The 53,921-nt window shown below is 70.9% G+C and carries 58 protein-coding genes, 2 tRNA genes and 1 pseudogene (1 of these 61 running past the window's edge); 32 read left to right on the plus strand and 29 right to left on the minus strand.

What is annotated here, in order from left to right; all coding sequences use genetic code 11:
• Together ACWXWW_RS12310 and ACWXWW_RS12315 are read right to left on the minus strand one after the other, a co-directional pair.
• Positions 1 to 841, minus strand: an 841-nt coding sequence (locus ACWXWW_RS12310; RefSeq protein WP_455970111.1) for an alpha/beta hydrolase fold domain-containing protein, incomplete at its 3' end; no start/stop codon positions are given.
• Complete coding sequence (locus ACWXWW_RS12315) at positions 825 to 1,361, minus strand: quercetin 2,3-dioxygenase (RefSeq protein WP_455970112.1); 537 nt, start codon at positions 1,359 to 1,361, stop codon at positions 825 to 827. The genes ACWXWW_RS12310 and ACWXWW_RS12315, both read right to left, overlap by 17 nt.
• A gap of 111 nt (positions 1,362 to 1,472) precedes the next feature.
• Here ACWXWW_RS12315 and ACWXWW_RS12320 point away from each other — a divergent pair, with 111 nt between their 5' ends.
• Together ACWXWW_RS12320 and ACWXWW_RS12325 are read left to right on the plus strand one after the other, a co-directional pair.
• Complete coding sequence (locus tag ACWXWW_RS12320; protein ID WP_421075710.1) at positions 1,473 to 2,351, plus strand: LysR family transcriptional regulator; 879 nt, start codon at positions 1,473 to 1,475, stop codon at positions 2,349 to 2,351.
• A gap of 89 nt (positions 2,352 to 2,440) precedes the next feature.
• Positions 2,441 to 2,512, plus strand: a tRNA-Gln gene (locus ACWXWW_RS12325).
• Positions 2,513 to 2,608: 96 nt separating this feature from the next.
• Here the strand turns inward: ACWXWW_RS12325 and ACWXWW_RS12330 are convergent.
• A complete protein-coding gene (locus ACWXWW_RS12330) occupies positions 2,609 to 3,367 on the minus strand; it encodes a hypothetical protein (protein WP_455970113.1) in 759 nt (252 codons plus the stop codon).
• A gap of 142 nt (positions 3,368 to 3,509) precedes the next feature.
• Here ACWXWW_RS12330 and ACWXWW_RS12335 point away from each other — a divergent pair, with 142 nt between their 5' ends.
• Together ACWXWW_RS12335 and ACWXWW_RS12340 are read left to right on the plus strand one after the other, a co-directional pair.
• Positions 3,510 to 3,755, plus strand: a complete 246-nt coding sequence (locus ACWXWW_RS12335) for a hypothetical protein (protein ID WP_421075707.1) — start codon at positions 3,510 to 3,512, stop codon at positions 3,753 to 3,755.
• A 9-nt stretch (positions 3,756 to 3,764) separates the two neighbouring features.
• The gene (locus ACWXWW_RS12340) at positions 3,765 to 4,229 is read left to right on the plus strand and encodes an NUDIX domain-containing protein (protein WP_455970114.1); all 465 of its coding nucleotides are present in this window, start codon (positions 3,765 to 3,767) and stop codon (positions 4,227 to 4,229) included.
• A gap of 33 nt (positions 4,230 to 4,262) precedes the next feature.
• Here the strand turns inward: ACWXWW_RS12340 and ACWXWW_RS12345 are convergent, their stop codons facing one another.
• The 3 genes from ACWXWW_RS12345 to ACWXWW_RS12355 form a co-directional block, all read right to left on the minus strand.
• Positions 4,263 to 5,078 (minus strand): phosphotransferase, encoded by an 816-nt coding sequence (locus ACWXWW_RS12345; RefSeq protein WP_455970115.1) that lies wholly within the window; start codon positions 5,076 to 5,078, stop codon positions 4,263 to 4,265.
• 3 nt (positions 5,079 to 5,081) lie between these two features.
• Positions 5,082 to 5,369, minus strand: coding sequence for a hypothetical protein (locus tag ACWXWW_RS12350; RefSeq protein WP_455970116.1), 288 nt, complete (start codon positions 5,367 to 5,369; stop codon positions 5,082 to 5,084).
• 66 nt (positions 5,370 to 5,435) lie between these two features.
• On the minus strand, positions 5,436 to 5,627 hold the full coding sequence (locus ACWXWW_RS12355) for a DUF1918 domain-containing protein (protein WP_271171661.1): 192 nt from the start codon (positions 5,625 to 5,627) through the stop codon (positions 5,436 to 5,438).
• Between the two features lie 153 nt (positions 5,628 to 5,780).
• Here ACWXWW_RS12355 and ACWXWW_RS12360 point away from each other — a divergent pair, with 153 nt between their 5' ends.
• From ACWXWW_RS12360 to ACWXWW_RS12375, 4 genes are all read left to right on the plus strand, one after another.
• Positions 5,781 to 5,990 (plus strand): heavy-metal-associated domain-containing protein, encoded by a 210-nt coding sequence (locus ACWXWW_RS12360; RefSeq protein WP_271171662.1) that lies wholly within the window; start codon positions 5,781 to 5,783, stop codon positions 5,988 to 5,990.
• The gene (locus tag ACWXWW_RS12365) at positions 5,990 to 6,988 is read left to right on the plus strand and encodes a heavy-metal-associated domain-containing protein (protein WP_455970117.1); all 999 of its coding nucleotides are present in this window, start codon (positions 5,990 to 5,992) and stop codon (positions 6,986 to 6,988) included. Before ACWXWW_RS12360 ends, ACWXWW_RS12365 begins: the two co-directional genes overlap by 1 nt.
• Positions 6,988 to 9,237 (plus strand): heavy metal translocating P-type ATPase, encoded by a 2,250-nt coding sequence (locus ACWXWW_RS12370; RefSeq protein ID WP_455970118.1) that lies wholly within the window; start codon positions 6,988 to 6,990, stop codon positions 9,235 to 9,237. The genes ACWXWW_RS12365 and ACWXWW_RS12370 overlap by 1 nt, the downstream gene beginning before the upstream one ends.
• An 83-nt stretch (positions 9,238 to 9,320) precedes the next feature.
• Positions 9,321 to 10,229, plus strand: coding sequence for a DUF808 domain-containing protein (locus ACWXWW_RS12375; RefSeq protein WP_455970119.1), 909 nt, complete (start codon positions 9,321 to 9,323; stop codon positions 10,227 to 10,229).
• Positions 10,230 to 10,238: 9 nt separating this feature from the next.
• On the opposite strand, the gene ACWXWW_RS12380 is transcribed toward ACWXWW_RS12375, so the two are convergent.
• Positions 10,239 to 10,934, minus strand: coding sequence for a helix-turn-helix transcriptional regulator (locus ACWXWW_RS12380; RefSeq protein WP_455970120.1), 696 nt, complete (start codon positions 10,932 to 10,934; stop codon positions 10,239 to 10,241).
• Positions 10,935 to 11,024: 90 nt separating this feature from the next.
• On the opposite strand from ACWXWW_RS12380, the gene ACWXWW_RS12385 reads away from it, so the two are divergent.
• Positions 11,025 to 11,462 (plus strand): hypothetical protein, encoded by a 438-nt coding sequence (locus tag ACWXWW_RS12385; protein WP_421075695.1) that lies wholly within the window; start codon positions 11,025 to 11,027, stop codon positions 11,460 to 11,462.
• 8 nt (positions 11,463 to 11,470) lie between these two features.
• Here ACWXWW_RS12385 and ACWXWW_RS12390 read toward each other — a convergent pair whose 3' ends face one another.
• The 7 genes from ACWXWW_RS12390 to ACWXWW_RS12420 form a co-directional block, all read right to left on the minus strand.
• Positions 11,471 to 12,721: a CoA transferase gene (locus ACWXWW_RS12390; protein WP_455970121.1), complete on the minus strand. Its 1,251-nt coding sequence runs from the start codon at positions 12,719 to 12,721 to the stop codon at positions 11,471 to 11,473.
• Positions 12,718 to 14,217 (minus strand): sodium/proline symporter PutP, encoded by a 1,500-nt coding sequence (gene putP / locus ACWXWW_RS12395; protein ID WP_455970122.1) that lies wholly within the window; start codon positions 14,215 to 14,217, stop codon positions 12,718 to 12,720. The genes ACWXWW_RS12390 and putP overlap by 4 nt, the downstream gene beginning before the upstream one ends.
• Before the next feature lie 103 nt (positions 14,218 to 14,320).
• Entirely contained in the window at positions 14,321 to 15,136 is an 816-nt protein-coding gene (locus tag ACWXWW_RS12400) for a shikimate 5-dehydrogenase (RefSeq protein WP_455970123.1), read from the minus strand.
• A 36-nt stretch (positions 15,137 to 15,172) separates the two neighbouring features.
• A complete protein-coding gene (locus ACWXWW_RS12405; protein WP_271171671.1) occupies positions 15,173 to 15,808 on the minus strand; it encodes an MBL fold metallo-hydrolase in 636 nt (211 codons plus the stop codon).
• 67 nt (positions 15,809 to 15,875) lie between these two features.
• Positions 15,876 to 15,948, minus strand: a tRNA-Glu gene (locus ACWXWW_RS12410).
• Positions 15,949 to 16,070: 122 nt separating this feature from the next.
• Positions 16,071 to 17,114 (minus strand): DUF4349 domain-containing protein, encoded by a 1,044-nt coding sequence (locus ACWXWW_RS12415; RefSeq protein ID WP_455970124.1) that lies wholly within the window; start codon positions 17,112 to 17,114, stop codon positions 16,071 to 16,073.
• Complete coding sequence (locus tag ACWXWW_RS12420) at positions 17,114 to 17,656, minus strand: RNA polymerase sigma factor (protein ID WP_282977564.1); 543 nt, start codon at positions 17,654 to 17,656, stop codon at positions 17,114 to 17,116. The genes ACWXWW_RS12415 and ACWXWW_RS12420 overlap by 1 nt, the downstream gene beginning before the upstream one ends.
• Positions 17,657 to 17,893: 237 nt before the next feature.
• On the opposite strand from ACWXWW_RS12420, the gene ACWXWW_RS12425 reads away from it, so the two are divergent.
• From ACWXWW_RS12425 to ACWXWW_RS12455, 7 genes are all read left to right on the plus strand, one after another.
• Positions 17,894 to 18,898: a TerC family protein gene (locus ACWXWW_RS12425; protein ID WP_282977565.1), complete on the plus strand. Its 1,005-nt coding sequence runs from the start codon at positions 17,894 to 17,896 to the stop codon at positions 18,896 to 18,898.
• A 238-nt stretch (positions 18,899 to 19,136) separates the two neighbouring features.
• Positions 19,137 to 20,606 (plus strand): 3-isopropylmalate dehydratase large subunit, encoded by a 1,470-nt coding sequence (leuC, locus tag ACWXWW_RS12430; protein ID WP_455970125.1) that lies wholly within the window; start codon positions 19,137 to 19,139, stop codon positions 20,604 to 20,606.
• Between the two features lie 10 nt (positions 20,607 to 20,616).
• Complete coding sequence (gene leuD, locus ACWXWW_RS12435; protein WP_271171676.1) at positions 20,617 to 21,213, plus strand: 3-isopropylmalate dehydratase small subunit; 597 nt, start codon at positions 20,617 to 20,619, stop codon at positions 21,211 to 21,213.
• Positions 21,214 to 21,280: 67 nt separating this feature from the next.
• Positions 21,281 to 22,648 carry a UDP-N-acetylglucosamine 1-carboxyvinyltransferase gene (murA, locus tag ACWXWW_RS12440; RefSeq protein WP_282977567.1) on the plus strand — a complete coding sequence of 456 codons (1,368 nt, stop codon included), beginning with the start codon at positions 21,281 to 21,283 and terminating at the stop codon, positions 22,646 to 22,648.
• On the plus strand, positions 22,645 to 23,391 hold the full coding sequence (locus tag ACWXWW_RS12445) for a lysophospholipid acyltransferase family protein (RefSeq protein ID WP_271171678.1): 747 nt from the start codon (positions 22,645 to 22,647) through the stop codon (positions 23,389 to 23,391). Before murA ends, ACWXWW_RS12445 begins: the two co-directional genes overlap by 4 nt.
• Complete coding sequence (locus ACWXWW_RS12450) at positions 23,391 to 24,506, plus strand: NAD(P)H-dependent glycerol-3-phosphate dehydrogenase (RefSeq protein ID WP_374727769.1); 1,116 nt, start codon at positions 23,391 to 23,393, stop codon at positions 24,504 to 24,506. The genes ACWXWW_RS12445 and ACWXWW_RS12450 overlap by 1 nt, the downstream gene beginning before the upstream one ends.
• The gene (locus tag ACWXWW_RS12455; RefSeq protein ID WP_455970126.1) at positions 24,406 to 25,500 is read left to right on the plus strand and encodes a D-alanine--D-alanine ligase family protein; all 1,095 of its coding nucleotides are present in this window, start codon (positions 24,406 to 24,408) and stop codon (positions 25,498 to 25,500) included. The genes ACWXWW_RS12450 and ACWXWW_RS12455 overlap by 101 nt, the downstream gene beginning before the upstream one ends.
• Positions 25,501 to 25,506: 6 nt before the next feature.
• Here the strand turns inward: ACWXWW_RS12455 and ACWXWW_RS12460 are convergent, their stop codons facing one another.
• Positions 25,507 to 26,016 carry a DUF3515 family protein gene (locus tag ACWXWW_RS12460; RefSeq protein ID WP_421075689.1) on the minus strand — a complete coding sequence of 170 codons (510 nt, stop codon included), beginning with the start codon at positions 26,014 to 26,016 and terminating at the stop codon, positions 25,507 to 25,509.
• Positions 26,017 to 26,065: 49 nt separating this feature from the next.
• Here ACWXWW_RS12460 and thiL point away from each other — a divergent pair, with 49 nt between their 5' ends.
• Positions 26,066 to 27,052 (plus strand): thiamine-phosphate kinase, encoded by a 987-nt coding sequence (thiL, locus tag ACWXWW_RS12465; protein WP_421075688.1) that lies wholly within the window; start codon positions 26,066 to 26,068, stop codon positions 27,050 to 27,052.
• Positions 27,053 to 27,058: 6 nt separating this feature from the next.
• Here thiL and ACWXWW_RS12470 read toward each other — a convergent pair whose 3' ends face one another.
• Positions 27,059 to 27,631: an RsmD family RNA methyltransferase gene (locus ACWXWW_RS12470; protein ID WP_455970127.1), complete on the minus strand. Its 573-nt coding sequence runs from the start codon at positions 27,629 to 27,631 to the stop codon at positions 27,059 to 27,061.
• Between the two features lie 62 nt (positions 27,632 to 27,693).
• Here ACWXWW_RS12470 and ACWXWW_RS12475 point away from each other — a divergent pair, with 62 nt between their 5' ends.
• The 6 genes from ACWXWW_RS12475 to mutM all read left to right on the plus strand — a co-directional run bounded on the left by ACWXWW_RS12475 (position 27,694) and on the right by mutM (position 32,884).
• Positions 27,694 to 29,862: an ATP-dependent DNA helicase RecG gene (locus ACWXWW_RS12475; protein WP_455970128.1), complete on the plus strand. Its 2,169-nt coding sequence runs from the start codon at positions 27,694 to 27,696 to the stop codon at positions 29,860 to 29,862.
• Positions 29,863 to 29,938: 76 nt separating this feature from the next.
• A complete protein-coding gene (gene coaD / locus ACWXWW_RS12480) occupies positions 29,939 to 30,439 on the plus strand; it encodes a pantetheine-phosphate adenylyltransferase (protein WP_271171685.1) in 501 nt (166 codons plus the stop codon).
• Positions 30,440 to 30,566: 127 nt separating this feature from the next.
• On the plus strand, positions 30,567 to 31,061 hold the full coding sequence (locus ACWXWW_RS12485) for a YceD family protein (protein ID WP_271172174.1): 495 nt from the start codon (positions 30,567 to 30,569) through the stop codon (positions 31,059 to 31,061).
• A 2-nt stretch (positions 31,062 to 31,063) separates the two neighbouring features.
• Entirely contained in the window at positions 31,064 to 31,273 is a 210-nt protein-coding gene (rpmF, locus tag ACWXWW_RS12490; RefSeq protein ID WP_172989695.1) for a 50S ribosomal protein L32, read from the plus strand.
• Between the two features lie 26 nt (positions 31,274 to 31,299).
• Positions 31,300 to 31,980, plus strand: coding sequence for a ribonuclease III (rnc, locus tag ACWXWW_RS12495; protein WP_282977575.1), 681 nt, complete (start codon positions 31,300 to 31,302; stop codon positions 31,978 to 31,980).
• Positions 31,973 to 32,884 carry a bifunctional DNA-formamidopyrimidine glycosylase/DNA-(apurinic or apyrimidinic site) lyase gene (mutM, locus tag ACWXWW_RS12500; protein WP_455970129.1) on the plus strand — a complete coding sequence of 304 codons (912 nt, stop codon included), beginning with the start codon at positions 31,973 to 31,975 and terminating at the stop codon, positions 32,882 to 32,884. The genes rnc and mutM overlap by 8 nt, the downstream gene beginning before the upstream one ends.
• Positions 32,885 to 33,048: 164 nt before the next feature.
• On the opposite strand, the gene ACWXWW_RS12505 is transcribed toward mutM, so the two are convergent.
• Complete coding sequence (locus tag ACWXWW_RS12505; protein ID WP_455970130.1) at positions 33,049 to 33,426, minus strand: nuclear transport factor 2 family protein; 378 nt, start codon at positions 33,424 to 33,426, stop codon at positions 33,049 to 33,051.
• 81 nt (positions 33,427 to 33,507) lie between these two features.
• On the opposite strand from ACWXWW_RS12505, the gene ACWXWW_RS12510 reads away from it, so the two are divergent.
• A complete protein-coding gene (locus tag ACWXWW_RS12510; RefSeq protein WP_455970131.1) occupies positions 33,508 to 33,906 on the plus strand; it encodes a MerR family transcriptional regulator in 399 nt (132 codons plus the stop codon).
• Between the two features lie 217 nt (positions 33,907 to 34,123).
• Here ACWXWW_RS12510 and ACWXWW_RS12515 read toward each other — a convergent pair whose 3' ends face one another.
• The 6 genes from ACWXWW_RS12515 to ACWXWW_RS12540 form a co-directional block, all read right to left on the minus strand.
• The gene (locus tag ACWXWW_RS12515; RefSeq protein ID WP_455970132.1) at positions 34,124 to 34,660 is read right to left on the minus strand and encodes a DUF1643 domain-containing protein; all 537 of its coding nucleotides are present in this window, start codon (positions 34,658 to 34,660) and stop codon (positions 34,124 to 34,126) included.
• Positions 34,657 to 35,739 carry a DUF3644 domain-containing protein gene (locus ACWXWW_RS12520; protein ID WP_455970133.1) on the minus strand — a complete coding sequence of 361 codons (1,083 nt, stop codon included), beginning with the start codon at positions 35,737 to 35,739 and terminating at the stop codon, positions 34,657 to 34,659. Before ACWXWW_RS12520 ends, ACWXWW_RS12515 begins: the two co-directional genes overlap by 4 nt.
• Positions 35,740 to 35,811: 72 nt before the next feature.
• Positions 35,812 to 38,967: a hypothetical protein gene (locus ACWXWW_RS12525; RefSeq protein WP_455970134.1), complete on the minus strand. Its 3,156-nt coding sequence runs from the start codon at positions 38,965 to 38,967 to the stop codon at positions 35,812 to 35,814.
• Positions 38,964 to 39,845, minus strand: coding sequence for a hypothetical protein (locus ACWXWW_RS12530; RefSeq protein WP_455970135.1), 882 nt, complete (start codon positions 39,843 to 39,845; stop codon positions 38,964 to 38,966). Before ACWXWW_RS12530 ends, ACWXWW_RS12525 begins: the two co-directional genes overlap by 4 nt.
• Positions 39,846 to 40,017: 172 nt before the next feature.
• A complete protein-coding gene (locus tag ACWXWW_RS12535) occupies positions 40,018 to 40,464 on the minus strand; it encodes a hypothetical protein (protein ID WP_455970136.1) in 447 nt (148 codons plus the stop codon).
• Positions 40,465 to 40,470: 6 nt separating this feature from the next.
• Complete coding sequence (locus ACWXWW_RS12540; protein ID WP_455970137.1) at positions 40,471 to 40,695, minus strand: helix-turn-helix domain-containing protein; 225 nt, start codon at positions 40,693 to 40,695, stop codon at positions 40,471 to 40,473.
• A 102-nt stretch (positions 40,696 to 40,797) separates the two neighbouring features.
• Between ACWXWW_RS12540 and ACWXWW_RS12545 the strand changes: the two genes are divergently transcribed.
• The 4 genes and pseudogenes from ACWXWW_RS12545 to ACWXWW_RS12560 all read left to right on the plus strand — a co-directional run bounded on the left by ACWXWW_RS12545 (position 40,798) and on the right by ACWXWW_RS12560 (position 42,986).
• Positions 40,798 to 41,094: a hypothetical protein gene (locus ACWXWW_RS12545; RefSeq protein ID WP_455970138.1), complete on the plus strand. Its 297-nt coding sequence runs from the start codon at positions 40,798 to 40,800 to the stop codon at positions 41,092 to 41,094.
• Positions 41,095 to 41,203: 109 nt separating this feature from the next.
• Positions 41,204 to 41,344: pseudogene (locus ACWXWW_RS12550) on the plus strand (zinc finger domain-containing protein); the annotation flags it as partial.
• 62 nt (positions 41,345 to 41,406) lie between these two features.
• A complete protein-coding gene (locus ACWXWW_RS12555; RefSeq protein ID WP_455970139.1) occupies positions 41,407 to 42,228 on the plus strand; it encodes a hypothetical protein in 822 nt (273 codons plus the stop codon).
• Between the two features lie 95 nt (positions 42,229 to 42,323).
• Positions 42,324 to 42,986, plus strand: a complete 663-nt coding sequence (locus tag ACWXWW_RS12560) for a SatD family protein (protein WP_271171689.1) — start codon at positions 42,324 to 42,326, stop codon at positions 42,984 to 42,986.
• Position 42,987: 1 nt separating this feature from the next.
• On the opposite strand, the gene cofD is transcribed toward ACWXWW_RS12560, so the two are convergent.
• From cofD to ACWXWW_RS12585, 5 genes are all read right to left on the minus strand, one after another.
• A complete protein-coding gene (cofD, locus tag ACWXWW_RS12565) occupies positions 42,988 to 43,959 on the minus strand; it encodes a 2-phospho-L-lactate transferase (protein WP_455970140.1) in 972 nt (323 codons plus the stop codon).
• A 54-nt stretch (positions 43,960 to 44,013) separates the two neighbouring features.
• A complete protein-coding gene (locus ACWXWW_RS12570) occupies positions 44,014 to 45,081 on the minus strand; it encodes a GNAT family N-acetyltransferase (protein WP_455970141.1) in 1,068 nt (355 codons plus the stop codon).
• A complete protein-coding gene (locus ACWXWW_RS12575; protein WP_455970142.1) occupies positions 45,078 to 46,238 on the minus strand; it encodes a GNAT family N-acetyltransferase in 1,161 nt (386 codons plus the stop codon). The genes ACWXWW_RS12570 and ACWXWW_RS12575 overlap by 4 nt, the downstream gene beginning before the upstream one ends.
• Positions 46,235 to 46,519, minus strand: a complete 285-nt coding sequence (locus ACWXWW_RS12580) for a hypothetical protein (protein WP_282977586.1) — start codon at positions 46,517 to 46,519, stop codon at positions 46,235 to 46,237. Before ACWXWW_RS12580 ends, ACWXWW_RS12575 begins: the two co-directional genes overlap by 4 nt.
• 204 nt (positions 46,520 to 46,723) lie before the next feature.
• Complete coding sequence (locus tag ACWXWW_RS12585) at positions 46,724 to 46,852, minus strand: hypothetical protein (RefSeq protein WP_282977588.1); 129 nt, start codon at positions 46,850 to 46,852, stop codon at positions 46,724 to 46,726.
• A 210-nt stretch (positions 46,853 to 47,062) separates the two neighbouring features.
• On the opposite strand from ACWXWW_RS12585, the gene smc reads away from it, so the two are divergent.
• Genes smc through ACWXWW_RS12605 form a run of 4 tightly spaced genes read left to right on the plus strand, consistent with a single transcriptional unit; the run spans position 47,063 to position 53,148 of the window.
• The gene (gene smc, locus ACWXWW_RS12590; protein ID WP_455970143.1) at positions 47,063 to 50,596 is read left to right on the plus strand and encodes a chromosome segregation protein SMC; all 3,534 of its coding nucleotides are present in this window, start codon (positions 47,063 to 47,065) and stop codon (positions 50,594 to 50,596) included.
• Positions 50,593 to 51,714, plus strand: coding sequence for a class I SAM-dependent methyltransferase (locus ACWXWW_RS12595; RefSeq protein WP_455970144.1), 1,122 nt, complete (start codon positions 50,593 to 50,595; stop codon positions 51,712 to 51,714). Before smc ends, ACWXWW_RS12595 begins: the two co-directional genes overlap by 4 nt.
• A gap of 38 nt (positions 51,715 to 51,752) precedes the next feature.
• Positions 51,753 to 52,622, plus strand: coding sequence for a signal recognition particle-docking protein FtsY (gene ftsY / locus ACWXWW_RS12600; protein ID WP_271171696.1), 870 nt, complete (start codon positions 51,753 to 51,755; stop codon positions 52,620 to 52,622).
• Between the two features lie 25 nt (positions 52,623 to 52,647).
• Complete coding sequence (locus ACWXWW_RS12605) at positions 52,648 to 53,148, plus strand: DUF2004 domain-containing protein (protein WP_271171697.1); 501 nt, start codon at positions 52,648 to 52,650, stop codon at positions 53,146 to 53,148.
• A 6-nt stretch (positions 53,149 to 53,154) separates the two neighbouring features.
• Here ACWXWW_RS12605 and ACWXWW_RS12610 read toward each other — a convergent pair whose 3' ends face one another.
• Positions 53,155 to 53,921: the 3' portion of an ATP-binding cassette domain-containing protein gene (locus ACWXWW_RS12610; RefSeq protein WP_455970145.1), read on the minus strand. Its footprint extends 730 nt past the window's final position; only the last 767 of its 1,497 coding nucleotides appear in the window; the start codon falls outside the window, past its right edge; it ends in the stop codon at positions 53,155 to 53,157.

Genomic DNA, 53,921 nt, shown 5'->3' on the forward strand with positions numbered 1-53,921 from the left:
CCCCCCCCCCCCCCCCCCCCCCCCCCCCCCCCTCCCCCCCCCCCCCCCCCCCCCCCCCCCCCCCCCCCCCCCCCCCCGCGAAGGCGAGCGCGGGGGACAGGACGACGTCGGGGTCGTCGAGCCCCTGCCACAGGTGGGCCGCCCGCGGCACGAGCTGCAGCGTCGCGTCGGCGCCCGCGGTCACGAGCGCGGCGTGCAGCGCCTCGCTCTGCGCGGCGGGCACGGCCGTGTCGGCGAGCCCGTGCGCGATGTGGAACGGCGGCGCGCCGGGCGCGACCTGACGCGCGGGGCTCGCGGCACGCGCGCGCTCGGGGAGGTCGGCCACGGCGCCGCCCAGCAGCGCCTCCTCGCGCGTCGGGCGCTCATCCGACGCCGCAGGTGCGGGGAACGAGACGAGGTCGCTCGGGCCGTACCAGTCCACGACCCCGCGCACCGCGCCATCCGAGAGCCCAGCGAGCGCCGCGAGGTGCGCGCCCGCCGACTCGCCCCACAGGACGATGCGCGTCGCGTCGACCGCGAGCGCGCCCTGGTGCTCGCGGAGCCATGCGAGCGCTGCCGCGACGTCGTCGAGCGGCGCGGGGAACACCGCCTCGCCGCTCAGACGGTAGTCGATCGAGGCGACGGCGAACCCGTCGGCGACGAGTCGAGGGAACCCGTGCTCGGGGGCGAACGTCGGGCACATGACCCGGCGGCTGCCGACGCGCCAGCCGCCGCCGTGCACGAACACGATCAGCGGGGCGCCGTCGGCCTCCGGCCGATGCAGGTCGAGGGAGAGCGGCCGGAACCCGGGGCGCGTCGCGTAGACGACGTCGCGCAGCGTCCGCTCAGTCGAAGAGCTCATAGCCCTCGACGAAGTTGACGTCGTGCTCGGCGCCCGCGGTCGCCATCCGCTCGAACGGCGGGATGTGGAAGCGGTCGGGCTCGGGGATCCCGGGGATGTCGGTGGGGGCGCCGACCGCGCGGAAGAAGTCGGTGAAGGGCGCGCTCGTGACGCCGAAGATCCTGCCCGTGCGCTCGATGCGATACGAGTGGACCGTGCCCTTCGGAACGAACCCGAAGCCGCCCGCCTCGAGGATGCGGGTCTCGCGGAAGCCGTTGCGGTCATCCATCCAGAGGCGGATGGCGCCCTCGAGCACGAAGAAGGTCTCGTGCGTGAGCGCGTGGTAGTGCGCGGGCACCGGACGCCCGGGCCGTCCCTCCGTCACGAATGCGTCGAACTGCCCCTCGTTCTGCGTTCCCGTCGTGAGGAGCGTGAAGAGCTGGTCGAACATGACGAGCTTGTCGCCCTGCACCTCGTCGAGGAAGTACGGGGCGGGCGCGCCGGGCAGGGCGCTCGGGATGGCGGGGGCGGTGTCGGACACGGACGACCTCCTTGTCGAGGGGGAAGGAACGGGTTCAGCCTCGCGCTGAGCGCGGCCGCGCGTCCACGTGGAAGAGGCGCACGCGCATTAGCCGCGGGCTAACATCGACCCATGAACGTGTCGGCGACGCAGCTGCGCTACTTCGTGACGGTCGCCGAGCACCTGCACTTCGGCCGTGCCGCGGCGGCCCTCCACATCTCGGGCCCCACGCTCAGTCAGCAGATCGCGCGCCTCGAGTCCGTGGTCGGCGCGCGGCTGTTCGACCGGACCCCGCGGTCCGTAGCGCTGACCGAGCGCGGTCGGGCGTTCCTCCCGCTCGCGGTGGAGGCGGATCGCGCGCATCGTGCGGTTGAGGCGTGGGCGTCGGAGTCGGCAGGGGGTGGCACGCTGCGCGTCGGCGTCGTCGCGGCCGGCGCGGGCCCGATCGTGAGCCGTGCGCTCGCCGAGCTCGTGGCAGCGGACGCCGACCTCGACGTCGAGCTCGTGCGGCTGGGCTTCTTCGCGGGGGCGCAGGCCCTGCGCGACGGCGTCGTCGACGTCGTGATCGCCCCACCGTCCGGCGCGAGGGAAGACGGGGTATCGTCCGAGCAGATCGCGACCGAGCCGCGCGTGCTCGTGCTGCGCGACGACCATCCGCTCGCGGCACGCGACAGCGTGCGCATCGCGGAGACCGACGACCTCCCGTTCGTCGTGGTGGGAGCCGCAGAGGGGCCGGTGCGGTCGTGGTGGCTGGTCGACCCGCGGCCGAGCGGCGTGCGCCCGCGCGTCACCGCTGTCGCCGACGACGTCGAGGGTCTGCTGGAGCTCTGCGCCGCGGGGATCGGCGTGAACATCGCGGCGGCGTCCGTCGCGACGCACTATCGGCGCCCGGGGATCGTGTGCGTGCCGATCGTCGACATCGATCCCGTGCCCATCCTCGCGAGCCGGCGGGCCACCTGTGTCTCGGCCTCGGTCGACGCGTTCCTCGAGGTCGCACGCCGCGTCGCGTGAGCGACACGCCATGGGGAACGCCCCGGTTTGGACGCCCTCGCCGGTTCGGGTAGAGTAGACCCTCGGTACGGCCCAGGCCGGAAACCTCTTGGGGTATGGTGTAATTGGCAACACGGCTGATTCTGGTTCAGTTGTTCTTGGTTCGAGTCCAGGTACCCCAGCTCTGAAGAACCCCCGCTCCGGCGGGGGTTTTCTCGTATGCGGCGGTGCCGATCTGAGCTGCAGGCCGCGCAGGAACTCACTCCCTGGCGCCCCGCTCAGACCACGGGGAAGCCGTCCGGCTCTCCCACGCATCCGCCGAGCCAGGACGACATCGCGTAGTCGCATCCGACGTCGGTCGCGGTCACAGGCGTCCAGACCGTGTAGACGAGATAGGAGCTTGCGGTCAGCGGCTCGTCGACGTCGACGGTGGTGTGCGCCGTGCGCGGCCCGCCAGGAGCGGCGAGCATGCAGCGATCCGGCTCATCCTCGGGCGGTGTGCCGTCTGGGTCAATCCACCACAAGTCCCGTGTGTACGCGTCGGGGCCCACGGCACCGGCGTCAGGGGTGAGGACGTCGAAGATGAGCTCGCTGCACGTCGGGTCGCCCGCGGTGTGGCCTCCGAGCCATGCGGCGACGGATGCGCCGTCTGTGAGCTCATCCGGTACAGGGTAGAGCTCGATGCTCCGCAGCGAGCATTGCTGCGAATAGAACATCACGATGTCCTGTTCGCCGTCGCCGTCGCTGTATTGCGGTGCGAGCGAGCAGGACACCTCGGTCCAGGAGCGCACGGGAGCGCCGAGCTGTTCGAGCGGGGCACGGAACTCTTCCCGCTTCGCGAGCAGCGTGTCGCGCTCGGCGGGAAGGCTGTCGACGAGTTGGTGGGCGTTATTCGTGTGGATGATCCGCAGAATCGGCCCCGGAGCGAAGGCGACGAGCCCGACGAGGATCAGGACGAGGAGGGTTCCCGTGAGTCGGCGACGCCGCGGCGACCACGGCTCCGTCTCCGGCGTGTCTGGTTCCGTCGGCTCCTCCATGCGCTTCACGATATCGAGGCGCTCCGCCGGCGGGCTCGGACGTGTCACGAGTGTCCATGCGCGACGTCCGGTGGGCTACGGCAGACGCAGGTCGAGGACGACTTCGAAGGGGGAGATCATCTGTGCGTCGTACGGTGGAGCGATGAGCACCGTGATCGAGGTCGAGGGAGAGACGTTCCGGGTCGACACGCGAGAGCAGCCGGGCGGACTGCGCTGCGTCGATTTCACCTGGCTCACGGGCCCCGCCGACGGCACCTACGGCTTCACGGTCTCCGGATTGCCGCTGGATCGGATCGAGGAGGAGGCCGCCCTCTTCGTGCGCGCGTTCTTCGCGGAAGACGGCATCGGACCCGCCGACTTCCCGGACTTCGTCGCCGGTCGTGCCTAGACTCCGTGCATGCCGATGTCGGACTACGTCGCCTCGATGCGCTCCCGCATCGGGAACGATCTCCTGCTGCTTCCCGGCGTCACAGCGGTGATCCGCGACGATGACCGCTTCCTGCTGGCGCGGCATCGTCACTCTGGGCTCTGGAGCCTGATCGGCGGCGGTGTCGAGCCGGGGGAGGAGCCGGTCGCGGCGCTGCTGCGCGAGGTCCTCGAGGAGACCGGTGCGCGAGTCCGCGTCCGCGGCATCGTCGGCGTCTACGGCGGCGAGCCCATGATGGTCACCTATCCGAACGGCGACCAGGTCGGCTATGTGACGACCGCGTTCGACTGCGAGCTGCTCTCCGCGGCGACCCCCGACCTCGAGGAGCTCCTCGAGCTGGGGTGGTTCTCGCGGGACGCGATCCCATCGCTCCCGCGTCGCGACTGGATCGACCGCGTCATCGCGGACGCGTCCGGCGGCTCCGAGTCATCCTGAGCGTGAAGCGCCCGACGCCGCGGTGCGCGTCGATCAGGTGATGAGACGCATCAGGTAAGCGGCCTGGGTCTCCGTCGAACCCGGTGGATTGCGACGGAATGCCCCGTTCCCAGGCAGCAGCATCGCGAGCCAGAAGGCCGCCCACAACGGTCGGAATGCGCGCATTCGAGCGCGTTCCTCTTCGGAGAAGCCGACGGCAGTCGAGAGAGCATCGGGGTCGTAGACCCCACTTCGGCGTGCGGCGATGTGCTCGACATGGTCTGCGAGATCATAGGCGGGATCGGTGACGCCGCCGTCTTCGAAATCGACGAGGCGACAGGTCTCGCCGTCCCACAGGACGTTCGCGGGATTGAGATCGGCGATCCCGAGACTCGTCAGCTGCGCTTCCGGACGGTTGTCCGAACGCGCAAGCCATGCGAGCGCCGCTTCGATGCCGTCGCGTACTCGGGCAGGATCCGCGCAGCGGGCGAGGTCCTGTGGTTCGCGCAGCCAGCCGATGAGCGCAGCGGGGAGCGTCGAAGGTCCGTATCGCCGCTCGGAGATCGCCGCAGCCGTGATGCCCTCGATCGGGATGCGATAGAGGCGGTGCAGGGCCCGTCCGAGGGAAGCGGTCTGAGCCGGGGTGAGCGGCCCCTCACCGAGCGGCTCGCCCGGGATCCGCTCCATGACCACGACCGGGTGTCCGTCTGCGACCTCTCGCCTCAGGGGACGAGGGGCGAGCCCGGGCGCGTGCGTCCAGATGAGCTGGAGGCATTCCCATTCTCGATCGGCCTCGCCGTCCGACCAGCTCACGAAGCGCTTTCGCACCTCGGTTGGGGTGAACCTCAGCTCGTGCGTCTGGGAGGGCATGGCTCAAGACTCCGCCATGGGGATCAGTGGCTGCTCCCGTGTCTCCTGTCGCACGGCGTCGGTCGCGGGTGCGGACGCACCCGGCGTTCCTCGCCTGCGGGCACGCCGCTCGCGTGCCTCCGGCGAGAACAGCAGCGCGATGAACCCCGAAAGGGCCAGCGCGAGCAGACTGAGCGTCATCGCGCCGGCCTGTCCCGGGGCGAGCCGCCCCAGCGCGCCGAGGAACGCGATCGAGATGAGCCCGGCGGCGAGCGTGCCGACGACGATCAGCGCCCACCCCTCCGGTTTCATGCCTCCATTCTGTGGCTGCCCGGGCACAACAGCCCGCATTGAACCCGGGTCGCGCGGGACGGTGCGTCAGGCGCCGTCGCGCGCGACGATGTGCGCGTCGGCTCCCGGGAAGACGAGCCCCTCGTGGCCGTCCTTCCAGCGCACGAGGAACGGCGGGCCGCCGTCCGGTCCGCGCACCTCCAGGACCTCCGCCTCGCGGCGCGGCTCGCTGTCTGTGTGGCCCTCCACGACGAGGCGATCGCCGGGCTTCACCTGCATCGTCCTCACCTCCGGTTCCGCCGAAGCCGATGTGTCTTCCAGCGTGCTCCGCCGAGGCGTTCGCAGCAAGAGGGAGCACGTTGCGGGAATACCCCCGGGGGGTATACGGTTGACGCAGGTGACACCCTTCCGAACCTGACGAGAGGACCGAAGATGACGGAGATCGAATACCGCGTGACGGGCATGACCTGCGGGCACTGCGAGATGTCGGTGCGCGAGGAGGTCGGCGAGGTGCCGGGCGTCGAGGGCATCGACGTGAGCGCGCAGACGGGCCGCCTCGTCGTGAGCGGCACGGCCGAGATCGACGACGCGAAGATCCTCGCGGCCGTCGAGGAGGCCGGCTACTCGGCGGAGCGCGTCTGATGAACGCGGGGGCGCGGCTCGCCCTGTACGGCGCCGGACTGGTGGCGGCGTTCGGCGCGGCCTTCGGGGTCGCGGCGGCCGTCGCCCCCGACGCGGTCGTCACCGCATGGAACGAGGAGGACAAGGTGGATGGTCACGGAGGCGGTCACACGACCGCGCCGACGGATGGCACGGCATCGGATGGCGCGCAGAGCGAGAGCGCGCACGGCGCGCCTGGCGATGGCGCGCACGGCGCGCACGCCCCGCAGGGCGTCACGCTCAGCGCCGACGGCTACACGCTCACCGCGGTCGCCGCTCCGAGCGGGGCGGGGGAGCAGTGGGAGCTGAGCTTCCAGATCCTCGACAGCGCGGGTGAGCCGCTCACGTCGTACGCGATCGAGCACGAGAAGGAGCTGCACCTCATCGTGGTGCGCTCCGATGGCGCGCACTTCCGCCACGTCCATCCCGAGCTCGACGCGCACACCGGAGCCTGGAGCATCCCGTGGTCGTGGGAGGCCGCCGGCACGTACCGCGTGTACGCCGACTTCACACCGGCAGGCGACGGCGCGCAGGGGCTCACCCTCGCGCGCTCGGTCGAGGTCGCGGGCGACTACACCCCCGTCAGCGCCGAGCCGTCGCGCGTGGACGAGGTGGGCGGGTACACCGTCGAGCTCGCGGGCGACCTCGCTCCCGGTGCTGCGCAGGAGCTCACGCTCTCGATCACCCGCGACGGCGAGCCGGTCACCGCGCTCGAGCCGTACCTCGGGGCATTCGGGCACCTCGTCGCGCTGCGTCAGGGCGACCTCGCGTATCTCCATGTGCATCCCGAGGGGGCGGAGCCCGGCGCGGACGACCTCGGCGGCCCGGAGATCGCGTTCGCGGCGGAGGCGCCGACCGCCGGGCGCTACCTGCTCTACCTGGACTTCCAGGTCGACGGGCAGGTCCACACCGCGGAGTTCGTGCTCGACGCCGGCGCGGCCGCAGCCGGGCACGGGCATGCGCATTCGGGAGGCCACTGATGAGCACGTCCGTCGGGGGCGCCGACATCGAGCTCGAGATCGGAGGCATGACCTGCGCGTCGTGCGCGAACCGGATCGAGCGGAAGCTCAACAAGCTCGAGGGCGTGTCGGCGACCGTGAACTACGCGACCGAGAAGGCGCGCGTCACCGTGCCCGAGGGGTACGACCCGGCGCTGCTCGTCGCCGAGGTGGAGAAGACCGGGTACACGGCCGCCCTTCCGAAGCCGCCCGTCGACGAGCCGTCGGATGACGACGAGCCGGATGATCCGGAGCTGCGCTCGTTGCGGCAGCGGCTGATCGGGTCGGTCGTGCTGACGCTCCCCGTCATCGCGATGTCGATGATCCCCGCGCTGCAGTTCCCGTACTGGCAGTGGGCGTCGCTCGCCCTCGCCGCACCCGTCATCGTGTGGGCGGCGTGGCCGTTCCACCGCGCCGCGTGGCTCAACCTGCGGCACGGGGCGGCGACCATGGACACGCTCATCTCGATGGGCACCTCGGCGGCGTTCCTGTGGTCGCTCTACGCGCTCTTCCTGGGCACAGCAGGCGAGCCGGGCATGACGCATGCCTTCGAGCTCTCCATCGCGCCCTCGGACGGCGCGGCGAACATCTACCTCGAGGTCGGCGCGGGCGTGACGATGTTCATCCTCGCGGGCCGCTACTTCGAGAAGCGCTCGAAGCGCCAGGCCGGCGCCGCTCTGCGGGCGCTCCTCGAGCTCGGCGCCAAGGAGGTCTCGGTGCTGCGCGGCGGCGTCGAGACCCGGATCCCCGCGTCGCAGCTCGCCGTCGGCGACGAGTTCGTCGTCCGCCCGGGGGAGAAGATCGCGACCGACGGCGTCGTGGTCTCCGGCACCTCGGCGGTCGACGCGTCGATGCTCACGGGCGAGTCCGTGCCGGTCGAGGTCGGCGAGGGCGACGCGGTGACGGGTGCGACGGTCAACGAGGGCGGGCGGCTCGTCGTGCGTGCGACGCGCGTCGGGGCTGACACGCAGCTCGCCCAGATGGCGCGGATGGTCGAGGACGCCCAGAGCGGGAAGGCCGAGGTCCAGCGGCTCGCGGACCGCATCTCGGGGGTCTTCGTGCCGATCGTCATCGCGATCGCGGTGGTCGCGCTCGGCGCGTGGCTCGGCGCGGGCTTCCCGGCGTCGGCGGCCTTCACGGCAGCCGTGGCGGTCCTCGTGATCGCCTGCCCGTGCGCGCTGGGACTCGCCACGCCGACGGCGCTTCTCGTCGGAACCGGCCGCGGAGCGCAGATGGGCATCCTCATCAAGGGGCCCGAGGTGCTCGAGTCGACGCGCCGGGTCGACACGGTCGTGCTCGACAAGACGGGCACGGTGACCAGCGGACGGATGACGCTCGTCGACGTCGTGACCGAGTCGGGTGTCGAGCGGGCCGATGTCCTGCGGCTCGCAGGCGCGCTCGAGAGCGCGTCGGAGCACCCGATCGCCCAGGCGATCGCGCGCGCGGCGACGGCGGAGCTCGGCGCGCTGCCCGCTGTGGAGGGGTTCCAGAACCTCGAGGGAAGGGGCGTGCAGGGGGTCGTCGACGGCGCGGCCGTCGTCGTCGGCCGGGCCTCTTATCTGTCCGACTGGGCTCTGCACCTCTCCGCCGACGTCGCGGAGGCGCAGCGGCGCGAGGAGGCGGATGGCCGCACCGTCGTCGCGGTCGGATGGGACGGACGCGCACGAGGGCTCCTCGTCGTGGCCGACACCGTCAAGCCGACCAGCGCCCAGGCGGTCGCCGAGCTGAAGGAGCTGGGTCTCACCCCCGTCCTGCTGACCGGCGACAACCGCGCGGTGGCCGAGCGGATCGCCGCCGAGGTCGGCATCGAGGTCGTCCACGCCGAGGTCCTGCCGCAGGACAAGGTCGAGGTCGTCGCGCGACTGCAGCGCGAGGGCCGCGTCGTCGCGATGGTGGGCGACGGCGTGAACGACGCCCCCGCGCTCGCTCAGGCCGATCTCGGGCTCGCGATGGGCACGGGGACCGACGTGGCCATCGAGGCGTCCGACATCACGCTCGTCCGGGGCGACCTGCGAGCCGCCGTCGACGCGATCCGCCTCTCCCGGCGCACGCTCTCGACGATCAAGTCCAACCTGTTCTGGGCGTTCGCGTACAACGTCGCGGCCATCCCGATCGCCGCGCTCGGCATGCTGAACCCCATGCTCGCGGGCGCCGCGATGGCCTTCTCGAGCGTGTTCGTCGTCGGCAACAGCCTGCGTCTGCGCGGCTTCCGCGGCGTCGCGCAGCGGTGACGCGGCGCTGCCCGGCGGGGAGGGCCATCCCCGTCGGGTAGCGTTGCGTTGCCCGTCTCGTGCTCGGACCCGTGGGAGAACACATGTCTGTCGGCCTGCTCGCCGTCGTGGACGACATCCTGACCGCCGCTGTGAAGGCCTCGTCGAAGGCCGCCGGCGTGGTCATCGACGACGCCGCCGTGACCCCGCAGTACGTGCAGGGCATCACGCCCGCGCGCGAGCTGCCGGTCGTGGGCCGCATCGCGCTCGGCTCGCTCGCGAACAAGTTCCTCATCATCATCCCCGTGGCGATGCTGCTCACGACCTTCGCGCCGTGGGTGCTCCCGTTCCTGCTCATCCTGGGCGGTTCGTACCTCTGCTTCGAGGGCGCCGAGAAGGTGCTCGAGTGGTTCGGATTCGGGCACGGCCATGCGGAGGAGGGCGCGCGCGACGAGAAGCGCCTCGTGTGGGGCGCGATCCGCACCGACCTCATCCTCTCGACCGAGATCATGCTCATCTCGCTCGCGAGCCTCGATGCGGGAATGGGGTTCTGGCAGACACTCGCGGTGCTCGCCGTGATCGCGCTGCTCATGACGCTGCTCGTCTACGGGGCGGTCGCGCTGCTCGTGAAGATCGACGACATCGGGATGCGGATGGCCGAGAGCCCGGTCGGCAGCGTGCGGCTCACGGGCGCCCGCATCGTGACGTCCATGCCCGCCGTGTTCCGCGTCATCAGCGTGATCGGCACCGTCGCGATGCTGTGGGTCGGCGGCCACCTCGTGATCGTGAACCTCGGCGAGGTCGGCCTGCACGTCTTCGCGGATGCGCTCCATGCGGTCGAGCACGCGCTCGAGCCGCTCGGCGGCGTGGTGGTCTGGGTCGTCGACACGGCGATCTCCGCGGTGTTCGGCTTCATCGAGGGGCTCGTCATCGTGGGGGCCGTGCTCCTCATCGCGCGCCTGTTCGGCCGCCGTCCGACGTTCGACGAGGCGCACTCCACCTCGTCGCACTGAGCGCGGCCGCTAGGCCCCCTCGCGGAGGGTGACGCAGCAGCGGCCGTCCTCCGGCTCGAGGGCGACCGCGGGCGAGTGCGGCGCGAGCGCGTCGCCCACTCCGTCGATGAGCGCGCAGTTCATGCCGCACACCAGTTCGCGGTGATCCTGGGCGAGTCGATGGAAGGGGCAGTTCCGCAGGATCGTGGTGGGTCCGTCGCGCTCGGGCTCGTATCCCTCGCCGCGCAGGATGTCCTCGGCCGCCTCCCGCGCGGCGGTCGCGGAGACGGGTGGCTCGGCGCCGCGCGCCGCGGCGATCGCGCGGCCTCTGGCTCGCGCGACGTCGGCGACCGCCTCCGCCACCGGGATGCCGTCGGCCGCGCTGCGCGTGATCGCGCGGGCGAGCAGATCACCCGCGACGTCGTAGCCACGCGGCGGCACCGAGACGGCGATCTCGCTCTCGGCAGGGCGGTACCGCTTGGCGGGTCGCCCCGCGCCCGGGCCGGTGCGCCCGGGCGGGCGCGCGTAGTCGACCGTCACGAGACCGTCCTGCTCGAGGCGGTCGAGGTGGAACTTCGCCTGGTGATGCGGGATGTCGAGCGCGCTCGCCGCCTCGTCACGCGTGACCGCGTGGCGCTGGCGGCTGAGGAACGCGTAGATGGCGCGGCGGAGCGGATCGGCGAGCCCGCGGATCCGGCGGGTGGCCTCGGAATCGGCATCGGTCATCTCGTCCGTCTTCTTTCGGAGAATCCTCTTGACGAAAGACTACCACCGTTCTAACGTCCGGAGTAACTTCCGATAGAAAGGACGACGCTCATGTCGACACTCCGCAGTTCCCGAGCAGAGACGCTCACCGGGGTCGGCGATCTCCGCTCACCGACGCACCAGGCGTTCCTGCTGCTCCGCACCGTGTTCACCGTCGCGCCGATCCTCTTCGGGCTCGACAAGTTCACGAATCTCCTCGTCGACTGGACGATCTATCTCGCGCCCTGGATCGACGCGATCCTCCCCGGCGACGACGTGTTCGCCATGCGCGTCGTCGGGGTCGTCGAGATCGCCGCCGGCGTGCTCGTCGCGATTCTCCCGCGCTGGGGCGCGTGGGTCGTGGCGGCGTGGCTGCTCGGGATCATCGTGAATCTGCTGACCCTGCCCGGCTACTTCGACGTGGCGCTGCGTGACTTCGGCCTCCTCGTCGGCGCGGTCGCGCTCGCGCGGCTCGCCGAGGGAGAGCGCAGGGCCCGCGGCGGGCGCTGAGTCGGATGTCAGCGCCAGGCGGGTGCGGCCGCGCGGTACCCGCCGACGTCGCGCTCGATCGAGCGGCGGTCGAGGAGGACCGGGGGAGGGGGCAGGAAGAGCGTGCCGTGCGGGGAGCTGACGTTCACCATCGTCGTCCCCATCGACACCTCGTCGTCGGCCTCGGGCGGCGGCGCAGACGCGAGGAGCGCCCGCGCCGCGCCGAGGAGGCTTGCCCGCACGAGACCGCCGCGCCCCGAGGCGAGGAGCTCGAGCACGCGCGCGGCCAGCACGTATCCGGTCGCGAAGTCGAGCGCCTGCACGGGCAGCGCGCCCGGTCGTCCGTCGGCGTCCGCGCACAGGTCTGCGATCCCCGTCGCCGCCTGGACGATCGAGTCGAATCCCGCACGGGCACCCCAGGGGCCGTCCTCGCCCCACGCCGAGAGGGTCGCGACGATGAGGCCCGGGTGATCGGCCGCGAGGGCGGTCGGCGTCAGTCCGAAGCGGTCGAGGGAACCGGGGCGGTAGCCCAGCACGACGACGTCGGCGTCGGCGACGAGAGCCCGCGCGTTGGCGGCGCGGCTCGCGAGATCGAGCTCGATCGAGCGCTTGCCCATCCCGGTCAGGAGGTGCTGCTCGAGGATCTCCGGTCGGCCGGGCGGATCCACACGCAGCACGTCGGCGCCGAGGCAGGCGAGGAGCTGCGTGCACGTCGGTCCCGCGAGCACCCGGGTGAGATCGAGGACCCGCACGCCCGCGAGCGGGGCGGTGTCGGATGGTCCGATGCGGCTCTCCCCGTCCGGGACGACCTCGCTCCAGGCCGCGTCATGCGTCACGCGTCCGTGCGGATGGTCCTTCCACTCATCGGCCGTGCGCACGCGGGCGGCGATGCCGCCCGCCGCGACGACCGCGTCCTCGAGCTCCTGCGCGGGCATGCCGGCAGCGCGCGCGTCGAGGTCGCGCCGCGTCTCGACCCCCAGCGCGCGGCGGATGGCGTCGGCATGGTGCGGGTAGTTGCCGTGCAGACGCGCGAATCCGTCGGCGCAGGCGACGAAGCCCGAGAGCTCAGCCCACGGCGACACGCTCCGGCCGTCGACGCGGGCGTGCTCGACCGTCTCGAACGCCGATCGGATGAGCTCGGAGGAGGTGTCCACCGAGACGGACAGTCCGCGGGTGCGCGCGACAGCACGCGCGCCGTCCGCGGCCGCGGAGACCGCCGTGATCGCGAGGCCCTCGACGTCGAGCGGGCCCTGCCACCAGCGGCGGATGCCGATGCTCATGCCGTCCTCTGGGGGCGCACCACGGTGAGAGCAGCGGTGTCGGTGAACTCCCGCTGGATGTCGGAGTTCTCGCGATACGTCGCGAGGCTGACGAGCACGGTCACGAGCATGGCTCCGACGAAGCCGGGAAGCAGCTCGTATACGCCCGTGCCGAGGAGCGGCCATGTGAACACGATCACCGAGCCGGACACCATCCCCGCGAGCGCTCCCCACGCCGTGAGCCTGCGCCAGAACAGGCTCAGGAGGATGATGGGGCCGAACGACGCGCCGAACCCGGCCCACGCGAACGCGACGAGACCCAGGATCGTGTCGTTGGGGCTCACCGCGAGCAGCGCTGCCACGACAGCGACCGCGAGGACGCAGGAGCGCCCGAGGATGACGAGTGTGCGGTCGCCAGGGGGCGTCTTCCGCGCCACCTTGTAGAGGTCCTCGACGAGGGCCGACGAGCACACCACGAGCTGACTCGAGAGAGTGCTCATGATCGCCGCGAGAACCGCGGCGAGGACGAATCCAGCGACGAGCGGGTGAAGAAGGATCTGCGACATCCGCAGCACGACCGTCTCCGGATTCGACAGTGTCTCACCGGAGCGCTCGAAGAACCCTACGCCGACGAGACCGGCCGTGACGGCGCCGACCATCGACAGGACCATCCACGTCATCCCGATCCGGCGTGCCGGCTTGGCGGCCTGCGCGCTCGGAAGGGCCATGAAGCGGACGATGATGTGCGGCTGCCCGAAATAGCCCAGCCCCCAGGCAAGCGCGGAGATCACAGCGAGCACGGTGGCTCCCGTGACCGCCTCTCCGCCTGTCCAGGACATCGCGTCGGGCGCGGCGGAGGAGATCGCCGCTCCGACTTCTCCGAACCCGCCCACCGTGGAGATCGCCACGATCGGGACGAGGATGAGAGCCGTCATCATGAGGAGGCCCTGGGCGACGTCGGTGAGTGACGCGCCGAGGAAGCCGCCGAACAGCGTGTAGGCGAGGGTGACCGCGGTCACGAGGACCATGCCGACGAGGTACTCGCCGTCGAACGTGCTCTCGAAGAACACACCGCCGGCCACCATGCCGGACGAGATGTAGAGCGTGAAGAAGACGAGGATGATGAGAGCCGAGACGATGCGGAGCAGTCGCGACCGATCCTTCAGGCGGTTCTCGAAGAAGCTCGGCACGGTGATCGAGTTGTTGCTGACCTCGGTGTACGCGCGCAGCCGCGGCGCCACGAGGAGCCAGTTCAGGTAGGCGCCGATCGTGAGGCCGACGGCGATCCAGGCCTCGATCAGCCCCGTAGCGTAGATCGCGCCCGGGAGTCCCATGACCAGCCATCCCGACATGTCCGACGCGCCCGCCGAGAGGGCCGCGGCCCACGGCGGCAGGTTGCGCCCCGCGAGCATGTAGTCCTCGTGGTCCTTTGTGCGGCGTGCGGCGAAGAAGCCGATCGCGAGCATGCCCGCGAAGTAGATGCCGAGCGCGATGTAGAGGTAGACCTGGTCGGACATCGTCGTTCCCGCCTTTCCTGTCGAGCGGCCCCGCCGCGCGGGTCTGTCGTGCACAGCACGGTACTCTCCGGCCGCGCGTCGCGGGGAAGGCGCTCCGCCGTGGTCAGCCGGCGCGCGAGAACTCGGAGGCCCGGCGCACCTGATCGGGCGTGGGCGTGATGCCCGTGTACCGGGCGAACTGACGGGCGGCCTGCAGGGCGATGACCTCGGCGCCCGTGATGAGCCGCTTGCCGGCCTCGCGTCCCGCCCGCACGAGCGGCGTCTCCGAGGGGAAGGCGACGACGTCGAAGACGACGTCGGCGGCCTCCACGTGCGCGGGCGAGAAGGCCAGCGTGTCGGCGTCGGGGCCGTCCATGCCGAGCGGCGTCACGTTGACGATCACGCCCTCGCCCGGCTCGGGGTCAGTCGGCGTCCACCGGTACCCGTAGGCGTCGGCGAGGGCCGGTCCGGCCTGCGGGTTGCGCGCGACCACGGTCAGGCGGTCGAATCCCGCGCCCCGGAAGGCCGCGACCACGGCCTTGGCCATCCCACCCGAACCCCGCACGACCACCGGGAGTGCGGGGTCCACGTCATGCGCCGCGAGCAGCTCGGCGACGGCCTCGTAGTCGGTGTTCGAGGCGATGAGGCGGCCGCCGTCGTTGACGATCGTGTTCACCGAGGCGATCGCCTCGGCCGAGGGCTCGATCTCGTCGACGAGCGGGATGACGGCCTCCTTGAACGGCATCGACACCGAGCAGCCGCGGATGCCGAGGGCCCGCACGCCGCGGATGGCGCCCTCGATGTCGTCGGTCGTGAAGGCCTTGTACACGAAGTTCAGGCCCAGCTCCTCGTAGAGGTAGTTGTGGAACCGCGTGCCGATGTTCGAGGGTCGGCCCGAGAGCGAGATGCAGACCGACATGTCCTTGTTGAGGATGGGCATGACGCCATTCTGCCCGGGCCGACCCGCGGCTCCCGATCAGCCGACGTCGATCGCGTCGCCCGCGTCGAGGTCGTGGAAGACGCCGCCGCCCTGCTCGGTGGCCCAGCGCAGGCGCCCGCGGTGCATCGCGAGGCCCTGTGCGGACAGCGGCACGTCGTGGGTGCCGAACGCCGCGCGCGGCGCGACCGCGAGGACGAAGTCCATCGCCTCGCCGATCTTGAGCCAGGGCGCGCCGATCGGGGCGGCGAGCAGTGGCACCTCGCGCCCGGGGAGCGCGTATGAGTCACCGGGGTAGTAGAGGAGGTCGTCGACGAAGACGCCGATGTTCTCGACGAGCGGGATCGAGGAGTGGATCTCGTTGTGCACGCCGCCGTGGAACGAGAGGCGGAAGGGGCCGGCGGTCGCGCTGTCGCCCGATGCGACGACGACCGCGTCGCCGTCGAGCTGCGCAGCGACGGCGCGCGTCGTGAAGACGGGAGCCGACGGGTGGCGCGCGCGGAGCGCCGCGAGGTGCTCGGGGGTCCAGTGATCCGGGTGCTCGTGGGTGATGACGATGCCCGCCAGATCGGAGATGTCCGGCAGGGCGGCGGTGAACGATCCCGGGTCGACGACGAGCGTCGCCCCGTCCTTCTCGATGCGGAGGGCGGCATGTTCGTGCTTCGTGACGCGCATGAGGATCAGTCAACCACCGGGAACGCGAAGAAGCCCGGATCCTCGGATCCGGGCTTCTTCTCTACGGTGACCCCAGCGGGATTCGAACCCGCGTTACCGCCGTGAGAGGGCGGCGTACTAGGCCGCTATACGATGGGGCCGTAGTCTGTGTTCAGTTCTTCGTGTTCTTCCCGTTCCCGGGCACCAGAAGAGTATGACACGGAGAGACAGGGGCGGGCAAATCGAGGCCCCCTCCTGCGGTCGCCCGCGCGTGTCTGGCCGATCAGCGCCGGTTTTCCGGAACGGCCTCTCCGCGTGCGCGCCGCCGCCTGCGCAGGCGGACCACGAGCCAGCACGCTCCCGCGACGATCGCGACCGCGCCCAGCCACGGGAGGAGGAAGCCGAGCGCGACGACTGCGCCGCTCACGGCCGCCACGAGGCCGTTCCAGCCCGCGACGAGTCCGTCCTGGAATCCGGCCGGGTCGGGGGCCGTCACGGGGGGCTCCGTGGTGAGGGTGATCGTGAGGCTCGACATCGCGATCTGGCCCTCGAGGAGCGCGAGCTCCTGCTGGTAGGACTCGAGCTGCGCCTGGCGCTCCGAGAGCGACTGCTCCGCCTCGAGCAGCTCCGAGACCGACCCTGCCTGCGCCATGAGCTCGGTGAGCCGGTCGACCGACGCCTGCGCCGCCGCGATGCGCGCACGCAGATCCACCGCCTGCGTCGTGACGTCCTGCGCCGAGAGCTCCGTGTCGTGGACCTCGCCGACATCGCCGAGCGCGTCGACGACGGCGTCGAGGTCGTCGGCCGGCACGCGCACCGTCACCCAGCTCGCCCCGGGGAGCGCGGCGTCCTCCGCGGTCGCCTCGGTCACGCGGAGCCCCTCGATGTGCCCTCCGTGCCGCTCGACGAGAACGCGGATGTCGTCGATCGCGTCATCGACGTCGTCGACCTCGACCGAGGCAGATCCCGTGCGGATCACCTCCCTGTCGGCTGCGGCGTCGTCGCCCTCGACCGGCGCCGTAACGCTCTCGCCCTGCAGGGGAGCGGACTCGCCGCCCTCGCTCGAGCTCGCCGAGCCGTCGTAGGCGGCTTCCGAGCCGCGCGGCTGATCGAACCAGGACACGGCGGCCGGGGCGATCGCGAGCGCGACGACGAGCACCGCGGCTCCCGAGACGATCCCCGGCCACATCCGACGCCGTCGCGGTGCCGGACGCAGCGCGCGATCGCGGTCCCGCTCCTCGTCGATCGCCGCGAACACCCGCTCCTCGATGCGGTCGATGACCTCGGCAGGCACCTCGGGCAGCACGGCGTACTCCCTCTCGTCCATCACGACTCCTCTCCGACGACGGCACGCAGGCGCGTGCGGATGCGGGAGAGACGATTGCGGACGACCCCGTGGCCGACGCCGAGCTCCTCGGCGGCCGCGGCATAGGCGTACCCGTCGACCGCGCACAGCCGGAAGATCCGCTGGTCCAGGGGACTCAGCGTGCCGACCTCCTCGACGATGCGCTCGGCGAGCCGCGCGTCGAGCACCTGCTGCTCGACGCTCACGAGGCTCGGAAGCGCCTCGTCGACCTCGTCGGCGGCAGCGCGCCGTCGCGCGCGGATCCGGTTCGCGGCCTGGAAGCGGCAGATCGCGGCGAGCCACGGCAGCAGCGATTCGCCGACGAGCTCGAGCCCCGCGATCTTCCGCCACGCCGTGACGAACGTCTCCTGCGTGACGTCCTCCGCGTCGGCATCGGATCCGACGAGGCGGTGCGCGATCCAGTACACAGGTCGGGCATGCCGACGGTAGAGCGCGCGGAACGCGACCTCGTCGCCCGCCCTCGCGGCGGCGACGAGCTCGGCGTCGCGCTGTGCGTCGTCCATCGCGCCTCCCGATGCGGATACGTCGTCTCTCATCGATCAGGTGTCCGGCGAGAGCGCGTTCGTCTCACATGCAACCATCCGCCCTGGCCGCTTGGGTATCCTGATGGTCGAAGGGGAGTATCCCGTCAACGCCTGCTCGTCATCACGGACCTCGACGGAGGGGTCCCGGTCAGGCACCGTGCGCAGCACGGGGGAGAGACTTTCGCATACCGTCGTCCCCTCCGAAAGGCCCTGAGCTTGGACATCCCTGTCTGGTTCCAGGTCGGATCCCTCGTGATCCTGACCCTCATCCTCATCGCCGACCTCCTCATCATCCTCAAGCGGCCGCACATCCCGTCGACGCGCGAGTCGACGCTGTGGGTCGTGTTCTACGTCACTCTCGCGCTCATCTTCGCCGGCGCCCTCTGGTTCCTCGGCGACGCGCAGCACGCGGGCGAGTTCGTCGCGGGCTGGCTGACGGAGTACAGCCTGTCGATCGACAACCTGTTCGTCTTCGTGCTGATCATGACGCAGTTCTCGGTGCCCCGCCGCTACCAGCAGGAGGTGCTGATGGTGGGCATCATCATCGCGCTCGTGCTGCGCGCCGCGTTCATCCTGCTCGGCGCCGCCCTCATCGAGAACCTCAGCTGGATCTTCTACATCTTCGGCGCGTTCCTCATCTTCACCGCCGTGCGCCAGGCCCTGCCGGAGAAGCACGAGGCCGACGAGCAGACCGAGAGCTTCATCGTCCGAACCCTCCGCCGATTCGTCGACATCAGCGACGAGTACGACGGGGCGAAGCTCCGCACCGTCGTGAACGGCAAGAAGATGCTCACCCCGATGATCATCGTGTTCGTCTCGATCGGCGTGACCGACCTCATGTTCGCGATCGACTCGATCCCCGCGATCTACGGCATCACGCAGGAGCCGTTCCTCGTCTTCGCGGCGAACATCTTCGCGCTCATGGGCCTGCGGCAGCTGTACTTCCTCCTCGGCGACCTGCTCGAGAAGCTCAAGTACCTGCACTACGGCGTCGCGTTCATCCTCGCGTTCATCGGCGTCAAGCTCATCCTGCACGCGCTGCACGTCAACGAGCTGCCGTTCATCAACGGCGGCCACCACATCGACTGGGTGCCCGAGATCAACAACTGGATGTCGCTGGGCGTCATCGTCGGCTCGATGGCCGTGGCCACCATCGCGAGCCTCATCTCGTCCTCGCGCGAGGCGCGCCGCGAGAAGGCCGTCACGGAGCCCGGACGCTGACCGGCTGAGCACTCTGACGACGCGGCGCGTCGATCTGCCCACAGGGCGGGTCGGCGCGCCGCGTCGCACTGTGCAGATCTCGCAGATCGACAGGGGTCGGTGAGCACCCTGCTATCCTGAAGGGGTGCGGTGCGCCCGACTTCTCCTTATGCGCCGCGACGGGATCACGCTCTAGGCCTCTCCCCGTCGCGGAGTCCGTCGTAGGCCGACACCGACGACCGCTAGGAGCAGGAAGAGCATGAGCACCAACGACATCCGGGTTCCGGACCGCCCCCGCACGCTGGCCGAGAAGGTCTGGGATGACCACCTCGTCGTGAAGGGCGAGGACGGCCAGCCCGACCTCATCTACATCGATCTCCACCTCGTCCACGAGGTGACGAGCCCGCAGGCTTTCGACGGCCTGCGCGCCGAGGGACGCGGTCTCCGCCGGCTGGATCTGACGATCGCCACCGAGGACCACAACACCCCGACGATCGACATCGACAAGCCGATCGCCGACCTCACGAGCCGCACCCAGATCGAGACGCTGCGTCGCAACGCCGAGGAGTTCGGCGTGCGCCTGCACTCGCTGGGCGACGCCGAGCAGGGCATCGTGCACGTCGTCGGCCCGCAGCTCGGGCTCACGATGCCGGGCATCACGGTCGTGTGCGGGGACAGCCACACGTCGACGCACGGCGCGTTCGGCGCGATGGCGTTCGGCATCGGCACGAGCGAGGTCGAGCACGTGATGGCCACGCAGACCCTCCCGCTCAAGCCCTTCAAGACGATGGCGATCACGGTCGAGGGCGAGCTGAAGCCGGGCGTCACGGCGAAGGACATCATCCTCGCGGTGATCGCGAAGATCGGCACGGGCGGCGGCCAGGGCTACGTCCTCGAGTACCGCGGCAGCGCCATCCGCTCCCTCTCGATGGAGGGGCGCATGACCATCTGCAACATGTCCATCGAGGCCGGGGCGCGCGCCGGCATGGTCGCGCCGGACGAGACGACGTTCGCCTACCTCGAGGGCCGCCCGCACGCACCCCGGGGCAAGGACTGGGACGACGCGGTCGCGTACTGGAAGACGCTGCCCACCGACGAGGGCGCGGTGTTCGACGCCGAGGTCTTCATCGACGCGAATGAGCTCGAGCCGTTCGTCACGTGGGGCACGAACCCCGGTCAGGGCGTCTCGCTGAGCGGCGTCGTGCCGGCCGCCGACGACTTCGAGGACCCGAACGAGCGCGCAGCCGCCGAGCGCGCGCTCGAGTACATGGACCTCGTCCCGGGGACCCCGCTCAAGGAGATCCCGGTCGACGCGGTCTTCATGGGCTCGTGCACGAACAGCCGCATCGAGGACCTGCGCGCCTTCGCGTCGATCATCGAGGGCCGCAAGAAGGCCGACGGCGTGCGCGTCATGGTCGTGCCGGGCTCGGCGCGCGTGCGGCTGCAGGCCGAGGCCGAGGGCATCGACCGGATCGTCAAGGAGTTCGGCGGCGAGTGGCGCTTCGCCGGCTGCTCGATGTGCCTGGGCATGAACCCCGACCAGCTCGCGCCGGGCGAGCGCTGCGCGTCCACCTCGAACCGCAACTTCGAGGGGCGCCAGGGCAAGGGCGGGCGCACGCACCTCGTGTCGCCGCTCGTCGCCGCGGCGACGGCCGTGCGCGGCACGCTGTCGAGCCCGTCCGACCTCGCATCCGCCGACCAGCCGGCCCTGTCGGGCGCGGGAGCGTAAGGAGACCGTCATGGAGAAGTTCACCACCCACACCGGGATCGCCGCTCCGCTGAAGCGCTCGAACGTCGACACCGATCAGATCATCCCCGCGGTGTTCCTCAAGCGCGTGACGAAGACGGGCTTCGACGACGCGCTCTTCCACGGCTGGCGCCAGGACCCCGAGTTCGTCCTGAACCAGGAGCCCTACCAGGGCGCATCCATCCTCGTGGCGGGGCCCGACTTCGGCACCGGCTCGAGCCGCGAGCACGCCGTCTGGGCGCTGCGCGACTTCGGGTTCAAGGTCGTGCTGAGCCCGCGCTTCGCCGACATCTTCCGCGGCAACTCGGGCAAGCAGGGCCTGCTGACGGGCATCATCTCGGAGGCCGACCTCGAGCGCTTCTGGGCGGCCATCGAGGCGCAGCCCGGCGTGCGGATGACGGTCGACCTCGTCGAGCGAACCGCCGTACTCGGCGACTTCACGGCCGGGTTCGAGATCGACGATTACACTAGGTGGCGGCTCCTCGAGGGGCTCGATGACATCGGGCTCACCCTCCGCAACGAAGACAAGATCGCGGAGTTCGAGGCCCGCCGCGAGGCGTGGCGGCCACGGACGATCCCCGTTCCGTGAGCCCGGGGCTCGGGGCCCCGTCAGCACGGCGGACAACCCGCCAGAACGGTAGTGAGGCCACCAGCACATGACACTCCTGGGCGACACGAAGGTCGCGGGCGCTTCGGCATCCCGCAGCGGCGAAGTGATCGAGATCCGCGGCGGACGTCCGCTGCGCGGGCAGGTCGACGTGCGAGGCGCGAAGAACCTCGCCACCAAGGCCATGGTCGCGTCCCTCCTCGGTGAGACCCCGAGCACCCTGCGCGACGTGCCCGACATCCGCGACGTCGAGGTCGTCCGCTCGCTTCTCGAGGTGCACGGCGTGGCCGTCTCCGAGGGCGAGGAGCCGGGTTCGCTCATCCTCGACCCGAGCGCCGCGAAGTCGGCGAACTTCGAGGAGATCGACGCGCACGCGGGCTCGTCGCGCATCCCCATCCTCTTCTGCGGCCCGCTCCTGCACCTCCTCGGACAGGCGTTCATCCCCGACCTCGGCGGCTGCCGCATCGGCGACCGCCCGATCGACTTCCACCTCGACGCGCTGCGCGCCTTCGGTGCGATCGTCGACAAGCAGCCCAGCGGCATCCGCCTGTCCGCGCCCGAGGGCCTCCACGGCGCCGACATCGAGCTGCCGTACCCGAGCGTGGGCGCGACGGAGCAGGTGCTCCTCACGGCCGTGCGCGCGAACGGCGTCACCGAGCTGCGCAACGCGGCGATCGAGCCCGAGATCATGGACCTGATCGGCGTCCTCCAGAAGATGGGCGCGATCATCTCCTACGAGCCCAACCGCGTCATCTTCATCGAGGGCGTGCAGGAGCTCCGCGGCTACGACCACCGCTCGCTGTTCGACCGCAACGAGGCCGCGTCGTGGGCCTCGGCGGCGCTGGCCACCGACGGCGACATCTTCGTCAAGGGCGCGCGCCAGTACGAGATGCTCACGTTCCTCAACGTCTACCGCAAGGTCGGCGGCGACTTCGACATCACCGACGAGGGCATCCGTTTCCGCCGCGGCGAGGCCCCGCTCAAGCCGGTCATCGTCGAGACCGACGTGCACCCCGGCTTCATGACCGACTGGCAGCAGCCGCTCATCGTCGCGCTCACCCAGGCGCACGGCACGTCCGTCGTGCACGAGACCGTCTACGAGAACCGCTTCGGGTTCATCGAGGCGCTCAACCAGATGGGCGCGGACATCGTCGTGCACCCGCGCGGGCTCGACGGCCCCTACCGTCGCGTGCCGCGTCGCGCGCTCGAGCAGGCCGCGGTCATCACGGGGCCGACGCCGCTGCGCGGCGCCGACATCGTCGTCCCCGACCTCCGGGGCGGATACAGCCACGTCATCGCCGCTCTCACGGCGGAGGGCACGTCGCGCGTGTCGGGCGTCGGCATCATCCGCCGCGGATACGAGAAGTTCTTCGAGAAGCTGACCGCTCTCGGCGCCGACTTCGACGTCGTGGGGTGACGGTGGGCGCTCCCGCCTCACCTGAGAAGAGCCGCCCGAGCATCTTCTGGCCGCTCGCGGCGATCGTCATCCCGCTCGTCGGGCTGCTCGCGCGGATCGAGCTCCGCGGCTCGGAGAACCTGCCCCGTCGCGGTGCGTTCGTCCTCGCGCCGAATCACCACAGCGAGATCGACCCGCTCATCGTCGCGATCGCGACGTGGCGGGCCGGGCGCGCGCCCCGGTTCCTCGCGAAGGAGAGCCTGTTCCGCATCCCCGTCGTCGGATGGGTGCTGAAGGCCTCCGGGATGGTCCCGGTCGCGCGATCCCGCGGCGCGGCCGCGCAGGCGCTCGCGCAGGCGAAGGAGCTCGCCTCGAGCGAGCGCGGCGTGATCGTCTACCCCGAGGGCACCCTCACGCGCGACCCCGGGCTGTGGCCGATGCGCGGCAAGTCGGGCGCGATCCGCCTCGCCCTCGCCGGCGACATCCCGCTCATCCCGCTCGCGCAGTGGGGCACGCAGGCGGTCATGCCGCGCTACGGCAAGCTGTCGCTGCTCCCGCTGCGCAAGCCGATCACCGTCCTCATCGGCGAGCCCCTCGACGTGTCCGACCTGCGCGGGCGGACCGACCAGGCCGCCATCCAGGAGGGCACGGAGCGCCTCATGGCCGCGATCACCGCACTGCTCGAGGAGCTGCGCGGCGAGAAGGCCCCGCCCGAGCGGTGGGACCCGACGCAGCACGGCCAGGCCGAGACGGGCAAACTGTGATCCCCGAGCGCGTCGTCGTCCTCGGCGCGGGCAGCTGGGGCACGACGTTCGGCAAGATCCTCGCCGACGGCGGCGCCCAGGTCACGATGTGGGCCCGTCGCGCCGAGCTCGCGCACGAGATCGACCAGGCCAAGCGCAACTCGCAGTACCTGTCCGGGATCAACCTGCCCCGGTCCATCCGCGCCACCCACGTCCTCCAGAAGGCCGTCGAGGGCGCAGAGCAGATCTACCTCTCGGTGCCGAGCAAGTCGGCCCGCGACACCCTCAAGCAGCTGCGCCCGCTCATCGGCTCGTCCGACGTGCCGGTCGTGAGCCTCATGAAGGGCGTCGAGAAGAAGTCGGGTCTGCGGATGAGCCAGGTCATCGAGCAGGCGCTCGGCTGCGACCCCGCGCGCATCGCCGTCGCGAGCGGCCCGAACCTCGCGCTCGAGATCGCGCGCGAGCAGCCGACCGCGGCGGTCATCTCGTCGTCGAGCCAGGAGACCGCCGACCGGATCGCGCGCACGGCGCGCAACCGGTACTTCCGCAGCTTCGTCAACACCGACGTCATCGGCACCGAGTTCGGCGGCGTGCTGAAGAACCTCATCGCCGTCGCGATCGGCATCGTCGACGGCGTCGGATACGGCGAGAACACGAAGGCGTCGATCATCACGCGCGGCCTCGTCGAGATGACCGACTTCGCGGTGGCGTACGGCGCGCAGGCCGAGACGATGCAGGGCCTCGCGGGGCTCGGCGACCTCATCGCGACGTGCCAGTCGCCCCTCAGCCGGAACAACACGGCAGGACGTCTGCTCGGACAGGGCTACACGCTGCAGGACGTCGTGAAGCAGATGGAGCAGACCGCCGAGGGCCTCGGCTCGGTCGCCCCCATCCTCAAGCTCGCGAAGGCGAAGGGCGTCGAGATGCCCATCGTCGAGCAGGTGCGGATGGTGCTCGACGGCACGCTCGATCCGCGCGACATCGCGCCGCACCTCACCACAGACGACGACACCCCCCAGGGCGAGAGGACGACGAATGACGACGGCGACAGTGGCGGTGCTCTTCGGCGGGCGCTCCAGCGAGCACTCCATCTCCTCCGCGACGGCGGGCGGGGTGCTGGGAGCGATCGACCGTGACCGCTACCGGGTGATCCCGATCGGCATCACCCGCGACGGCGTCTTCGTGCTCGAGGACGACGACCCCGGCAAGTTCCGGCTCGACGCCGAGAGGCTGCCGGAGGTCGTCGACAACGGCACGCGGGTGATCTGGCCCGCAGGCGGCGGCGACCGCGTGCTGCGCGTGCGCGACGCGGATGGCGTCGAGCGCGAGCTCGGCGCGGTCGACGCGGTGCTGCCCATCCTGCACGGCCTGCACGGCGAGGACGGCACCATCCAGGGCTTCCTCGACATCCTCGAGCTCCCGTACGCGGGCGGCGGCGTGCTCGACTCCGCCCTGTGCATGGACAAGCACTTCATGAAGATCGCGCTGCAGGCGGCGGGCGTGCCCGTCGCGCCGTGGACGACCGTCCGGAGGGCGCGCTGGAGCACGGCGCCCGACGCCGTCCGCGCCGAGGCCGACGCGCTCGGGTACCCGCTGTTCGTGAAGCCCGCGCGCGCGGGCTCGAGCGTGGGCGTCTCGAAGGCGCACGACGCGTCGGAGCTCGACGAGGCCATGCGCATCGCCTTCGCGGAGGACGACAAGGTGCTCGTCGAGAAGGGCATCGGGGGGCGCGAGATCGAGGTCGCGATGCTCGAGGGCCGCGACGGGGGAGAGGCGCGCGCGTCGCTCCCCGGCGAGATCGTGCTCACGACGCGCGACTTCTACGACTTCGAGGGGAAGTACCTCGGCGGCGAGGGCGTCGACGTCGTGTGCCCTGCCGATCTGTCGGAGGGCGAGATCCAAGCGATCCGCGCGGTCGGCATCCGGGCCTTCGAGGCCGTCGACGGACGCGGGCTCGCTCGCGTCGACGTGTTCCTCACGCCCGAGGGCGAGATCGTCGTCAACGAGCTCAACACGATGCCGGGCTTCACGCCGATCTCGATGTTCCCGAAGTGCTGGATCGCGTCCGGGATGACGTACTCGGAGCTCATCACGGAGCTCGTCGAGCTGGGCCGCGCCCGCGCGGCCTGAGCCGAGTCAGTCCTCCGGCTGCGTGCCGGTCGTCGGGGCGTCCTCGCCCTCCGGCGCCGCGTCGGGGTCGGTGCACTGGGCCGCGCGCGGCAGCGTGGAGACCGCGCTGCCGAGCGCGCTGCCCGCGAGCACCGCGTCGGCCGACACGACGGTCGTGTCGACGTAGACCTGCACGGCCGGCTCGCGGCCGTACGTCGTCATGCGCAGATTGGGCCGCTCGCTCTCGTCGACGATCCAGTCGACGCCGTCGATCGTCACGCACTGCTGGGTGGTGGGGGCGGGAGCGTCGTATCCGCACGAGAGGATGACCGCGGTCGGCTCGCCCCACGCCGCGGTCGCCTGAGCGTCGGTCCAGCGGCGCTCGAGGCCCGAGACCGAGTCGGGCATGCGCACGGAGACCTCGGCGCACAGCGGGTCGTTCGCGCGCGGAGCCGCCTCGAGGTGAACGGTCGGCGCGCACCCCGTGAGCGCGACGACGGCGGCGAGGCACGAGACGGCGGCGAGGCGGCGGTTCACCCCACCAGCCTACGTTCGGGCGTCCTGGGCGTTCGCCTACGCTGGAGGGATGCATGAGGATCCCACGGTCGGCGAGCTGAGCGAGGGCGAGATCCTCCGACGGATCCTGGCGCGCACGGGCCGCGCGGGCGCGGGCCTCGTCGGGCCCGGCGACGACGCCGCGGTCGTCGCCGCGCCGTCCGGGTCGGTCGTGGCGACGACCGACACGCTCATCCACGGACCGGACTTCCGGCTGGCGTGGTCGAGCGGCTACGACCTCGGCTGGAAGTCGGCCGCCGTCAATCTCGCCGATGTCGCGGCCATGGGGGCGCGGCCGACGGCGCTCCTCGTCGCGCTCGCGATGCCCAACGACACCCGCGCGTCGTTCGTGGAGGCTCTCGCCGACGGCCTCCGCGACGCGTGCGACGCCCTCGCGCCCGGCTGCGCCGTCGTGGGCGGCGACCTCACCGCGAGCGACGTGCTCACGATCGCCGTGACCGCCCTCGGAGACCTCGAGGGACGCGCCCCCGTGCTGCGCTCGGGCGCCCGCGCGGGCGACGTCGTCGCGATCGCGGGGGAGCTCGGCCGAGCCGCGCGGGGCCTGCAGGTGCTCTTCGCGCGCTTCCGCGACGCCGATGGCGCACCCCTGCCCGTCGACCCCGCCCTGCTGCGGGACGGCGACACGGGCGTCCTCGAGGCGCAGCTGCGGCCCGCTCCGCCGATCGGCCTCGGGCCGTTCGCCGCGCGCGCCGGCGCGACCGCCATGATGGACGTCTCGGATGGCCTCGCGCTCGACGCGCGGCGGATGGCCGACGCCTCGGCGGTCACGATCGCGATCGACAGCGCCGACCTCGGGGACGATCCGCGGATCGCGCTCGAGGGCGGGGAGGACCACGCGCTGCTGGCGACCTTCCCGGCCGGCGCCCTGCCCCCCGGATTCCGCCCGATCGGACGCGTCATCCCGCGCGACGAGGCATCGGTCCACGTGGACGGCGTGCCGTACCTCGGCGCGGGCGGCTGGGATCCGTACCGCGATTGGGATGCGGCCGCGGGCTGACGACGCTCAGGCGCTGAGCGGCTCGCCCCACCACAGGGTCGTGTCGCCGTACGCCTTCTCGCGCCACGCGGAGAGGCCGGCGGCGGCCCAGTGGGGGGAACCGGAGCGCGTCGCGCGCTCGACGATCACGAGCGCGCCCGGCGCGAGCAGCGGCGCGAGCAGCGCGAGGTCGTCGTCGAGGTCGCGCGGCGGCAGGTCGTAGGGCGGGTCGAGGAACGCGATGTCGATGCCGGGCGCCGTGCCGCGGAGGAAGGCGCGCACCGCGATGGGGTGGACGCGCACGCGGGGCGCGCTCGAGCCCATCGCGCGCCGCACGACCTCGACGTTCCGCTTCACGATCTCGGCCGCCGGCCGGGACCGCTCGACGAGGTCGACCGACGCGGCGCCGCGGCTCGCGCACTCGAGACCGAGTGCGCCCGATCCCGCGTACAGATCGACGACCGCGGCGCCCTCGATGAGGCCGGTGTCCTCGAGCGCGCCGAACAGCGACTCGCGCACGCGGTCGCTCGTGGGGCGGGTGCCCGAGCGCGGCACGTCGAGCCGGGCGCCGCCCGCGCGGCCCGCGATGATCCTCGTCACCCTGCCACGATATCCTCGGCGGGCGCGGCGTCCGCGTCCGGGGCCCCTTCTAGACTCGACGCATGCCGCTCTCGCTCGACTCCTCGCTCACGGAGGCCGTCGGCGCGAAGTCCGCCGGCCTGCTCTCGCGGGCGTTCGGGATGGCGACCGTGGGCGACCTGCTCGCGCACTACCCGCGCCGCTACATGAGCAGGGGCGAGCTCACCCCCATCCGCGACCTCCCGCTCGGTGAGACGGTCACGATCGTCGCTGAGGTGCGGCGCGTGCAGTCGCGTCCCATGCGCAGCCGCGGCGGGCGCCTCCTCGAGGTGATCATCGGCGACGGCCAGGGCGAGATGTCGCTCACGTTCTTCAACCAGGACTGGCGCGAGCGCGAGCTCCGGCCAGGGCGGCGCGGCGTCTTCTCGGGCAAGGTCGGGGAGTACCGTCGCGAGCGTCAGTTCTCGCATCCCGCGTACGAGCTCTTCGACGACGAGGGCGATGCCGATGCGCGCGCGCAGGAGTTCGCCGGCCGGCTCATCCCCGTGTATCCCGCGACCTCCGCGCTCACGAGCTGGGCCATCCAGAAGCTCGTCGAGCAGTGTCTGACCCGCCTCGGCGACGTGCCCGAGCCGCTCCCCGACGACCTGCGGGAGCGGGAGGGGCTCATGGGCGCGCGCGACGCGCTCGACGGCGTGCACCGGCCCGCGAACGAGGGGCACGCCTACAGCGCGCGCAAGGCGCTGCGGTGGCACGAGGCGCTCGTGCTCCAGACGGCACTCGCTCAGCAGCGCCGTGACGTCAGGGCTCTCGCAGCCACGCGCCGCGAGGCGAAGCCGGGCGGCCTGCTCGAGCGCTTCGACGCGGCGCTGCCGTTCGCGCTGACCGACGACCAGCGCGAGACCGGCGAGCGGATCGCGGCCGACCTCGTCGCCGGATGGCCGATGAACCGGCTCGTGCAGGGCGAGGTGGGGTCGGGCAAGACGCTCGTCGCGCTGCGCGCCATGCTGCAGGTGGCCGAGTCCGGCGGCCAGGCGGCGCTGATCGCGCCGACCGAGGTACTCGCCGGCCAGCATCTGCGCTCCATCACGCGCATGCTCGGGCCGCAGCTGGCTCCCGAGGTCATGCCCACGCTCCTCACCGGCCAGATGCCGGCGGCGGCGCGACGGAAGGCCGCGCTCCGCGTGGCGTCGGGTCAGTCGCGCATCGTCGTCGGCACGCACGCCCTGCTCAGCGAGGGCACGACGTTCGCCGACCTCGGGCTCGTCGTCGTCGACGAGCAGCACCGGTTCGGCGTCGAGCAGCGGGAGACCCTGCGCGCGAAGGGAACGAGTCCGCACGCCCTCGTCCTCACCGCCACGCCCATCCCGCGCACCGTCGCGATGACGGTCTTCGGCGACCTCGACGTGTCGACCATCCGCACGATGCCCGCGGGCCGCGCCGGCATCGAGACCTTCGTCGCTCCGGTCGCCGAGCGCCCGCGCTGGTTCGACCGGGTCTGGGAGCGCGTCGCCGAGGAGGTCGAGAAGGGGCACCAGGTCTTCGTCGTGTGCCCCGCGATCGACGTCGCGGCGAAGGGCAAGGCCGCCGCCGAGGACGACGCCCCGGAGGCCACCGCGGAGGAGGGCGGCTCCGGCCCGCGCTGGGGCGTCGCGCAGGTCGCCGAGATGCTCGGGCGGCACCCCGCGGTCGGGCGGCTCAGGCTCGCGACCCTGCACGGCCGCATGCCGGGCGAGGAGAAGGACCGCATCATGCAGGAGTTCGCGGCCGCCCGCGTCGACGTGCTCATCGCGACGACCGTGATCGAGGTCGGCGTCGACGTCCCGAACGCGTCGACCATGGTCATCCTCGATGCCGACCGCTTCGGCGTCTCCCAGCTCCACCAGCTGCGCGGACGCGTCGGACGCGGGGGAGTGCCCGGACTCTGCCTGCTCGTGACGGAGGCGACAGAGGGAACGCCGGCGCGCGAGCGCGTCGAGGCGGTCGCGGCGACGCTCGACGGGTTCGCGCTCGCGGAGGTCGATCTCGAGCTGCGCGGCGAGGGCGACGTGCTCGGAGAGGCGCAGTCGGGCGTGCGCTCATCGCTTCGGCTGCTCCGCGTGGTCAAGGACCAGGCGCTCATCGCCCTGGCGCGGGAGGAAGCCGACCGCGTCCTCGCGGCGGACCCCGACCTCGCCCGGCATCCCGGACTCGCCGACGCCCTGGCGCGCCGGGTCACGCAGGAGGAGCGCGCGGCCCTGAGCAAGAGCTGAGCATGCGCCCCGCACGGCGTGTCGCGGGCGCGGCGCTGCCCGGGCGCGGATGGGGCTCCTGGCTAGGCTGGATCGCATGAGCAACCGGATCGCCGTCGTCCCGGGGTCCTTCGACCCGCCCACCCTCGGTCACCTGGACGTCATCCGGCGTGCCGCCTCGCTCTACGACGAGCTCCACGTGCTGGTCGTGCACAACCCCGACAAGGAGGGGATGCTGCCGATCGCGCTGCGGCTGCAGCTCCTCGAGCAGTCGGTCGAGGAGGCGCAGATCCCCGGCAAGGTCATCGTCGGATCGTGGAGCGTGGGCCTGCTCGTCGACTACGCGCAGGAGGTGGGCGCCGGCGTGCTCGTGAAGGGCATCCGCTCGCAGGGCGACGTCGCGTACGAGACGCCCATGGCGGTCGTCAACAACCACCTCGCCGGCGTCGAGACGGTGTTCCTCCTCGCCGATCCCGCCCACTCGGTCGTGTCGAGCTCGCTCGTGCGCCAGGTGGCCGGCCTGGGCGGCGACGTCTCGCCCTACGTGCCGGCGGCGGTCGCCCGCTACCTCCGCAGCGCGACCTCGAAGGACTTCTGACCTCGCGTCCCTGCGCGCGCCACGGCCCTCGTCGTCCCGGGCGCGACTACGATTGATCCCCGTGAGAACGCGTAAAACCGGGCCCTTCGTGCTGCCCGTCCGCGACATCGTCCGCAAGCCGGGCGAGATGCGCGAGCACACGCTGACCATCCCCGCACCCGAGCAGTGGGGCGAGGGGATCGTCTCGATCCCGGAGGGGAAGGAGCTCGAGCTCGACGTCCGTCTCGAATCCGTGCACGAGGGCATCCTCGTGTCGGGGGAGCTCGACACGGAGTTCGAGGGGGTGTGCGGTCGATGCCTTCGCGACATCGCCGAACCGCTCGAAGTCGAGTTCCAGGAGCTTTTCGAGTATCCTGGTGAGGAAACTGCTGACTTCGAGGTTCAAGACGACCACGTGGATCTTGAAACTCTGGTCAGGGATGCGGTCGTCTTGTCGCTTCCGTTTCAGCCGGTGTGTCAGCCGGATTGCCCCGGCCTCGACCCGGTCACGGGCGAGCGGCTGACGCAGAGCCCCGGCACCGCGCAGCAGGCGCCTGTCGATCCTCGGTGGGCCGCGCTCCGAGAACTCACAGACCAGAATGGATCGGCGGACTCCGCCGCCCCGAGCACAGAAGAGAGCTAGTCATGGCAGGTAACCCCCCGAAGCGGAAGGTCTCCCGTTCGAACACCCGCTCGCGTCGCGCGCAGTGGAAGGCGGAGGCTCCGGCCCTCGTCAAGACGGTGGAGAACGGCAAGGTCGTCTACAGCCGCCCGCACCAGGCCAAGGTCGTCACCGACTCGCAGGGCACCGAGCTGTTCCTCGAGTACAAGGGCCGCAAGGTCGCCGACGCCTGAGCGGCGGATACGACTCCGTGGCGCGCATGCGGCCACTCTCCGAGAAGCTCGGCGTCGAGATCGACGCCGAGCTTCTCGCTTTGGCCATGACACACCGCTCGTACGCGTACGAGCACGGCGGCATCCCGCATAACGAGCGACTCGAGTTCCTCGGCGACTCGGTGCTCGGGCTGGCCGTCACCACCATGCTGTATCGCCGGTTCCCCGACCTCGACGAGGGCGCCCTCGCGAAGCGCCGTGCCAGCGTCGTCTCGACCGTCGCCCTCGCGGAGGTCGCGCGTGGCATCGGCCTCGGCGAGCATCTCCGTCTCGGCCGCGGCGAGGAGCAGACGGGCGGCCGCGACAAGGACTCGATCCTCGCCGATGCGACCGAAGCCGTGTTCGGCGCCGCGTACCTGTCGGCAGGGCCCGAGGAGGCGTCCGCCCTCGTGCTGCGGCTCATCGAGCCGCTCCTGGAGAACCCCGAGCGCTACGGCGCGGCGATCGACCCGAAGACGAGCCTTCAGGAGCTCGCCGCGCGCCTCGGCCTGGGAGCGCCGTCGTACTCGGTCGCATCCCGCGGCCCCGACCACGACCGTCGCTTCACCGCCACGGTCGAGGTCGGCGATCACGCCTCGACCGGCGAGGGCACGAGCAAGAAGCAGGCCGAGATGGCCGCGGCTCTCACGGCCTGGCACGCGCTCAGCGCGCGGACCGTCGGTGCCTGAGCTCCCCGAGGTCGAGGTCGTGCGAGCGGGCCTCGAGCCCGCCGTGGTGGGATCGACCATCGCGGGAGTCGAGGTGCTCGACGGCCGTGCGCTCACCCGGCACGTGGGCTCCCACGACGACTTCACCGCGCGCCTGAGCGGACGCGCCGTGACGGCCGCCGTGCGTCGCGGCAAGTTCCTCTGGCTTCTGCTCGAGTCGGCGGCGATCGAGCCGGCGGAGGCGCTCATCGGGCACCTCGGCATGAGCGGGCAGCTGCTCCTGCGCGCACCCGGCGCCCCGCGCGAGCGCCACGAGCGCGTGCGGCTCGCGATCGACCATCCGGCTCACGGCGAGCTCGCCGTCGTGTTCGCGGATCAGCGGACGTTCGGGTCGCTCGCCGTCGACGCGCTCGTGCCGACGGCGGATGGCGCGCCGGGCGGATGGGGGAGCGATGCGCCCCTCGTGGCATCGCAGGCCGCGCACATCGCGCGCGATCCGCTGGATCCCGCGTTCGACGACGCCGCGTTCGCGCGAGGGCTCGGCCGCCGCGCGTCGGCGATCAAGCGCGTGCTGCTCGATCAGACGGTCGTGAGCGGCATCGGCAACATCTACGCGGACGAGGCGCTCTGGGCCGCGCGCATCCATCCGGAGACGCCCGCGTCGGCGCTCCCGACGCGGGCCGTCCGCACGCTGCTCGCCGAGATCCGCGCGGTGCTGCAGAAGGCCCTCGTGGAGGGCGGCACGAGCTTCGACGCGCAGTACGTGAACGTCAACGGGCAGGCCGGTTATTTTGCGCACTCCTTAAATGCCTATGGTCGTACCGACCAGGCATGTGCACGATGTGGATCACCCATCCGCCGGGTGAAATTTATGAACCGATCCTCGTTTTTCTGTCCTCAGTGTCAGCGCAAGCGCTCTTCGTAGTCACAAGCTTACGCGATCACCGACTGATTTTTCACCTGATCAAGAGCGATTTCCTGGGCGGAACGCCTAATACTCGCTATGGTCGCTCAATACGCATAAATATCAGTTCGGCGAGGACGGCCAGATTGTCGCGTTGCGGGCGTGTTTGGGCGGGTGTAGGCCTGTCATGCCTCGTTCAGCGTCGCAAGGCGCAGAGTGTCCCAGTATTCGCGGATCAGGGTGATGCGGTCTCCGTCGTGCTCGATCGCCGCGGCCAGCGGTACCTCGGCTTCGCGGCCGTCCTCGGTCCGGTACGTGCCCGTGTACTCCGCGAAGCAGCGCTCCGGACCGGCGTCGTGGATCCTGGCCTCGCTCAGCGTGAGCCCTGACGCCTGCGCCGCCCCGAGCTGCTCGCGCACGGCCTGCAGGCCGACGACGCGCGCGGGCAGCCCGAGCGAGGGCCCGTACGGGAACTCGAGCACGACGTCGTCGGACAAGTGCTCGAAGAAGGCGTCGCCCTCGTTGAAGTCCGCCAGTGCCCTGCGTGCCACGGATCCAGTCATGTTTTCGTCCTCTCGTCGTGGGATACCCTGTCCATGGTCGATCTTCAGGTCGACCTGAGGTCAAATCGATAGAGGCGGCGCATGGCGGGATCGACGATCGGTGAGGCGTCCGCGCGCCACGGGGTGCCGGAGCACGTGCTGCGCCACTGGGAGGATGTCGGCGCGCTCCGGCCCGAACGGACGGGAGCCGGTCACCGGCGGTATCATGAGGAGCACCACTCGCAGATCGAGCTGGTCCAGTGCGGCAAGGCCGCCGGGCTCAGCCTCGACGAGATCGCGACGATGCTCTTCGGTCCGGCCGAGGCCAGAGCGCCATTGCTCTCGCACCGCCTGGCGGCCCTGGAGCGTCAAGCGCGCGAGATCGAAGCCTCCGTCCGAATGCTGCATCACGTTTCGGTGTGCGACAGTGTAGGTGGCTGCTCCGAATGCGCGAGGCCTCACGAATCATTCGGATATCCGCACTTGGAGCGTGCGAGCTGAACGGGCCCGCGGTTGCCGTCGTAAGACCCGCGTAAGCGATCGCGCAAGGAAAATCCCCCATGTGCGCATCGTGGAGAGGCGTGGGGGATGTCGTGGTCCCATCGTAGCGCGACAACGCCTCGGCGGCGGGCTCCAAGGGCGATCGGAGAAGGCCACGTCTTCTACGTCCACGACGTGATCCGTTTCATGGAGCACGCGTAGAACAGGGCCCTCGTCGTCAGCTCACGTAGATCTTCGGCCCCAGCATCGGCAGCGGCCGACCGGGCGGGCTCGGATGCCGAGGGTTCCCCTGCTTCGTCAGCGGGTCCCACGTGAACACCTTCACGCCCATCCGGTCGAGCAGCGCCTGCACGTCGAGCTTCGCGCGCTTGAGCGTCCGGTGCGGCATGTTGCCCCACGCTCCGAGCACCTCGCTCGCACCGTGCCTCAGCAGCACTTGCTCGATCGCCGCGCAGTTCAGCGCCGACAGCCCGGCGTCGTAGGCCGAGAGCTGGGTCGGCTTGGGCGAGCGCTCCGGGTACAGGTTAAGCATGATCCAGCCCGAGTATCCGTGCCGCACGCTGGCCTCGATGAGCCTGTTCACGGTCCTGTCGGCCTGGGTCTCTGCCGCGTGCGAGGGGTTCATGCCGATCGCGATGAGGGGCGGCGCGCCCGTGCTCGCTCTCGACGCACTGCCCAGCGCGAAGCGATGCGAGCCCACGCCGGGGTCCGGCTCCCAGAAGTCGGGCTGGTGGCCGGCGGGGTACTCGATCATGATGAGGACGCTTTGGCGGGCTTCGGCCATGGCTCCCGCCCGGTCATCTCTAGAAAGCCCTCTGGCGTCGAGCACTTCTTGATCAGGCGCTGAACCCAGGCCTTCGTGTACCTGTAGGTCTTCGTGGGTTCGTCGTACTCGCAGAAGTCCGTGTTCGTCCGGGATGGATTGGCGTCGCCGTTGGGCGGGCGGATCTTCGCCTTCTTCCAGGAGCCCGTGAAGTGCGCCATGTTGAATACGTACGGTATCGCTGCCTGGATCTCCTTCACCGCGTTCGCCGGCATCACGCGGCCCAGGCCCGAGACGTTCTGCTTCCTGTCGCGGACGATCACCTGGCCTCGACGTCCGAGCTCCTCGGCGAACGCGCGTTCCTCTTCCGTCATGTCGTCATACTTCGTGAACTGCATCGCGATCGCGTCGGGGTCCTTCGGCGCGAGCTCAACGATCGCCCTGATCCTGAACTCGTAGCGCGAGTCGCTCGTGATCGAATCGTCCAGGCCGGCTTCGTAGCTCGTCATGAAGCTCTTGATGTCCTGCGGCAGCGTGCTCTTGAACTTCCTCAGCGCTTGCTCGCCTTCGGACGTGAACGTGCCGACGAAGATCGGGACCCTGAGGCGCATGGCCAGCGACTGGTGGTCGCCGAACTGCTCCGTCAGCTCCGTCTCGAAGTTGACGAGCAGCGCATGGGCGTGGCCGGCGAGGTTTAGCATCAGCGCCTCGTCTGCGTGCGCGTGCCGGTGCTCCAGACGGTTTCGCAGCTTGATGAACAGGGAGAGGTTCGCGCGCACCGGATCGGCGTCGGAGGGCCAGCGCTCCTTCATCGAGCGCTCGAGCTCCCAGCGCTTCGCCTCCCCGTCGATCTTGAGCAGCCTCTTCTTGAACTGGGGGTCCCAGTAGCGGAAGTCCACGTCGTCGCGAATGAACTGGGCATGCAACAGGTACAGCCATGCCAGGTGCATGTGGATCACGAAGCCCTCGAACGAGCGCGACTCTGCAGGGTCGTTGTACAGCCTCACCGCCAGGCACGCCTCTTCCATGCTCGCCTCGAGCGTCGTCTGCCATCGGGGTGGTCGCGCCATGCCACGAGGTTATCGGCACCCGGCGACAGGCGAGACAAGGGCGAAGTTCCTGCTCCCTCCTTCGAATGATCTTCACCGTGGTCGAATTGCTTCGACGCTAGAGGAAGTTTCTCCGTGTGTGCCTTCTATCAGTCGTTGCTCTATCTGGGCGGCCGAGAGGAACCTGACGAACAAGTCCGAGTCGTGCGCCAGCGCATCAAGCACCTCGAGCGGAGCGTCCGGGTTCAGCGCCACCAGCACCGCTAGTTCGGCGCTTCGGCCGGCAAGGTCAGTCAGCACGTCGATCGGCGCGCCTGGGTTGAACGCTATGGACATGAGCGTGTCCGCGTCGTCCCGCGCTGCCAGCGATCTGAGAATCTCCGGTGGCGTCGTCGGGTGTGCCGCAACAGCGCGCCGGACTTTCGCGCTGCGTCGCTCGCCTCCGAGAAACGCCAGGATGTCCGGCGTCGCGTGCTCGCTGTATGCGACGCGGATGCGCACCTCGGCTCTCGTGTTCGCGGCCATTTCCTGCAGCTCTGCAACTGTCGGCGTTGGAGTCCGCGCTGCGATGACCTCGTCCAACGATCGAGATTCGCGCGCGTCGTCGTCTCCTGCATCTGCCGTCGGATCTCGATACGCCGCGATCCGGACGTCCAGATCGTCGTCAAGGAGGAGAATGTTCAACGTGTCCTGCGAGAGCAGTTCGTTGCGAGCAACGCTTCGGCGAACAGAGGCTTCCTTGTCGTTGGCCAGAGCTTCAAGGATGCTCAGCGGAGTGCGCGGATTCCTCGAAACAGCCATCCTCACGTCCGCGTCCTTGCTCTTGGAAAGGCGTTCCAGCGCACTGATGCCTGTGCGGTGATGCCTCGCTGCATACCCCCTGAGGTCGGGATAGCGGATCCTGCTCTTCGAGAGGCGGTCGAGCGCATCCTCCATCGGGCCATCGGGCACAGCCAGGTCCGGCCTTCGCTCGACCTCGACGAGGACCGAGTGCAGAGCGAGGTCATTCGAAGAGGCCAGGAGCGCCTCCGCGATGGATGCGGCGAGCTCTCTGGGTGCCCAGGAGTTCGCCATGACCGCCAGGCGGACATCGACCGAACTGTCCTTCGCCAGCCGAGACAAGACGTGCAGCGGCGCGGAAGGATTGCCAGCCACTGCGGCGCGGAGATAGTTCCTCTTCTCCGTCGACAGCCCCTCGAGTACCGCGACCGGTGTCCGATCGGATCCGGCGAACAGCTCGCGCGCGGCCTCGGTCCGCATGCTCGCCATCTTGTTCGTCAGCGACTCCAGCGACCCAGCGCTGAGCGAGGGATTTCCTGCCAGTGCGAGCAGCACTTCGGGCGACTTCTCGGCGACCAGACCTGCCAACGCCTCGCTCGGGGTCGCAGGGTGGCGCGCGATGAGCCGCGCGACCTGGTCGCTGTAATCGGTCGGCGTCTGCCAGCGCTCGTGCGGCTCGAGCCCTGCCGTGGCGAACTCGATCCGTGCCGAACGAGAGGCGGTGAACTCCGCGAGGACTTCGCCGAGCAGCGGGTCGGGATCGCCCATTGATCGTTTGAGCGCGTCCAAACGGATTTCAGGGTCCTCATCCGCGAAGAGCGCCCGGCGGACGTCCGTGTTCGCGATGGGAAGCATCCTCGCCGCGATCCGGCGCACATAAGCCGGTCGCTGGCTCGACATCAGGTCCGCGACGATCTCGATGGGGAGGCCCTGCGACGCCGCCGCCGGGAGGCGGAGGGGTCTGTCGGACCTCCGGGACCAGATCCCACTGGCCTCAGGCAGGCAGCTGTCGAGCGCTCGATCGCCGAGCCCGTCCAGCATCGCCATCAATATCGAGCCGAGTGCAACCCCTGGAGTTCCCTCGGGGTCGCGTTTCTGGTTGATCTCGATGCGGCGCGCGTCGACCTCTGAGGACGGGCGCTCGTCGAACGGAACGATCTCGCCCTTCCCGGATTCGATCGTCGCCGCACCATCAATGCGCCCTGAGATCTGCGGCTGTTGCTGCGCCGATGCGGTGCCCGATGACGGGTTCGCCGCCACCGCGCGGCGCACTGTTACGCTGCTGTCCTCTGCGAGGAGCTGCAGCACCTCGGCTGGCGCTGCCGTGTTCATGGCGACGCCTTCGCGGACGCGGGCGTAGTGGTCTTGCGCGAGCCGCTTCACCACGTCCGCCGGAGACGAGGCGTTGCGTCCTACCCTGAAGCGCAAGTCCTTGTCGTCGCCCGCCGCGAGCGCCATGAGCATGGCGTGCGGGGTGTGACGGTTGTCGGCGAGGAGCTGTAGCTTGCGGCGCTCCGACACAGGAACGTGCACGGCGATCTGATTGCGCGCGGTCGCGCCGACGAAGCCCTCGCGCAGTTTCGGCAGGAGCGTCTCGGGATCGCCGCCGAGCAGCTGCCCGAGCGACCAGGTCTTCAGCTCCTGCTGCCGCGGCAGCCAGACGCCGACTTCGCGGATCCCCAGCGCGTCCTCGAGGTCCAGCATGACGTATCCGATGAGCTGACGGAGGAAGTCGCGCAGCTTGACGACGCTCAGCCCGCCGTACACCTTGCAGTCGATGAGTGTCTCGCCGATCATCCAGTCGCCGTCGGCCCCGCCCAGGAGCCTCGCACCGCTGAAGCCCGGGTTCGGCTCGAAGCGCGTTCCGGCCGCGATGCGCTCGCTCCAGGCATCGATCTGCGGACGACCCGCTTCCAACAGAGCCTCAACGTCCTCGAGCGCGGCGTCGGGAATCGCCTGCGCCAGGCTCAGTCCGTCCTCCACGTCGTCGCAGGCGGCTCCGAGGGCTCCAGACAGCGCCTCCGGACCGCCCCTGTAGACCTGCTCGCAGTACGCGAAGAGGACCGAGGCCCGCGTCAGCTCGGAAGCCTCCGCAGGCTCCTTGAGCAGTTCCTCGCCGATGCGGAACGCCTCGCTGAGAACCGCCGCCCGATGCTTGCCGTTCTCGACCAGTGACGCAGCGCCTGGCAGCGCGTCGACGCCGGCGGCGGATGTCGAAGCGGCTGGGTCGAAACCGCCGAGCTCGATTCTCGCCCGGATGTCGAACGCCGTTCCCGATACGCGCCCATCCACTGCATCGCCGGCGGGCACGAGCAACGGCTTCCCGGCCAAGTCGACAAGGCCAAGGGTGGCAGCTGCCTGCCGCGCGGTACTGCTGCTCCCACGCGTGGCAGCCACAACGGGCGAGATCCCGTCGAGGTACGCGCGGATCGGGGATCCCGCGTCGCGCAGTTCACGCGTCAGGCTCATGGTTCGATCCTTCCTGATCCGATGACGTCTCGCCGCACAGTCTTGATCACGTGCGCCGGAATGTCGTCGACCGCCAGCTGGTACACCGCGTTCAGCCGTGGGTTGAAGATCCCGAGGTGAGTCTGGGTCCGGAACCGGGGGAGTCCTGAATCCTTGCCCATCAGGTAGTGCACCAGCAGCTTCAACAGATGGTCCTTGCTTGGAGGCGAGCTTCGGGCCTTGTAGTCCCATACCGCTTCCTCGGTGATGAGGTCCCCGTCTCCGGCGTCGAGGGCGATCAGATATCCGTCTGCCTCCTCATCCTCTTCATATCCGCTGGCGAATGAGAACTCGACTGCAGTGGCCGGGCCATGCTCTCGGAGAAAGTCGTGGGTCCTCTCCGTCATCATGATGATGTTCGTAAGCGTCTTCGCGTCGGGGGAGCGATCAATATCTGCTGGGTCGTACCAGGTGACGCCTGCGTGCTGGGCGACCTCGTAGGACGCGAGCCGGCACGCAGCGCGCACGGCACATTCGTCCAGCTCGAACGAAGCGACACCGTCTGCGTACGTCGACAGACTGAGGTCTCGCAATGACTTGAGTGCATCATCATGCGCTTCGGGAAACAGGCCCGCGTCGCGGAGCCGCCCCGCGCCGGCGAGCGATGCCCTGAAGATCGACTCCGCAGCCTCTCTCGCCTCTACTTGCGAGGCGACGAGCACACCAGTCAGGCGGCTGAGGTAGTGGACCAGCGGCCCGACGTTGCGGATGTTCTCCACCGTGGAGTCCAGTTCACCGTATCCGTCGTCGAGCTGTGTCACGGTCAGCAGCTCGGGGCTTACCAGCCCACCGCGCGGCTGGCCGACTTCTCTGTTGTATTGCGCGATGCGCTGTGCCACTGAGGTCAAGAGAACCCCGCCTGTTCAGTTGTAGTGCGCCAGTCAATGGCCTTGGGTCAAGTCTACGCGAACGCGATAGACAATGCCTGTTCAGAACCTAAAAAAGGACACCATGCTGTGCTGCCCTCGCGGGACCCGTCGTCATGGATGCTGGGGAGCTTGGCGCATGCGATCACAGACCAGCCTGAGCTGCGAAGTCCTCCGCGTACTTGCGGTAAGAGGGGTCGAACGTCAGCACGCCCCAGCCTTCCCATGGGCCCTCGTATCGTCTCGTCGTGAAGACTCGTGCGGCTGGCGTCTGCTCCGTGCCGACATGTGGACCGTCGCCGCTCCAAGGGAACTGATCGAGAGTGGCGTCGATCGTGAGGAGACGAGTGCCATCATCGTTCCGTAGCTCGAGCCACGCATGCCCGTTCGGCGCGTCGGGCAGGCCTGCATCGACGAACGTCCATGAGACCGAATCATCCCGCTCCAGGATCTCCGCGATGACGATGGATGCGTACTCGCACCACATCGACGGGAAGATTGTCTTGCGGTTTCGGCTCGGTTCCGCGTCGATGGTGCGGATCGCTGCGCGCACGCGGTGCACGAGGTCCTCGAGGTCAGAGATGCTGTGCATTGCTCGCTACTCAACCGTCGCAAGCAGATCCGCGGGTCGGACCTCCAGTGCGTGGGCCAGCTTCACAATGACGTCCAGCGTCGGGTTCCGGCGGCCGCGCTCGATGGAGCTGATGTAGGTCCGGTCGAGCCCGGCGTGATGCGCGAAGGCCTCCTGCGACGCACATCCGCGCGAACGGCGCAGATCGCGCACGTGCTCGCCAAAAGCGATTCGATGCGCGAGGGTGGTCACTCTCCAACGATCGTGTTTAAGTTGACTAAACGTCCACGGACTATGAGTCACATGTGCTATGTCGCCAGAGGTGAGCCGAGGGGCCGGGGAAGGAGAGTAGTCATGCCCGAAGATCGCGAGCGCATTGGCATCCTTGAAGCGGCCGACCGGCAAGGGTGCAGTCCCAACACGATCTACCACCTCGTTCAGACGGGCGCGCTGGCGTCGGAACTGGCCTTCGTCGTGGGGCGGCGCGGTCGTGTTCGAAAGCACTTGATCCGCGCGGAAGACTTGGATGCGCACTTCTCGACTGAGGAAACCGAACGCTACATTGCAGCGATCGACGCGTCTGCTCCTCCGCTCACTGCGGAGCAGAAGGCGCGCGTCGCGGCCGTGTTCAAGAATGCGCGTAGTCGTTGATTCGTGCAGCTCTGCCTGCGATTAACAGGCTTGATCTGGCATTATGGCGACTCAGCCTGCGAGATCGACCACTCGGCCCTTGCTGCCGCATGAGTGTCCATTACTGCGGCAGTTGGGCTACTTCGCGCACAGCCTCAACGCCTACGGGCGGCATGGCCAGCCCTGCCCGCGCTGCGGCGGAGCGATCCGCCGCGAGGCGTTCATGAACCGCTCGAGTCACTACTGCCCGAGGTGCCAGCGGAAACGCTAGCAGTCTTGTGCGGGCGATCGACGATCCCGGCGGCCTCAGAACGGCGGGCCTATGCTGGCCTCGTGCGTCATCAGCAGATCCTCGACAGGCTCGCGGCGGGCGCGGTCGCGCCGACGGCGCGGGACGAGGTTCGGATCCTGGCGCAGAAGAGCTTCTTCGCTGCGAGGCACCAGGGACTGGAGGGCGCTCAGCACGCAGACGTCGTGCCGGCCGTCAAGGAGCGCTGGCACTTCGCGCTCGACGCGGCCCGCCAGCCGTGCGCACCTGAGAGCGATCGGATGAACGCCTACAAGGCCGCGATCGCCATCGCCACCTCATTGCACGAAGTGGGGCTGGGCGATCACGAGCTCACCGAGCTGGCGATCGACGGGATCCACGCGCTGAACGACGCCGTGTGGCTGGGGGATGACTTCCTGCACCGCACGGACGACATGATCGCGCTGCTGCGCTCCTCGCCGGTCGCGCTCACTCGGAAGCCGACCACACGGGAGACCATCACGTTCACCCGCGGCGGGGACCTCCTCGCGATCAGGCTGCGCGGCCGTTGGGTGGTCGGGCACATCCATCTGGTGGACGGGCCGAACAAGCACCCGCACATCGAGTTGTACGAGCGCACGTTCCACGAGCGGCCCGATCCGTCCGAGGTCATCGGGACGCGCGCCTGGGGGTCCGCCTACGAGGGCCGAGACCGGGCGAACGTCACCCGGCTCATCGTGTCTGGGCTGCGCCACCTGCCGGATCCGGCAGAGCAGATCCACCTCCTCGCGAGCGGAGTCGCCGTCCGGCCGGACAGCTCGCACCTGCATGACGAGGGGATCGTCGGCACCCACGTCGACGTGTTCGAGCTGCTCGAGATGGCGCGATCCGTGAACGGCGGGACCTAGCGGCGGCGCTGACCGGTGAAGCATATCGCTGAACACCTCGCCGAATTAAGCAAATCTGCTTAATTTTGGCTCTGGTTCAGTGATATGCTTCACGGATGGCGGTGGCAGTGATCGCGGACATCATCTCCTCGCGCGCATCGACGTCGAGAGACGCCGTGCAGCGCGAGATCGAGAATGCGGCCGTCGAGGTGGATCGAACATACCCCTGGGCGCTGCAGAAGTGGTACCCGACCGTGGGAGACGAGTTCCAGGCCGCCTTCCGCACGATCGACGACGCCCTGCTGTCGACGCTCTACCTGCAGCTCGCGCTGCCCGACAACGTCGGCTGCCGGTTCGGCATCGGGCTCGGGGGCATCGTCACCGTCGAGTCGAAGCTCGCCGACCGCATCCAGGACGGCCCAGGATGGTGGGCGGCACGCGACGCCGTCAACCGGGCGCACGAGATCGAGCGGTCGCAGCTGTCCGCCGTGCGCTCGTGGTTCCTCGTCGACCCCGACTCGTCTGCGCACGATCGCGCGATGGAGGGGCCGATCAACGCCTACCTCGTCGCGCGCGACAGCCTCATCGCCGACATCTCGCCGCGCGGACGCCGTGCCGTCTTCCTGCAGTGGTGCGGGTACCCGCAGAAGGAGATCGCCCGCATCGAGGGGGTGTCGCCGTCGGCGATCTCGCAGCTGCTCAACAAGCCGTCGGCGCAGGCTCTCCGCCTCGGCACGGAGGCCCTCGAGCTCGGCGTGCGACCGCGGCGCGTCCACTGACTCAGCGTCCGACCGCCGCCGCGAGCGCGAGGGCGTCCGCGGCGACCTGCGCCGACGAGTCGGCGTCGCGCAGCCACAGGGGCACGGCTCGCGCGGCGATCCCCGCACGCTCGAGCGGCGCGACCTCAGCGGCGTCGGATGTGTCGACGAGCCAGCCGTCGAGCAGGCCTCCGTCGGTGCGCGGGCCGTAGTGACGCGCGACCGCCCCGGCCGACGTGTCGACCCCGATCGCCGCGAGGCAGGCATCGGCCATGCCGCGCACGACGGCGCCCGCGATGATCCCGGACACCCCGACGACGGGAGCTCGCGCCGCGCGCACCGCGTCGCGCATCCCGGGGACCGCGAGCACGGGGCCGATCGACACGACCGGGTTCGACGGCGCGAGGAGGATGGCATCCGCCTCGGCGATCGCCTCGAGCGCTCCCGCGGTCGGCACCGCCGCGGCGATCCCGGCCTGCTCGAACCCGACCGCCGGGAGGCCGGCGCGGTGCCGGACCCACCACTCCTGGAAGTGCATCCGGCGGCCACCCTCCGTGCGCACGTGCGTGTCGATCTCGCTGTCGGTCGCGGGATGAAGCCGCACGCCGAGATCCCAGCGCTGCGCGAGCCGCTGGAAGACCTCGGACACGCTCGCGCCCTCGCGCAGCCAGGCCGTCCGCGCGATGTGGGTGCCGAGGTCGAGATCGCCCAGCGTGAACCACTCGGGAGCGGCGCCCCACGCGGCGAGCTCCGCGGCCACGCGCTCGGTCTCGCCGGCGCGGCCCCAGCCGCGCTCGGCGTCGTTCACGCCGGCGAGCGCGTAGAGCAGGCTGTCGTGATCGGGGGAGATCCGGAGCCCCGACACCCACCAGTCGTCGGCCGTGTTGACGACGACGTCGATCCGGTCGTCGCCGCCCGTCCGCCGGACGTGCTCGCGGAGACCCTTCACGAAGCGGGCGCAGCCGACGCCGCCTCCGATGACCGTGTAGCGCACCTGACCACGCTACCCGCGAGCGGATGGCCCGGGCGCGCACCCGGGCCATCCGCGTCACGAGAGCGTCTTCTCCCAGGCCGCCGCGTAGGACGCGGGACGGAACCCGACCGCCTCGTTGACGTCGAGCATGAACCGGTTCTCCTCCGCGTTGAACGTCGACACGCACGGCGACTCCGGAACGGCCTCGTGCCAGCGCCGCAGCCCCACGCACTTCACGATCGCGCCGAGGCGACGCCCGCGGTGCTCGGGCATGACGAGTGTTCCCCACTGGGACGTCGGCCGGGTGCGGTCGGCGCCGATCTGCAGCTCGTTGAACGCCGCGACCTCGCCCGTGGGCGCGTGCACGACAAGCGTGACGCCCAGAAGCTGCCCGGCCGCGGCGAGGCGCGCGTCACGCACCCGGACCCGCTCGGCGTCCCACGCCGACTCCTCGGTGACCATCTCGCCCGCGGGCACGTCGGTGCTCATCCGCGCGATGGCGCGGGCGTAGCCCTCGGCGTGCTCGTCGGGGGTCGCGCCAGTCCACCACACCACCCGGTACTCCGGCCCGGCCTTCTCGAGCGCCGCCTCGAGCAGGCGATCGACCGCATCGTAGGGCCCCTGCAGATCGAAGACGCTGTTGCGCTCGACCTGGCTGAGCGCGAATCCCGCGCGCAGCATGCGCTGCGCGGACGCGTCCTCGGCGGGGATGGCGCCGGCACCCGTCGGCGGGACGAGTTGCTCCCCTTCGACGCCGGCGCGGTGGATGGTCCACCCCTGGAGGACGGAGCGCCCCTGCGCCGCCGCGATCTCCTCGAGCGCCGAGAGGAGCGCGTCCGCTGCCGCGTCGTGCCCGTCGGCGACCTCGACGTCGATCTCGGCGGTGCGCTGCTTCGAGCGCTCGGCGTCGAGCGCGCCCGCTGCGACGATGCGGTCGCCCTCGCGCGCGACGAGCGGCGTGATCACGTGGTAGGTCTGCTCCTGCCAGCGGCTCAGCACGTCGGCCGGGTCGTCGTCGTGGAGGTCGGTGCCCGAGTCGCGCCGCCACGCGGCGTTGCCGAGGCGGACGAACTCGAGGAAGTCGGTCGCGTCGGGCGCGTCGAGGCTCTCGGGGGCCGTCAGGCGGTCGATGCGCAGCGTCATGTCAGCTCCTTGGTCCACTCGCCCGTGTACGCGGCGGGGCGGAAGCCCACGGCCTCGTTCACGTCGAGCATGTAGCGGTTCTCCTCGGCGTTGAACGTCCGGACGACGGGGGAGGTCGGGACGAGCTCGCGCCAGCGGCGCAGGCCGACGCACTTGACGATCGTGCCGAGGCGGCGACCACGGTGCTCGGGCATGACGAGCGTCCCGTAGTTCTCGGTGGGGGCGGTCCGATCGGCGCCGATCACGAGCTCGTTGTAAGCCGCGACCTGCCCCGTCGGCTCGTGGATGACGACCGTCACGGCCATCGTCTGCCCGGCGCGGCGCTTGAGGTCCTCCCGATCGCGGATGCGCTGCGCGTCCCAGGGGTCGGCCTCCACGGGCAGCTCTCCGCTCGGGGCGTCCTCGTCCAGCCGCGAGATGGCGGCCGCGTAGCCCTCGATGTGCTCCTCGGGCGTCGGCGTCCGCCACCACGCGACCCGGTAGTCGGGGCCCGCCTTCGCGACCGCGGCCTCGAGAAGCCGGTCGACGGCCTCGAACGAGCCCTGCAGGTCGAAGACGCTCGCCCGCTCGACCTGGCCGAGCGCGTAGCCGTTGCGCACGAGGAAGCGCGTTTGCCAGGCATCGCGCGGGAGGGATCCGGATCCGGTGGGAGAGGGGAGCCGGTCTCCGCCCGCGTCGGCGGAGGCGAACGCGAAGGCCCGCAGCGACGTGCGCCCGCGCTCGCGCGCGCGGCGCTCGATCTCGGCGAGCAGGGCGTCGGCCTCGTCGTCTCTGCGATCGGGGTGGATCACGATGTCGACGTGCGCCGTGCGCTTCGCAGCGCGCGGGCACGCGAGCCCCGCGAAGCCGACGATCTCCTCGCCGCGTCGCGCGACGATGCCGGACTTGTCGACGTAGGTCGTCTCGCGGAGGCCGACGAGCCACTCCGCCGGGTCCTCGCGGAACAGATCGGTGCCCGAGTCGCTGCGCCACATCGCGTTCGCGGCGCCCGTGAACGCCAGGAACTCGCCCGCGTCGGGCGACTCGACCGATCCGGGAAGGTGCATCGGCGCGAACGCGATCGAGGGGCGACCCGCCGAGCGGGCCGCGGGCCGGCGCCCCGCGGAGTGGGAGGCTCCGCGGGGCGTCGGGTGCGCAGCGGTCGTGCGGGCGCTCATCGCATGCCGCCCAGGCCGTACACGAGGGTGATCCGCTGGATCTGCGCCTCGTGCTCGGCGCGCGCGGCGGCCGCCAGGCGCTGACGCTCGTACCGCGCGCGCGTCTGCTCGGGCGTCTCGGACGGGCGGGTGCTCCACAGGAGCAGCCACAGGCCGATGCGCATCGCGATCCGGTCGGCTGCCGAGGTGCGCGGCGTGCGCTCGGGGATGGCCGAGAGCGCGCGCGGCATGCCGCTCGGTTGCGGGGGATGGGCGGACGGGGACAGGTGAATCGTGTTCACGGTGATTCCTTCGTGGGAGAGAGATGTTCCGGATGGGAACGGGGAGACGACCCCGGGCGATGCCGGGGACGGGTGCGGAGCGCGGGGCGGGAAGCGGCCCGGGTGGCGCTCGGAGGCGGACGCCGGAGGCGGCGCGGAGAGACGGCTGTCGCCTGGTCTCAGGGGCGGATGAGCCGCGCGTGCGGGCTCAGGGCAGACCTCTCGCTAGGAGAGTCGGCCTGCGCGGCGGAGTCCGCCTGCGACGATCCCTGCGACCTGACGTCGAGCGAAGCCGACGGGGACGGAAGCCGAGAGCGCGATGCGCGCTGCACCTGGGTTCGTGGTGATATCCATGTCGGCTTCCTCCTCTCGTGCCGGTTCGCTGGGCGGAGCGCCCAGAGGTGATCGTGCGATCACACACGTTACGCAGACGGCGCGGGCCGCGTCAAGCGGATTCCCAGGATTCGTCGCGCCGAGCCGCAGCGCATCGCGTCCCGCACAGGGGCCGTCCGGTACCGTGAGACCTGATTTTCCAGGGCGACGACAGGGAAGGGAGCCGCGCGGATGCACTTGAAGAGCCTCACGCTCAAGGGCTTCAAGTCGTTCGCTCAGCCCACGACGTTCGCGCTCGAGCCGGGGGTCACGGCGATCGTCGGGCCCAACGGCTCCGGGAAGTCGAACGTCGTCGACGCGCTCGCGTGGGTGATGGGCGAGCAGGGCGCCAAGACCCTCCGCGGCGGCAAGATGGAGGACGTCATCTTCGCCGGCACCGCGACCCGCGGCCCTCTCGGCCGCGCCGAGGTGCAGCTCACGATCGACAACTCGGACGGGGCGCTCCCGATCGAGTACAGCGAGGTCACGATCAGCCGCACGCTGTTCCGCAGCGGCCAGAGCGAGTACGCGATCAACGGCGAGTCCTGTCGGCTCCTCGACGTCCAGGAGCTCCTGAGCGACTCCGGACTCGGCCGCGAGATGCACGTGATCGTGGGACAGGGACGCCTCGACACCGTGCTCCAGGCCTCGCCGGAGGAGCGCCGCGGCTTCGTCGAGGAGGCGGCCGGCATCCTCAAGCACCGTCGCCGCAAGGAGAAGACGGTCCGCAAGCTCGAGGCCATGGAGCAGAACCTCACGCGTCTGAGCGATCTCGCGGGGGAGATCCGCCGACAGCTCAAGCCGCTCGGCCGCCAGGCCGAGATCGCCCGGGAGGCGCAGACGATCGCGGCGGTCGTGCGCGACGCGAAGGCGCGCCTGTACGCCGACGACGTCGTGCAGCTGCGGCACGCGCTCGCCGATCACGCCAGGGACGAGCACGAGCGCCACACCGAGCGCCTCGCGCTGCAGGAGCAGGCCGACGCCGCGAAGGCCCGGATCGCCGCGCTCGAGCGGGAGCAGAACGCCGAGGCGGTGGATGAGGCGCGTCGCATCCTCTTCGGCCTCGAGCAGGTGCAGGAGCGTCTGCGCGGCCTCTACACCCTCGCGAACCAGCGTCTCGCGCTCCTGGGCGAGCGGGACGACGACGCGGACGCGAAGGTCACGGTGAGCCGCGGCGACATCGACGACGCCCGCGCCGAGATCGTGGAGATCGCCGACGGCGTCGGCGCCGCACAGGACGCGGCGCAGGAGGCCACCCGCCAGGTCGCCGCCGCGCGGGCCGAGCTGGATGCGCTCGACGTCGAGATCGCCGAGCAGAGCGCGCTCGTGTCGGCGCACGACATGCGGATCACGACGCTGCGGGGAGCCGCCGAGGCGGCGCAGCAGACCCTCGCGGCGGTGCGCGGCGGCGTGCTGCGGCAGCAGAACGCGCTCGACGCGGCGGAGCAGCGCCGGCGCGAGGCGGCGGAGGCGTTCGAGGCGCTCGAGGACATCGCCGTCGCCGAGGGCACCGCAGCCGACCTGCAGGCGCGCTACGAGGACGCGCAGCGCGAGGCGGCCGAGGCGGAGGCCGCCGTGGAGGAGCTCCGCGAGGCGCATCGTGCGGCAGAGCGCGAGGCGGACGCGCTCACGGCGAAGGTGTCGGCGCTGGGCAGCGCGCTCGACGTGCAGGGCGGGGCCGCCGAGCTGATCGCCCGCGGCGGCGCCGGCGTGCGCGGGCTCGTCGGCGAGAGCGTGCACGTCGCGGGCGGGTACGAGGCCGCCGTCGCCGCTGTGCTCGGACCGCTCGCGGAGGGCATGCTCGTCGACGACGAGGAGGCCGCCTTCCAGGCCGCGCGCGACGCGGTCGATGTCGGCGTCGTGGACATCGTGATCGCGGGCGGCCGAGCCGGCGACCCCGTCGCCGCGCCGCGGGGCGCGACGCCCGCGCACGCGGTCGTGACGGCGCCGGACGGCGTCCTCGGGCTGCTCGCCCGCGTCGTCATCGTCGATGACCTCGACGCGGCGCGGGAGGTGCTCGCGACCGCCGGCTCGGATGATCTCGGCATCACGGTCGTGACACGCGCCGGCGAGGTGTGCACGGCGCGCACCCTGCGCGCCGGCTCCGGCGGCAGCCGCTCGCGCCTCGAGCTCCAGGCCGAGCGCGACGCCGCGTCCGAACGACTCGCCGAGGTGCAGCGCACGCTCGATGACCTCGGACCGCGACGCGAGGAGGCGGCGGAGCGCCTCCAGGCGGCGCGGCGCGCGACGCGCGAGCGGCTCCAGGAGCTCCGCGAGCACGACGCCCAGCTCGCTCAGCACGCCGAGCACGTGAACCGGGTGACCGTGCGCCACGAGGCCGCGATCGCGGAGTGCGAGCGCCTCGAGGCGGGTCTCGCGCAGGCGGCCGGGGCCGTGTCCGACGCCGAGGCGAAGGCCGCAGCGGCCGCCGCGGAGCTCGAGCGCGCCCTCGAGGAGCCCCGCCCCATCCTCGACGCCTCGGCGCGGGACGGCCTGCTCGCCTCGGTGGAGGCCGCGCGCGAGCGCGAGATGGCCGCTCGCCTCGAGGTGGAGACCCTCCGCGAGCGGGTGCGCGCGGCGGAGGCGCGCGCCGTCGAGCTCGAGCGGCAGCGCGAGCGCGAGCAGGCGGCCGCCGAGCAGGCCGCGCGGCGAGCGGTCATCCGGCGCGCCCAGCGCGAGGTCGCGGAGGGCGTGACCGCCGAGCTCCCGAGGGTGCTCGACTCCGTGGACCGCTCAGCGGCCGAGGCCCGCCTCGCCCTCGCCGAGGCCGAGAGCGCCCGCTCGGCCGTCACGGCCGAGCTGCGCGACCTGCGCCAGCAGGAGGGGCGCCTGCGCGAGCGGCTCTCGGGACTCACCGAGAGCGTGCACGGCATCGAGCTCCAGATCCACGAGAAGAAGCTCCACCTCACGAGCCTCCTCGAGCGCGTCGCGAGCGAGCTCGGCCTCTCCGAGGAGATCCTCGTCGCGGAGTACGGCCCCGACCAGCCCGTGCCGCGCGACATCGGGGATCTCGGCGCCGCGACGGGAGACGACGTCGACGACGCGCCCTCGACCATCCCCTACGACCGGCGCATGCAGGAGCGCCGCCTCCGTGAGGCCGAGCGGAAGCTGTCGCAGCTGGGGCGCGTCAATCCGCTCGCGCTCGAGGAGTTCGCCGCACTCGAGCAGCGGCACCGCTTCCTCACCGAGCAGCTCGACGATCTCGTCCAGACCCGCAAGGACCTCATGACGATCATCGCCGATCTCGACGAGCGCATGCAGACGATCTTCGCCGCGGCCTTCGAGGACACCCGAGCGGCGTTCCAGGAGGTGTTCCCGATCCTCTTCCCGGGCGGCACCGGCAGCATCTCGCTCACGAACCCCGACGACATGCTCACGACCGGCATCGAGGTCACCGTGCGGCCCGTCGGGAAGAAGATCGAGCGGCTGTCCCTGCTGTCGGGCGGCGAGCGGTCGCTCGCGGCGGTCGCGCTCCTCACCGCGATCTTCAAGGCGCGCCCCAGCCCGTTCTACATCCTCGACGAGGTCGAGGCCGCGCTCGACGACGCGAATCTGGGCCGGCTGCTCGGCGTCTTCGAGCAGCTGCGCGCCTCGAGCCAGCTGCTCGTCATCACGCACCAGAAGCGCACCATGGAGATCGCCGACGCGCTCTACGGCGTGTCGATGCGCCAGGACGGCGTCTCGGCGGTCGTCGGCCAGCGCGTCGGCGATCGCGTGGCCTCGTGAACGCGCTCGAGGCGTTCGACGCGATCGCGCCGCGGCTGCGCCGCGCCCCCGACGTCGAGGCGCACGACCTCGTCGCGGCAGACGCGAGCGATCGCCTCATCCTGTCCGAGGCCGATGCGGGCGACGCGCCCGTCGTCGTCATCGGCGACCGATACGGCGGGCTGTCGCTCCCGCTGCTGCGCGCGCACCCGACCAGGGCCATCCGCCTGCACCAGGACGCGATCACGGGCCGCCGCGCGCTCGAGCGCAACGCCCGGGCGCTCGACATCGACCTCGCACCCCTCGCGATGCACGCGCTCGACGCCGACCTCGTGCGCGACGCGCGGGTCGTCCTCGTGCAGCTGCCGCGCGCCCTGGACGCCCTCGACGAGATCGCAGGGCTCATCGCGGCGCACGCCGCGCCCGACGTGCGCGTCGTCGCGGGAGGGCGCATCAAGCACATGACGCTCGGCATGAACGACGTGCTCGCGCGGCACTTCCGCGAGGTGAGGGCGAGCAGGGCGGCGAGCAAGAGCCGCGTCCTGCACGCGGCCGGCCCCGATCCGCGGCGATCGGACGGCTGGCCGCGCTGCGTCCGCCACGACGACGTCGGCATCACGGTGTGCGCGCACGGCGCGGCCTTCGCGGGGGCCTCCGTGGACATCGGCACGCGGTTCCTGCTCGGCTTCCTCCCCGACATGCCCGCCGTCCGCGACGCGATCGACCTCGGCTGCGGGACGGGCGTGCTCGCGACCGCGTACGCGCTCGCGCATCCCGATGCCGCGGTCGTCGCGAGCGACCAGTCGGCGGCCGCGGTCGCGTCCGCCCGCGCGACCGCGGCCGCGAACGGCGCCGACCGCATCGCGGTCGTGCAGGACGACGGCCTCGGCTCGCGTGCAGACGCCTCGGCCGACCTCGTCATCCTCAACCCGCCGTTCCACTCCGGAGCCGCCGTGACCGACGCGATCGCACCGCGCCTCTTCACCGACGCCGCGCGCGTGCTGCGGCCGGGCGGCGAGCTCTGGTGCGTGTGGAACTCGCACCTCGCGTACCGGCCAGCGCTCGAGCGCATCGTCGGCCCCACGCGCCAGGTCGGCCGCAGCACCCGCTTCACGGTCACCGCGTCGACCCGCCGCTGACGGTCGGCCGCCCGCGCGCCGCGAACTAGGCTGGGAGCATGGCGGAGAAGTGGTCACTCGGGCGCGCGCTGCGCGGGATGTTCGTCAAGCCCACGATCGACGAGGGCACGTGGGAGGACCTCGAGACGGCTCTCATCACGGCGGACTTCGGCCCCGAGATCACCGAGCGCATCGTCGACGAGCTCCGCGAGAAGGTCGATCGGTACCGCACGACCGACCCCAAGGACCTCCAGCGGATGCTGAAGGAGACGCTCGAGGAGCACTTCGCGCGATTCGACACCACGCTCAAGCTCACCGAGCGCCCCGCGGTCGTGCTCGTCGTCGGCGTGAACGGCGTCGGCAAGACCACGACGATCGGCAAGTTCGCGCACTTCCTGCGCCGCTACAACCGGTCGGTGGTGGTCGGCGCGGCCGACACGTTCCGCGCCGCCGCCGTCGACCAGCTCGCGACGTGGGCGGAGCGCGGCGGGGCAGCGATCGTCCGCCCCGAGCGCGAGGGGCAGGATCCGGCGTCCGTCGCCTTCCAGACGATCGACCACGCCAAGCGCACGGGCACGGAGATCGTGCTCGTCGACACCGCCGGCCGCCTGCACACCAAGGGCGGCCTGATGGACGAGCTCACGAAGATCCGGCGCGTGATCGAGAAGCAGGCCCCCATCAGCGAGGTGCTCCTCGTGCTCGACGCGACGACCGGGCAGAACGGCGTGATGCAGGCGCAGGCGTTCCTCGAGCACGCCGGGGTCACCGGTCTCGTCCTCACCAAGCTCGACGGATCGGCGAAGGGCGGCTTCGTGCTCGCGGTGCAGGAGCGCACGGGCATCCCCGTCAAGCTGCTCGGTCAGGGCGAGGGGATCGGCGACCTCACGGGCTTCACGCCGCACGTGTTCGCCGCGTCGCTTGTCGACTGACGGCTCGGATGGTTGAGTAAGCGACATGGCGATCGAACACGACTTCTTCGGACTGCTGGAGTCCGGTCCCGACGGCTCGATCTTCTGGTCGGAGAACGTCGAGCTCGGCGACCAGACCGTGTCCGTCGACCTGACGGCGCCCGATCAGGAGGACGTGTCGCAGGAGGCGCTGGACGCCGCCGCGGCGATCGTGTCGTCGCTCGAGGAGGTCGACCGCCGCAGCCGGATCGCCATGCTCGGCGAGGTCGACAACCGCGCGAGCGAGGTGACCGAGTACATCCTCATGCAGCAGGAGACGCTCGGCGACGGCCTCGAGGACTTCCTCGTCGACATCTCCGGCGATCCGGCGGTCGACATCATCCGCTCGCTCAATCTCATGAGCATGACGATCCTCGCGGACGAGCACGGCGGATCCGACCCGTTCGCGGTGCTCGAGTACGCGCTCGACCCCGACGCGACCGACGACGTGCTGCTCGTGAACCTCACGAGCGACGGCAGCATCCACTCGGTCACGAGCGCCGAGTAGCGCGCCTCAGCGCGACGCCGCGATGAGCTCGCGCGTGAAGGGGTGCGCCGGCGAGGCGTAGACGTCCTCGGTGGCGCCCGTCTCGACGATCCGCCCGTCCTGCATCACGGCGACGCGGTCGCTGACGAGGCGCACGACCGCGAGGTCGTGCGAGATGAACACGATGCCGAGGCCCTCGTCGCGCTGGAGGCCGTCGAGCAGCCGGAGGATGCCGGCCTGCGTCGTGACGTCGAGCGCCGAGACCGGCTCGTCGCAGACGAGCACGTCGGGACGGCCCGCGAGAGCCCGGGCGATGGCGACGCGCTGGCGCTGCCCTCCGGACAGCTCCGCCGGGCGCCGCGCGAGGATCGACGCGTCGAGGCCGACCCGCGCGAGCAGCTTCGCGGGCGCGGGTGCGCCATCCCGATGAGAGTGCCGCAGGATGCGCGCGACGTCGTGGCGCGGGTCGAACGAGGCCAGCGGATCCTGCGGGACGAGGCGCACGCGCGGCGCCGGGGCGGCGAGCACCCGCCGACCCGCATCGGGCGCCTCCGCTCCGATGAGGAGGCGCGCGAGCGTCGACTTGCCCGAGCCCGACTCGCCGACGACGCCGAGCGTCTCGCCGCGGCGCACGACGACGTCCACGCCGTCCACGGCCGCCGTGGGCGCGCCGGATGGCCCGCGATACCGCCGGACGAGGCCCTCGCCCCGCAGCAGCACGGGGCCGGCAGGGGAGGATGGCGCGGGCCGCGGCCCGCGAGGACGCGCCGCGAGCAGCGCGCGCGTGACCGCGT

It is taken from the genome of Microbacterium sp. KNMS (assembly GCF_053851835.1).

Excerpts from the sequence above, each read along its gene's own strand:
- ACWXWW_RS12320 (WP_421075710.1), top strand. The coding sequence starts at position 1,473 with ATGAACGTGTCGGCGACGCAGCTGCGCTACTTCGTGACGGTCGCCGAG.
- ACWXWW_RS12330 (WP_455970113.1), bottom strand. The coding sequence starts at position 3,367 with ATGGAGGAGCCGACGGAACCAGACACGCCGGAGACGGAGCCGTGGTCG.
- ACWXWW_RS12335 (WP_421075707.1), top strand. The coding sequence starts at position 3,510 with ATGAGCACCGTGATCGAGGTCGAGGGAGAGACGTTCCGGGTCGACACG.
- ACWXWW_RS12340 (WP_455970114.1), top strand. The coding sequence starts at position 3,765 with ATGCCGATGTCGGACTACGTCGCCTCGATGCGCTCCCGCATCGGGAAC.
- ACWXWW_RS12345 (WP_455970115.1), bottom strand. The coding sequence starts at position 5,078 with ATGCCCTCCCAGACGCACGAGCTGAGGTTCACCCCAACCGAGGTGCGA.
- ACWXWW_RS12350 (WP_455970116.1), bottom strand. The coding sequence starts at position 5,369 with ATGAAACCGGAGGGGTGGGCGCTGATCGTCGTCGGCACGCTCGCCGCC.
- ACWXWW_RS12355 (WP_271171661.1), bottom strand. The coding sequence starts at position 5,627 with ATGCAGGTGAAGCCCGGCGATCGCCTCGTCGTGGAGGGCCACACAGAC.
- ACWXWW_RS12360 (WP_271171662.1), top strand. The coding sequence starts at position 5,781 with ATGACGGAGATCGAATACCGCGTGACGGGCATGACCTGCGGGCACTGC.
- ACWXWW_RS12365 (WP_455970117.1), top strand. The coding sequence starts at position 5,990 with ATGAACGCGGGGGCGCGGCTCGCCCTGTACGGCGCCGGACTGGTGGCG.
- ACWXWW_RS12370 (WP_455970118.1), top strand. The coding sequence starts at position 6,988 with ATGAGCACGTCCGTCGGGGGCGCCGACATCGAGCTCGAGATCGGAGGC.
- ACWXWW_RS12375 (WP_455970119.1), top strand. The coding sequence starts at position 9,321 with ATGTCTGTCGGCCTGCTCGCCGTCGTGGACGACATCCTGACCGCCGCT.
- ACWXWW_RS12380 (WP_455970120.1), bottom strand. The coding sequence starts at position 10,934 with ATGACCGATGCCGATTCCGAGGCCACCCGCCGGATCCGCGGGCTCGCC.
- ACWXWW_RS12385 (WP_421075695.1), top strand. The coding sequence starts at position 11,025 with ATGTCGACACTCCGCAGTTCCCGAGCAGAGACGCTCACCGGGGTCGGC.
- ACWXWW_RS12390 (WP_455970121.1), bottom strand. The coding sequence starts at position 12,721 with ATGAGCATCGGCATCCGCCGCTGGTGGCAGGGCCCGCTCGACGTCGAG.
- putP (WP_455970122.1), bottom strand. The coding sequence starts at position 14,217 with ATGTCCGACCAGGTCTACCTCTACATCGCGCTCGGCATCTACTTCGCG.
- ACWXWW_RS12400 (WP_455970123.1), bottom strand. The coding sequence starts at position 15,136 with ATGCCCATCCTCAACAAGGACATGTCGGTCTGCATCTCGCTCTCGGGC.
- ACWXWW_RS12405 (WP_271171671.1), bottom strand. The coding sequence starts at position 15,808 with ATGCGCGTCACGAAGCACGAACATGCCGCCCTCCGCATCGAGAAGGAC.
- ACWXWW_RS12415 (WP_455970124.1), bottom strand. The coding sequence starts at position 17,114 with ATGGACGAGAGGGAGTACGCCGTGCTGCCCGAGGTGCCTGCCGAGGTC.
- ACWXWW_RS12420 (WP_282977564.1), bottom strand. The coding sequence starts at position 17,656 with ATGGACGACGCACAGCGCGACGCCGAGCTCGTCGCCGCCGCGAGGGCG.
- leuC (WP_455970125.1), top strand. The coding sequence starts at position 19,137 with ATGAGCACCAACGACATCCGGGTTCCGGACCGCCCCCGCACGCTGGCC.
- leuD (WP_271171676.1), top strand. The coding sequence starts at position 20,617 with ATGGAGAAGTTCACCACCCACACCGGGATCGCCGCTCCGCTGAAGCGC.
- murA (WP_282977567.1), top strand. The coding sequence starts at position 21,281 with ATGACACTCCTGGGCGACACGAAGGTCGCGGGCGCTTCGGCATCCCGC.
- ACWXWW_RS12455 (WP_455970126.1), top strand. The coding sequence starts at position 24,406 with ATGACGACGGCGACAGTGGCGGTGCTCTTCGGCGGGCGCTCCAGCGAG.
- thiL (WP_421075688.1), top strand. The coding sequence starts at position 26,066 with ATGCATGAGGATCCCACGGTCGGCGAGCTGAGCGAGGGCGAGATCCTC.
- ACWXWW_RS12475 (WP_455970128.1), top strand. The coding sequence starts at position 27,694 with ATGCCGCTCTCGCTCGACTCCTCGCTCACGGAGGCCGTCGGCGCGAAG.
- coaD (WP_271171685.1), top strand. The coding sequence starts at position 29,939 with ATGAGCAACCGGATCGCCGTCGTCCCGGGGTCCTTCGACCCGCCCACC.
- ACWXWW_RS12485 (WP_271172174.1), top strand. The coding sequence starts at position 30,567 with ATGCGCGAGCACACGCTGACCATCCCCGCACCCGAGCAGTGGGGCGAG.
- rpmF (WP_172989695.1), top strand. The coding sequence starts at position 31,064 with ATGGCAGGTAACCCCCCGAAGCGGAAGGTCTCCCGTTCGAACACCCGC.
- rnc (WP_282977575.1), top strand. The coding sequence starts at position 31,300 with ATGCGGCCACTCTCCGAGAAGCTCGGCGTCGAGATCGACGCCGAGCTT.
- ACWXWW_RS12505 (WP_455970130.1), bottom strand. The coding sequence starts at position 33,426 with ATGACTGGATCCGTGGCACGCAGGGCACTGGCGGACTTCAACGAGGGC.
- ACWXWW_RS12510 (WP_455970131.1), top strand. The coding sequence starts at position 33,508 with ATGGCGGGATCGACGATCGGTGAGGCGTCCGCGCGCCACGGGGTGCCG.
- ACWXWW_RS12515 (WP_455970132.1), bottom strand. The coding sequence starts at position 34,660 with ATGATCGAGTACCCCGCCGGCCACCAGCCCGACTTCTGGGAGCCGGAC.
- ACWXWW_RS12520 (WP_455970133.1), bottom strand. The coding sequence starts at position 35,739 with ATGGCGCGACCACCCCGATGGCAGACGACGCTCGAGGCGAGCATGGAA.
- ACWXWW_RS12525 (WP_455970134.1), bottom strand. The coding sequence starts at position 38,967 with ATGAGCCTGACGCGTGAACTGCGCGACGCGGGATCCCCGATCCGCGCG.
- ACWXWW_RS12535 (WP_455970136.1), bottom strand. The coding sequence starts at position 40,464 with ATGCACAGCATCTCTGACCTCGAGGACCTCGTGCACCGCGTGCGCGCA.
- ACWXWW_RS12545 (WP_455970138.1), top strand. The coding sequence starts at position 40,798 with ATGCCCGAAGATCGCGAGCGCATTGGCATCCTTGAAGCGGCCGACCGG.
- ACWXWW_RS12560 (WP_271171689.1), top strand. The coding sequence starts at position 42,324 with ATGGCGGTGGCAGTGATCGCGGACATCATCTCCTCGCGCGCATCGACG.
- ACWXWW_RS12570 (WP_455970141.1), bottom strand. The coding sequence starts at position 45,081 with ATGACGCTGCGCATCGACCGCCTGACGGCCCCCGAGAGCCTCGACGCG.
- ACWXWW_RS12575 (WP_455970142.1), bottom strand. The coding sequence starts at position 46,238 with ATGAGCGCCCGCACGACCGCTGCGCACCCGACGCCCCGCGGAGCCTCC.
- ACWXWW_RS12585 (WP_282977588.1), bottom strand. The coding sequence starts at position 46,852 with ATGGATATCACCACGAACCCAGGTGCAGCGCGCATCGCGCTCTCGGCT.
- smc (WP_455970143.1), top strand. The coding sequence starts at position 47,063 with ATGCACTTGAAGAGCCTCACGCTCAAGGGCTTCAAGTCGTTCGCTCAG.
- ftsY (WP_271171696.1), top strand. The coding sequence starts at position 51,753 with ATGGCGGAGAAGTGGTCACTCGGGCGCGCGCTGCGCGGGATGTTCGTC.
- ACWXWW_RS12605 (WP_271171697.1), top strand. The coding sequence starts at position 52,648 with ATGGCGATCGAACACGACTTCTTCGGACTGCTGGAGTCCGGTCCCGAC.